General features: G+C 46.6%; 54 protein-coding genes and 3 tRNA genes (1 of these 57 running past the window's edge). 25 read left to right on the top strand and 32 right to left on the bottom strand.

The annotated features are described in order from the left end of the window. The 6 genes from rpmA to Q4Q50_RS07665 all read left to right on the top strand — a co-directional run. Positions 1-90 carry the end of a 50S ribosomal protein L27 gene (rpmA, locus tag Q4Q50_RS07690; protein WP_006080527.1) on the top strand. It extends 165 nt beyond the left edge of the window, so 90 of the gene's 255 nt are visible here — the last part of the coding sequence; its start codon lies off the left edge, out of view; it ends in the stop codon at positions 88-90. A 214-nt stretch (positions 91-304) separates the two neighbouring features. Beyond that, a complete protein-coding gene (gene cgtA / locus Q4Q50_RS07685) occupies positions 305-1474 on the top strand; it encodes an Obg family GTPase CgtA (RefSeq protein WP_106649677.1) in 1170 nt (389 codons plus the stop codon). A gap of 27 nt (positions 1475-1501) precedes the next feature. Further along, entirely contained in the window at positions 1502-2263 is a 762-nt protein-coding gene (locus tag Q4Q50_RS07680; RefSeq protein ID WP_220777047.1) for a threonine/serine exporter family protein, read from the top strand. Continuing rightward, positions 2260-2733, top strand: a complete 474-nt coding sequence (locus Q4Q50_RS07675) for a threonine/serine exporter family protein (RefSeq protein ID WP_311898960.1) — start codon at positions 2260-2262, stop codon at positions 2731-2733. The genes Q4Q50_RS07680 and Q4Q50_RS07675 overlap by 4 nt, the downstream gene beginning before the upstream one ends. 27 nt (positions 2734-2760) lie before the next feature. Beyond that, positions 2761-3243 (top strand): type 3 dihydrofolate reductase, encoded by a 483-nt coding sequence (folA, locus tag Q4Q50_RS07670; RefSeq protein ID WP_006085830.1) that lies wholly within the window; start codon positions 2761-2763, stop codon positions 3241-3243. 222 nt (positions 3244-3465) lie between these two features. Then, the gene (locus tag Q4Q50_RS07665; protein ID WP_006080534.1) at positions 3466-3879 is read left to right on the top strand and encodes a DUF3718 domain-containing protein; all 414 of its coding nucleotides are present in this window, start codon (positions 3466-3468) and stop codon (positions 3877-3879) included. Between the two features lie 309 nt (positions 3880-4188). Here Q4Q50_RS07665 and Q4Q50_RS07660 read toward each other — a convergent pair whose 3' ends face one another. From Q4Q50_RS07660 to lptD, 7 genes are all read right to left on the bottom strand, one after another. Continuing rightward, complete coding sequence (locus Q4Q50_RS07660; protein WP_259522828.1) at positions 4189-6210, bottom strand: methyl-accepting chemotaxis protein; 2022 nt, start codon at positions 6208-6210, stop codon at positions 4189-4191. A 96-nt stretch (positions 6211-6306) separates the two neighbouring features. After that, on the bottom strand, positions 6307-7131 hold the full coding sequence (locus Q4Q50_RS07655) for a symmetrical bis(5'-nucleosyl)-tetraphosphatase (protein WP_259522827.1): 825 nt from the start codon (positions 7129-7131) through the stop codon (positions 6307-6309). A 21-nt stretch (positions 7132-7152) separates the two neighbouring features. Next, entirely contained in the window at positions 7153-7533 is a 381-nt protein-coding gene (gene apaG, locus Q4Q50_RS07650; RefSeq protein ID WP_311898959.1) for a Co2+/Mg2+ efflux facilitator ApaG/CorD, read from the bottom strand. A gap of 48 nt (positions 7534-7581) precedes the next feature. Next, positions 7582-8388 (bottom strand): 16S rRNA (adenine(1518)-N(6)/adenine(1519)-N(6))-dimethyltransferase RsmA, encoded by an 807-nt coding sequence (gene rsmA / locus Q4Q50_RS07645; RefSeq protein WP_028761527.1) that lies wholly within the window; start codon positions 8386-8388, stop codon positions 7582-7584. Between the two features lie 15 nt (positions 8389-8403). Next, positions 8404-9390, bottom strand: coding sequence for a 4-hydroxythreonine-4-phosphate dehydrogenase PdxA (gene pdxA / locus Q4Q50_RS07640; protein ID WP_311898958.1), 987 nt, complete (start codon positions 9388-9390; stop codon positions 8404-8406). 6 nt (positions 9391-9396) lie between these two features. Next, a complete protein-coding gene (surA, locus tag Q4Q50_RS07635) occupies positions 9397-10701 on the bottom strand; it encodes a peptidylprolyl isomerase SurA (protein ID WP_311898957.1) in 1305 nt (434 codons plus the stop codon). 242 nt (positions 10702-10943) lie between these two features. After that, complete coding sequence (gene lptD / locus Q4Q50_RS07630) at positions 10944-13241, bottom strand: LPS assembly protein LptD (RefSeq protein WP_311898956.1); 2298 nt, start codon at positions 13239-13241, stop codon at positions 10944-10946. Positions 13242-13400: 159 nt separating this feature from the next. On the opposite strand from lptD, the gene Q4Q50_RS07625 reads away from it, so the two are divergent. From Q4Q50_RS07625 to Q4Q50_RS07605, 5 genes are all read left to right on the top strand, one after another. Beyond that, on the top strand, positions 13401-14444 hold the full coding sequence (locus Q4Q50_RS07625) for an aminoglycoside phosphotransferase family protein (protein WP_311898955.1): 1044 nt from the start codon (positions 13401-13403) through the stop codon (positions 14442-14444). Beyond that, positions 14441-15118, top strand: a complete 678-nt coding sequence (gene murU / locus Q4Q50_RS07620; RefSeq protein WP_311898954.1) for an N-acetylmuramate alpha-1-phosphate uridylyltransferase MurU — start codon at positions 14441-14443, stop codon at positions 15116-15118. The genes Q4Q50_RS07625 and murU overlap by 4 nt, the downstream gene beginning before the upstream one ends. Positions 15119-15187: 69 nt before the next feature. After that, positions 15188-15976: a co-chaperone DjlA gene (djlA, locus tag Q4Q50_RS07615; RefSeq protein ID WP_311898953.1), complete on the top strand. Its 789-nt coding sequence runs from the start codon at positions 15188-15190 to the stop codon at positions 15974-15976. A gap of 41 nt (positions 15977-16017) precedes the next feature. Then, positions 16018-16650, top strand: a complete 633-nt coding sequence (locus Q4Q50_RS07610; RefSeq protein ID WP_311898952.1) for a porin family protein — start codon at positions 16018-16020, stop codon at positions 16648-16650. A gap of 35 nt (positions 16651-16685) precedes the next feature. Beyond that, entirely contained in the window at positions 16686-17639 is a 954-nt protein-coding gene (locus Q4Q50_RS07605) for a D-2-hydroxyacid dehydrogenase (protein WP_311898951.1), read from the top strand. A 61-nt stretch (positions 17640-17700) separates the two neighbouring features. Here Q4Q50_RS07605 and Q4Q50_RS07600 read toward each other — a convergent pair whose 3' ends face one another. The 4 genes from Q4Q50_RS07600 to purT form a co-directional block, all read right to left on the bottom strand. Then, positions 17701-19983, bottom strand: a complete 2283-nt coding sequence (locus tag Q4Q50_RS07600) for a hypothetical protein (RefSeq protein WP_311898950.1) — start codon at positions 19981-19983, stop codon at positions 17701-17703. Beyond that, complete coding sequence (locus Q4Q50_RS07595) at positions 19973-21433, bottom strand: DUF3142 domain-containing protein (RefSeq protein ID WP_311898949.1); 1461 nt, start codon at positions 21431-21433, stop codon at positions 19973-19975. Before Q4Q50_RS07595 ends, Q4Q50_RS07600 begins: the two co-directional genes overlap by 11 nt. Before the next feature lie 168 nt (positions 21434-21601). Next, on the bottom strand, positions 21602-23326 hold the full coding sequence (locus tag Q4Q50_RS07590; RefSeq protein ID WP_311898948.1) for an RluA family pseudouridine synthase: 1725 nt from the start codon (positions 23324-23326) through the stop codon (positions 21602-21604). 299 nt (positions 23327-23625) lie between these two features. After that, positions 23626-24801 (bottom strand): formate-dependent phosphoribosylglycinamide formyltransferase, encoded by a 1176-nt coding sequence (gene purT, locus Q4Q50_RS07585; protein WP_311898947.1) that lies wholly within the window; start codon positions 24799-24801, stop codon positions 23626-23628. Positions 24802-25067: 266 nt separating this feature from the next. Here purT and Q4Q50_RS07580 point away from each other — a divergent pair, with 266 nt between their 5' ends. The 4 genes from Q4Q50_RS07580 to Q4Q50_RS07565 all read left to right on the top strand — a co-directional run bounded on the left by Q4Q50_RS07580 (position 25068) and on the right by Q4Q50_RS07565 (position 29004). Further along, the gene (locus Q4Q50_RS07580) at positions 25068-25448 is read left to right on the top strand and encodes a DUF3302 domain-containing protein (protein WP_106651780.1); all 381 of its coding nucleotides are present in this window, start codon (positions 25068-25070) and stop codon (positions 25446-25448) included. Between the two features lies 1 nt (position 25449). Beyond that, on the top strand, positions 25450-26595 hold the full coding sequence (locus Q4Q50_RS07575; protein ID WP_311898946.1) for an HlyD family secretion protein: 1146 nt from the start codon (positions 25450-25452) through the stop codon (positions 26593-26595). A 126-nt stretch (positions 26596-26721) separates the two neighbouring features. Then, on the top strand, positions 26722-28233 hold the full coding sequence (locus Q4Q50_RS07570; protein WP_311898945.1) for an AAA family ATPase: 1512 nt from the start codon (positions 26722-26724) through the stop codon (positions 28231-28233). A 135-nt stretch (positions 28234-28368) separates the two neighbouring features. Beyond that, positions 28369-29004: a DUF2625 family protein gene (locus tag Q4Q50_RS07565; protein ID WP_259574462.1), complete on the top strand. Its 636-nt coding sequence runs from the start codon at positions 28369-28371 to the stop codon at positions 29002-29004. 352 nt (positions 29005-29356) lie between these two features. On the opposite strand, the gene Q4Q50_RS07560 is transcribed toward Q4Q50_RS07565, so the two are convergent. The 4 genes from Q4Q50_RS07560 to cysP form a co-directional block, all read right to left on the bottom strand. Then, complete coding sequence (locus Q4Q50_RS07560) at positions 29357-30487, bottom strand: sulfate/molybdate ABC transporter ATP-binding protein (protein ID WP_311898944.1); 1131 nt, start codon at positions 30485-30487, stop codon at positions 29357-29359. Continuing rightward, positions 30484-31350, bottom strand: coding sequence for a sulfate ABC transporter permease subunit CysW (gene cysW, locus Q4Q50_RS07555; protein ID WP_311898943.1), 867 nt, complete (start codon positions 31348-31350; stop codon positions 30484-30486). The genes Q4Q50_RS07560 and cysW overlap by 4 nt, the downstream gene beginning before the upstream one ends. Positions 31351-31359: 9 nt before the next feature. Then, positions 31360-32205, bottom strand: a complete 846-nt coding sequence (gene cysT / locus Q4Q50_RS07550) for a sulfate/thiosulfate ABC transporter permease CysT (RefSeq protein WP_012088487.1) — start codon at positions 32203-32205, stop codon at positions 31360-31362. Positions 32206-32400: 195 nt separating this feature from the next. Continuing rightward, positions 32401-33408: a thiosulfate ABC transporter substrate-binding protein CysP gene (gene cysP / locus Q4Q50_RS07545; protein ID WP_311898942.1), complete on the bottom strand. Its 1008-nt coding sequence runs from the start codon at positions 33406-33408 to the stop codon at positions 32401-32403. A gap of 212 nt (positions 33409-33620) precedes the next feature. Here cysP and cysM point away from each other — a divergent pair, with 212 nt between their 5' ends. Next, positions 33621-34499: a cysteine synthase CysM gene (gene cysM / locus Q4Q50_RS07540; protein ID WP_259559344.1), complete on the top strand. Its 879-nt coding sequence runs from the start codon at positions 33621-33623 to the stop codon at positions 34497-34499. Positions 34500-34591: 92 nt separating this feature from the next. On the opposite strand, the gene Q4Q50_RS07535 is transcribed toward cysM, so the two are convergent. Next, complete coding sequence (locus Q4Q50_RS07535) at positions 34592-35128, bottom strand: DUF4136 domain-containing protein (RefSeq protein WP_259483448.1); 537 nt, start codon at positions 35126-35128, stop codon at positions 34592-34594. A gap of 205 nt (positions 35129-35333) precedes the next feature. On the opposite strand from Q4Q50_RS07535, the gene Q4Q50_RS07530 reads away from it, so the two are divergent. After that, positions 35334-35639, top strand: coding sequence for a DUF1289 domain-containing protein (locus Q4Q50_RS07530; protein WP_011846045.1), 306 nt, complete (start codon positions 35334-35336; stop codon positions 35637-35639). 117 nt (positions 35640-35756) lie between these two features. Here the strand turns inward: Q4Q50_RS07530 and Q4Q50_RS07525 are convergent, their stop codons facing one another. From Q4Q50_RS07525 to Q4Q50_RS07505, 5 genes are all read right to left on the bottom strand, one after another. After that, the gene (locus Q4Q50_RS07525; RefSeq protein ID WP_311898941.1) at positions 35757-37025 is read right to left on the bottom strand and encodes an ATP-binding protein; all 1269 of its coding nucleotides are present in this window, start codon (positions 37023-37025) and stop codon (positions 35757-35759) included. Between the two features lie 11 nt (positions 37026-37036). Further along, positions 37037-37750 (bottom strand): response regulator, encoded by a 714-nt coding sequence (locus tag Q4Q50_RS07520; protein WP_006080570.1) that lies wholly within the window; start codon positions 37748-37750, stop codon positions 37037-37039. After that, positions 37750-38160 (bottom strand): DUF3019 domain-containing protein, encoded by a 411-nt coding sequence (locus Q4Q50_RS07515; protein ID WP_006085791.1) that lies wholly within the window; start codon positions 38158-38160, stop codon positions 37750-37752. The genes Q4Q50_RS07520 and Q4Q50_RS07515 overlap by 1 nt, the downstream gene beginning before the upstream one ends. Positions 38161-38165: 5 nt before the next feature. Next, complete coding sequence (locus Q4Q50_RS07510) at positions 38166-39029, bottom strand: MipA/OmpV family protein (RefSeq protein ID WP_012588355.1); 864 nt, start codon at positions 39027-39029, stop codon at positions 38166-38168. 364 nt (positions 39030-39393) lie between these two features. After that, on the bottom strand, positions 39394-39630 hold the full coding sequence (locus Q4Q50_RS07505; protein WP_006080575.1) for a hypothetical protein: 237 nt from the start codon (positions 39628-39630) through the stop codon (positions 39394-39396). A 779-nt stretch (positions 39631-40409) separates the two neighbouring features. On the opposite strand from Q4Q50_RS07505, the gene Q4Q50_RS07500 reads away from it, so the two are divergent. After that, the gene (locus Q4Q50_RS07500) at positions 40410-40973 is read left to right on the top strand and encodes an acetate uptake transporter (RefSeq protein ID WP_311898940.1); all 564 of its coding nucleotides are present in this window, start codon (positions 40410-40412) and stop codon (positions 40971-40973) included. Positions 40974-41044: 71 nt separating this feature from the next. On the opposite strand, the gene Q4Q50_RS07495 is transcribed toward Q4Q50_RS07500, so the two are convergent. Further along, the gene (locus Q4Q50_RS07495; RefSeq protein ID WP_311898939.1) at positions 41045-41515 is read right to left on the bottom strand and encodes a YcxB family protein; all 471 of its coding nucleotides are present in this window, start codon (positions 41513-41515) and stop codon (positions 41045-41047) included. 312 nt (positions 41516-41827) lie between these two features. Between Q4Q50_RS07495 and Q4Q50_RS07490 the strand changes: the two genes are divergently transcribed. Then, on the top strand, positions 41828-42166 hold the full coding sequence (locus Q4Q50_RS07490; RefSeq protein ID WP_311898938.1) for a TehB family protein: 339 nt from the start codon (positions 41828-41830) through the stop codon (positions 42164-42166). Positions 42167-42298: 132 nt separating this feature from the next. Here Q4Q50_RS07490 and Q4Q50_RS07485 read toward each other — a convergent pair whose 3' ends face one another. Then, positions 42299-42715 carry a VOC family protein gene (locus tag Q4Q50_RS07485; RefSeq protein ID WP_259527184.1) on the bottom strand — a complete coding sequence of 139 codons (417 nt, stop codon included), beginning with the start codon at positions 42713-42715 and terminating at the stop codon, positions 42299-42301. A 56-nt stretch (positions 42716-42771) separates the two neighbouring features. Continuing rightward, positions 42772-43386, bottom strand: coding sequence for an NADPH-dependent FMN reductase (locus tag Q4Q50_RS07480; protein ID WP_259567455.1), 615 nt, complete (start codon positions 43384-43386; stop codon positions 42772-42774). Between the two features lie 147 nt (positions 43387-43533). Here Q4Q50_RS07480 and Q4Q50_RS07475 point away from each other — a divergent pair, with 147 nt between their 5' ends. Beyond that, the gene (locus Q4Q50_RS07475; RefSeq protein ID WP_311898937.1) at positions 43534-44157 is read left to right on the top strand and encodes a helix-turn-helix transcriptional regulator; all 624 of its coding nucleotides are present in this window, start codon (positions 43534-43536) and stop codon (positions 44155-44157) included. Between the two features lie 106 nt (positions 44158-44263). On the opposite strand, the gene Q4Q50_RS07470 is transcribed toward Q4Q50_RS07475, so the two are convergent. Continuing rightward, positions 44264-45190 (bottom strand): tetratricopeptide repeat protein, encoded by a 927-nt coding sequence (locus Q4Q50_RS07470; protein WP_006085782.1) that lies wholly within the window; start codon positions 45188-45190, stop codon positions 44264-44266. A 161-nt stretch (positions 45191-45351) separates the two neighbouring features. Between Q4Q50_RS07470 and Q4Q50_RS07465 the strand changes: the two genes are divergently transcribed. Then, the gene (locus Q4Q50_RS07465) at positions 45352-46059 is read left to right on the top strand and encodes a pseudouridine synthase (protein WP_283629833.1); all 708 of its coding nucleotides are present in this window, start codon (positions 45352-45354) and stop codon (positions 46057-46059) included. Between the two features lie 139 nt (positions 46060-46198). Here the strand turns inward: Q4Q50_RS07465 and hmpA are convergent, their stop codons facing one another. From hmpA to Q4Q50_RS07435, 6 genes are all read right to left on the bottom strand, one after another. Further along, entirely contained in the window at positions 46199-47392 is a 1194-nt protein-coding gene (hmpA, locus tag Q4Q50_RS07460; protein ID WP_311898936.1) for an NO-inducible flavohemoprotein, read from the bottom strand. A gap of 261 nt (positions 47393-47653) precedes the next feature. After that, a complete protein-coding gene (locus tag Q4Q50_RS07455) occupies positions 47654-49279 on the bottom strand; it encodes a methyl-accepting chemotaxis protein (protein WP_012588348.1) in 1626 nt (541 codons plus the stop codon). 166 nt (positions 49280-49445) lie between these two features. Then, positions 49446-49532: transfer RNA gene (locus Q4Q50_RS07450), tRNA-Leu, on the bottom strand. 86 nt (positions 49533-49618) lie between these two features. Further along, positions 49619-49705: transfer RNA gene (locus tag Q4Q50_RS07445), tRNA-Leu, on the bottom strand. Positions 49706-49759: 54 nt separating this feature from the next. Then, positions 49760-49835, bottom strand: a tRNA-Phe gene (locus Q4Q50_RS07440). A 229-nt stretch (positions 49836-50064) separates the two neighbouring features. Next, a complete protein-coding gene (locus tag Q4Q50_RS07435; protein WP_006085778.1) occupies positions 50065-50826 on the bottom strand; it encodes an outer membrane protein assembly factor BamD in 762 nt (253 codons plus the stop codon). A gap of 122 nt (positions 50827-50948) precedes the next feature. On the opposite strand from Q4Q50_RS07435, the gene rluD reads away from it, so the two are divergent. The 3 genes from rluD (at position 50949) to clpB (ending at position 55430) form a co-directional block, all read left to right on the top strand. Then, positions 50949-51923, top strand: coding sequence for a 23S rRNA pseudouridine(1911/1915/1917) synthase RluD (rluD, locus tag Q4Q50_RS07430; protein ID WP_006080591.1), 975 nt, complete (start codon positions 50949-50951; stop codon positions 51921-51923). Then, on the top strand, positions 51924-52658 hold the full coding sequence (gene pgeF, locus Q4Q50_RS07425; protein ID WP_071940219.1) for a peptidoglycan editing factor PgeF: 735 nt from the start codon (positions 51924-51926) through the stop codon (positions 52656-52658). It abuts the gene before it with no gap. A 198-nt stretch (positions 52659-52856) separates the two neighbouring features. Next, positions 52857-55430, top strand: coding sequence for an ATP-dependent chaperone ClpB (gene clpB, locus Q4Q50_RS07420; RefSeq protein WP_006080593.1), 2574 nt, complete (start codon positions 52857-52859; stop codon positions 55428-55430). Positions 55431-55680: 250 nt separating this feature from the next. Here clpB and Q4Q50_RS07415 read toward each other — a convergent pair whose 3' ends face one another. Continuing rightward, positions 55681-56148, bottom strand: a complete 468-nt coding sequence (locus Q4Q50_RS07415) for a DUF4124 domain-containing protein (RefSeq protein WP_006085776.1) — start codon at positions 56146-56148, stop codon at positions 55681-55683. A gap of 94 nt (positions 56149-56242) precedes the next feature. On the opposite strand from Q4Q50_RS07415, the gene pssA reads away from it, so the two are divergent. Beyond that, positions 56243-57094 carry a CDP-diacylglycerol--serine O-phosphatidyltransferase gene (pssA, locus tag Q4Q50_RS07410; RefSeq protein WP_006085775.1) on the top strand — a complete coding sequence of 284 codons (852 nt, stop codon included), beginning with the start codon at positions 56243-56245 and terminating at the stop codon, positions 57092-57094. Positions 57095-57671: the final 577 nt, after the last annotated feature.

Below are 57671 nucleotides of genomic sequence, written 5' to 3'. Positions count from 1 at the left end.
GACCATACTCTGTTTGCTCTGACTGACGGTAAAGTGAAATTCGAAGTTAAAGGCGCTAATAACCGTAAGTTTATTAGCATCGAAGCTTAATTTTCGAACCTAGCTTATACTGTTAAAGCCCCGCCATTGGTGGGGCTTTCTGTTTTTTGTGCTTCTATTTACGCCGTGTAGATGCTTGAGTTGGTAAATGATTACCAAGAATGAGCATTGACAGGTAAGATTGGGAGCAAAGTATCTCGAGTTTTTTGGCGACCAATGAAGTTAGACGGTATAATTGCTTCATTCAGTGGTGCCAGGAGTAAGTATGAAGTTTGTCGATGAGGCAGTAATTAGGGTCGAAGCAGGCGACGGCGGTAGCGGTTGTGTTAGCTTTAGGCGCGAAAAGTATGTACCTGATGGTGGTCCTGATGGTGGTGATGGTGGCGACGGCGGCAGTGTTTTCCTGCAAGCTGACGAAAACTTCAACACTTTGATCGAGTTCCGTTTTGAACGTTTTCACATGGCTGAACGTGGCGAAAATGGTCGTGGCCGTGATTGTACCGGTCACAGCGGTAAAGATCTGATCTTAAAAGTTCCTGTTGGTACTCGCGCGGTCGATCATGATACTGAAGAAGTCCTTGGGGATTTAACGACCCACGGTCAAAAGCTATTGGTTGCCAAAGGTGGTTTCCATGGTTTAGGTAACACCCGTTTTAAGAGCAGTACTAACCGTGCCCCACGTCAAAAGACGTTAGGAACACCTGGTGAAGTTCGTAGCCTTAAATTAGAGTTGTTACTGTTGGCTGACGTTGGTTTGCTTGGCATGCCTAACGCAGGTAAGTCGACATTCATTCGTGCTGTTTCCCGTGCAACGCCGAAAGTGGCTGATTATCCGTTTACAACACTAGTGCCTAACTTAGGTGTGGTTAATCCACGTCCTGGTCAAAGCTTTGTGATTGCGGATATTCCAGGTCTTATCGAAGGTGCTGCCGATGGTGCGGGTTTAGGTATTCGCTTCTTAAAGCATCTTGAGCGTTGTCGTATTCTACTGCACATCATCGATATTGAGCCGATTGACGGAACCGATCCGGTTGAGTCTGCGCGCGCTATTGTTGGTGAGCTTGAGAAATATTCTCCAAAGTTGGCGAGCAAGCCGCGTTGGTTAGTCTTTAACAAAACCGATTTGCTGCTCGAAGAAGAGCTGCAAGAAAAGGTTGACCGTATCGTTAAAGAAATGGGTTGGGAAGGTGACGTTTACACGATTTCTGCCTACAACCGCGACGGCACTAATGAGTTGGCATTAAAACTCCTCGATTATATTGCGAGCCTGCCACCAGAAGACAATGAGGTTGACCCAGATAGTGAAGTCGAGTTCAAGTGGGATAATTATCATCAAGCCAACCTTGATTCATTAAATGAAGACTATGTTGATGAAGATGATGACGACGACTTTGATGATGACGACTACGACGTAGAAGTTATTTACCAGAGATAATCTTAACGTCCTAATTTTGAGAGTTCAGTGTACGCAGATACTCAAAATGATATTACTCGGCAAGTTGTGCGTGCTGCACAATTGCTACTGGCCTACGGCGCAGAATCTGATTTAGTTGAAGAAATCAGCCAGCGTCTAGGTCAGGCTTTAGGCCTTGCCAGCGTAGAACTCTCCATTTCCTCCAATTCCCTCGTATTAACCAGTTTGGTTCATGGTCGATGCATCACTACGACTCGTCGCATTCGTGAGCATGGCATTAATATGACCATAGTTTGTGAATTGCAACGCATCTGTTTATTAGCTGAAAAAGGGCTGTATGGCCCCAATGAAGTGCGTAAACGTTTGGCGCGGATTGAGCCTAAAAGCTATCCTCCAAGCTTAGTTGTCTTCATGATTGGCCTGTCTTGTGCTAGTTTTTGTCACCTGTTTAATGGTGATCTTATCTCGTGTGTGATTACCTTTTTTGCCGCAGCAGTGGGTATGTCAGTACGTTTAGCGATTGCTAAACGGCATTTTAATTTATTGATTAACTTTGCCGTCACCGCTTTTGTCACCAGCATGTTGGCTCAAACGGGCTATGTGTTTGAATTGAGTGAAACCCCTAAGGCAGCAATGGCAGCGAGTGTGCTAATGCTAGTGCCTGGTTTTCCGATGATCAATGCGATATCGGATATGGTGAAAGGGCATATGAATGTCGGCATTTCCCGTTGGGGCCATGCGACCTTATTGACCGTTTCTTCGGTCATAGGGATTACGATCGCGATGCAGATCGGCGGGATTTTCCTATGATGGAATTACTGATAACGCTGCTGCACGATGCTTTTTTCTCAGCAATCCCCGCCGTAGGATTTGCTATGGTGTTTAATGTTCCTAAACGATTTCTTGCCTATTGCGCTATAGCGGGAGCCATTGGTCATAGCTCGCGCACCTTAATGCTACAGTTTGGTTTACCAATTGAGTGGGCCACCTTTGCCGCGGCTGCTATCGTCGGGATTATTACCATAGGGTTTGGAAAACGCCACTTAGCCCCCCCTTTAATGTATGCTGTCGCCGCCATTATTCCTATGATCCCAGGTACTTATGCTTTTAATACTGTCATTGCCTTAGTGCAATTGACTGCCCAGTCGCAGGTGAGTCCTGAGCTGACGGCACAAGTGATTAGTAATGGCCTCAAAACCGTCTTTATTCTCGGGGCGTTAGCTGTGGGGCTAGCCATGCCGAGCTTGCTGTATTTCAGAACCCGCCCCGTCATTCAATAATTCTATTTCAATAAAACAGGAGTGAGCATGCGCATTGCTATGATAGCCGCGATGGCAAACAATCGAGTCATAGGGAAAGAGAATAAAATGCCATGGCATCTTCCTGAAGATTTACGTCACTTTAAAGCCATGACTTTAGGTAAGCCTGTGGTGATGGGGCGTAAGACCTTTGAGTCCATTGGTAGACCCCTTCCTGGTCGACATAATATAGTGATTTCACGTCAAACGGATCTCGTCATTGAGGGCGTGACTTGTGTGACCTCTTTTGATGCAGCCAAACAAGCCGCCGGCGAGTGTGAAGAGTTAGTGGTGATTGGTGGCGGACAGCTTTATGCCGAGTTATTACCTTACGCAGATACCTTATATTTGACGCAAATCAAGCTAGAGGTTGAGGGCGATACATTTTTCCCCCATTGGGATGACGGAACTTGGAAAGAAACGGAATCTTTGTCTAGTATAAATGCGGATGGTTTGGAATATCGCTTTATCAATTTGGTAAAAAAATGTTAAATTGCAGCCTCTGTTGTGTACCCTGTGTGTATGGGGCGTCAGTTTATCTAACGTATTGCATCATATCGGACATTTAGTTTTCACGGAAAGAAGAGATAGCCGATTTCGTTATCCTAGATTTCGAACGAGAGCTAAAGCCAAGAGGTCAATACCCTTGAGAGACGAGATGCAGCCCATACAAAATTGATAATAAAACTATAAGAAAGTATTAAGGAGTATCGGATGCGTCTTATGCCTGTAGCCTTGGCTGCGTTAATTGGATTTAGCTATATCACTGTACCAACCCCTGCTGTTGCGGGCGTTGATCCACTTGTCGCGAGTATTTGCGATTACGTCAAAGCTAACGATAAAAACCGCTTACGTAAAAAATTAAAAGAAAGCCGCGTTAAGCTACGTCAGATTTACAGTGGCATCAGTTGCGATGGCGCAAGTCTATTGCGTACCGCTTACGGCGCGAGTGCTAATGATGCCGGTGAGTTTGTGGCTAAACGTTTGTCAGTGACGGAACTGAGTGTCGCTGAAGCGGATGGTATGACTATCCAAGCTTGGGCTGAAGCAAACGGTCATGGTGATAGCCCTATCACTGCTGCAGTGAAAGAGCGTCTTGGCGCTGCTGCGGGCGGCGAAGAAGAGTAATCGCTGAGCTGGACTCGTTGCACCGAACTAGCGGCACTTTAGCTCTATTTGCAGCTTAGTAATATTAAGTGACGAGTATTAAGCAATGGGTTTAAGCCATTAGCGTTAAGAGTCTAGTATTAAGCGCTTTGCATTAAACATCTTGCCTTGAATCAGAAAAAATGCCGAACTTAAGTTCGGCATTTTTTATGGCCCTAATTTGCACTAAGTCGGTCAGACCGAGTGATTGGTATGATAGGGAAAGTAAATTTGGCGCAAAAAAAGGGCCGCTAAGCGACCCTTGGTTTAGAAGATTTTAGCAATTAACATTTAGACTCTAAATTCGCCGACTGAGGCTTGAAGCTCTTCGGCTAGTTTGGCGACTTGATGGCTAGACTGAGCCGTTTGATCTGCGCCGATAGCCGTTTCTTCCGAAATGGCAGCAATATGCTCCAGTTTCTCAGACACTTGCTGACTCACTAAATTCTGCTCTTGAGCAGCATGGGCGATATGAGTGCCTGAGTCATAGGCCTTATGCACAGACTGGCTAATGGTTTCGAGGGCAATGTTGGCTTGCTCAGTTTTTTCAACACAGGCATTTGCCTGAGCACGTCCCATATCCATGGCGGCAACGGCTTGCTCTGCACCTTGTTGCAACACTTCGATCATCTGTTGGATCTCTCGGGTCGATACTTGAGTACGTGAGGCTAAGCTACGGACTTCATCGGCAACTACCGCAAAACCACGACCTTGTTCACCGGCTCTAGCAGCTTCAATGGCGGCGTTAAGGGCGAGTAGGTTAGTCTGCTCTGCAATGCCACGGATCACATCCAAAATTGAGCCAATTGAGGCGCTATCAGACTGCACTTTATTGATCACAACGCCTGCCTTGGCGACTTCATCGGCTAAAGCCAAAATAGTCAGTTTGTTCTCTTCGGCAATGGCGCGCATATGCTGAGTTTCTTGGTCGGCTTGCTTGATTTGCTCAAGGGCTTGATCGGCACTTAACGACACTTGTTGCGCGCTAGAGCTCAGTTCTGTGGTTGCAGTGGCCACTTGGTCCACTTGGCTTTTTTGTTCTTGAATACCTGAGGTGGTTTGCGCTGTGATTGCTGACGTTTGTTCAGCTGCCGCGGCCAGTTGGTTCGACCTATCCAAGATACCGATAATCAAACTGCGTAAGCTATCGACGAGACGGTTGCAGTTTTTCGCTAGCTCCGCAAATTCATCGTGTCCAGAGTCATCCAGCTTATGGGTAAGGTTGCCTGAGGCTAAGACGTTAAGGGCATTGTTCACTTGGCTGAGTGAGCGTTTGAGCGGGTTCACTACAGCAAAACTCACAATGACAGCGACAACAATGGCAACTAACACCACAATCATTGTTTGTATGCTAGCAGAGTCAATCTTAGCTATGGTGTCGTTGCTCATGTTTGCGGCAACAAGTTCGATGTTATTACTCACATCATCCATGTTGGAATTAATAACTTTCACGTCTTTTTCGATAATAGCGAGTTTGAGCACAGCTTCTTTAGCATGGGAAAGCTGGCTCGATTTCAGCTGCAACATAGATTGCGGGCCGGTAACGAGCGCTAAAACTTTTTCAATATCTTTAGTGACTGAACTTAAGGTATCCGCATCGACGATACCTTGACCGTGACGATTCACATATTCAAGTTTGTTCTTGGTTTCGCTGATAATGTAGTCAAGTTCTTTAGAGATCAGTTCGTGCTTACTGTCTTCTTCATTGGTCACTAAGTCTGCGATAGTGGTGATGATATTCCCGAGGCTAGTATCAATCGCGCTGGCTGACGCGGCCAGACTTTGCTCATCGGGATTTTGACTGCTTTCTAAATCAACAATATCGAGCAGTTCCGATGAGGCATCATCGGCGGCATTTTCGAGTTTTTTCTTTAGATTAACTAACTGTTCTTGCTTGCTTAATGAAGCTTCACGTTCGGCGATCATGGCAAGGCTGTCTTGCTCAAAGGTTGAGAAGCTACCGCTTAATTGACTGATTAAGGAGGAGAGCGCTGGCTGACTTTTCACTAATTGAGTGACATTGGCTATTTCGTTTTTGAACTGAGTGCCATGATCATCGAACACTTTACGAATACTGGGAATATTGGCCGATTTAGGCGTGTGATAAGCAATCAGGATTTGTCTTTGTTGCTCGCTCAAGGTTTCACTGAGGTGAGTGGTCGACTTAAGCGCTGGCAAGCTTAATTCTTGCATCATCGCCGAGCTGGCTTTTAGGCTGTTGTTGGTGAGGTAGGATGTAAATCCCAGCACCACGAGCAAAAGCGTGACAATACCAAAACCGCCAATCACTCTGGTGGCTACGTTAAATTTCATAGGATACTCCGATTTTTATTATATTTTTCCAAATGAAAACAGGGCGATTTCAGGGTTAGGCGGCTCAGTCTGTTATCGACTTTAAGCTGTTTTAGTTTAACTCTTTTTTAACTTTTTTTGGGTAATTTTTTGGTCTTTTTCAAGATGCCATAGGGTTAAGTGTTCACCCCAGCAACAACCTGTATCTAAAGCCTTTAATTTAGTATCGCCGATATTGCCCATCAGTGCTGCCCAATGGCCGAAAACCAAGGTGTGACTCTGGCGCAGGGGCGAAGCAAACTCAAACCAAGGTTTGAGTTGTGGATTAGTACAGTTTTCAGGAGGTTGTTTACAGTCAAAATCGAGTCGGCCATCGACATAGAGGTAGCGCATGCGTGTTAATGCGTTGATGCAGTAACGTAGGCGCTCTATGCCAATTGCACTTGGGTCCCATTGTTCGGCACTATCCGAATACATTTGGGCTATCAGTGCCTCAAGATAATCATCTTGTTTGAGTGCGCAACTGACGAGTGCGGCTTCTTCTCTTAATACTTCAAGCGACCACTGCGGTGGTACACCCGCATGACTCATGATGAGTTGGTGCTCGGGTAATTCACGCATTAGGGGTTGCTGTCTCAGCCAGTCAATTGAGGCTGAAATATCGGGCGATTCAAGAATTTCAGTTAAATTATCGCTGGGCTTAGCGCGTTTGAGCTTGCCGTGTAACGCCATTAAGTGGAGATCGTGATTGCCTAAAACCGTTTTAGCGGAATCACCTAAAGAACGAAAAAAGCGCAGTGTAGCTAAGGAATCTGGTCCGCGAGCAACAAGATCACCTACAGCCCAGAGTTCATCACGGGAGGGATTAAAATCGACCTTAGCGAGTAATTTTTGTAATTCAGCGAAACAGCCTTGAATATCACCAACAAAATAATGCGCCACAGTACCCCTTTCCTAACGATATTAATGTAGTAAGCCTGGGGTCGCTAAACGGAAGGGACGGATCGTCGCTTGGAAATGCTCACCCGATTCGCTGACCATACCATAAGTGCCATGCATTATGCCAAGGGGTGTATCGAGCACTGTGCCACTGGTGTATTGATAGGCGGCATTTGGCGCTATGGTTGGTGTTTCACCGACAACTCCGGCGCCTTGGACTTCACTGGTATTGCCATTGGCATCTGTGATTATCCAGTGACGGGTTTCGAGTTTAGCCGCCTGCTCACCTAAATTGATGATAGTGATGGTATAGCTGAAGAGGTATTTTTCATCCTCGGGCGAGGACTGCTGCTCTATATATTCAGTTTTAACTTCAACCCGAATGGAGGTGTCCAATGCGCTCATTCTTGTTCCTAGGCTCTGGTTAAAGGGCACCTAAGTGCCCAGACATATTTATGCTTTCTTATCGCAAACCATGTTAGCCATAGCAACATACTGTTGCACGCTAATCTGCTCTGGGCGTTGACTTGAGTCAATCCCTAATTGCTCGAACTCATCGTCAGATAACATGTGCTTTAAGTTATTACGCAGAGTCTTACGACGCATGTTGAACGCCGTAGTACAAAGGTGACGTAGTACGGTCACATCTTTGCAAGGGAACGGCTTTACAGCGTATGGCAATAACCGTACGACTGCTGAGTCCACTTTAGGCGCAGGGGTAAAGCTGTGGGGCGGCACTTCGAGAACCGGAACCACTTGGCAGAAGTATTGTGCCATGACAGTTAAACGGCCATAGGCTTTACAGCCTGGGCTTGCCGATAAACGCAGTACCACTTCTTTTTGTAGCATAAAGTGCATGGTTTCAATCTGTTCGGCAAATTCGAACAGGTGGAACATCAGCGGCGTTGAAATGTTGTAAGGTAAGTTACCGAACACTTTCATTTTTTTGCCAGGCACACTCAGTTGGCCAAAATCAAACTGCAGTGCATCACCTTGGTGAATAGTCAGTTTATTTTTAAGGACTGGGTGTTGATGTAAGCGTTCAACCAGATCGCGGTCGAGTTCGACGACAGTCAGATTATCCACAGCATCGGCTACAGGTTCAGTTAAGGCACCAAGGCCAGGGCCGATTTCGACCATCACATGGTGATTATCGGGTGCAATTGCACCCACAATGCGGTCAATCACATTGCCGTCGGTAAGGAAGTTTTGTCCGAATCGCTTTCTGGCCGTGTGGCCTAAATGTACTTTGTTGCTCATTAATAATGTAATCGTTTAGTTCTTTGAGGATAACTCAATGGCTTTATTCAGAGCACAGACAAAACTGCCAATATCGGCCTTGCCTGTACCCGCGAGATCGAGCGCCGTACCGTGGTCAACCGAGGTACGAATATAAGGTAAACCTAAGGTGATGTTTACCGATTTGCCAAATCCTTGTGACTTGAGAACGGGAAGTCCTTGGTCATGGTACATGGCCAAGACGACATCGGCGTCCTGTAAATATTTAGGTTGGAACAGGGTGTCGGCCGGTAATGGGCCGACAATATTCATCTGGAACTCTTCTCGCAACTCGTTGAGTGCAGGAATAATCACGTCGATTTCTTCATGCCCTAAATGGCCGTCTTCACCTGCGTGTGGATTGAGACCACAGACATAAATTTTCGGTGAAACTATGCCAAATTTACTGATGAGATCAGCATGTAGAATCTTGATAATATGCTGTAAGCGTTGGCGTGTTATGGCTTTTGCAACATAGGCCAGAGGAATATGGGTGGTCACGAGTGCCACTTGCAAACCCGGCGTTGCCAGCATCATCACTACATCGGGGCAATTTGCTTGATGGGCAAAAAACTCAGTATGGCCACTAAAGGAAATACCTGCTTGATTGATAATGCCTTTATGCACTGGGCCTGTCACGACAGCATCAAACTCGCCGCTCATGTTTTTCTCGCCCGCATAACGCAAGGTTTCAACTACATAAGTGCTGTTTTGCTCATCGAGCTGACCGCAAATCGATTCGCTCACCAACTTAAAGGGCGCTATGGTTAATGTGCCCGCTTCTTGTGGCTTAGGAGCTTGATTTGGCTGGTAAGGGCGGAAAGTCACTTGCAAACCGAGTCGTTTCGCACGGCTCGCAAGTAATTCTGGATCCGCACAAACGACTAACTCAGCAGACCAAGCCTGCTGAGCGAGTTGTACGACTAAATCGGGGCCAATACCTGCGGGTTCGCCTGGGGTAACGGCAATACGTTTAGTGCTCAATTAGAATTAACCTCGATTGGTCTCTGGCTGGAAGATTTCAATGTATGCGTCTGAACGCATTTCGTCTAGCCAGTTTTGCAGTTCTTCGTTAAATTTGCGACGGAAGATCAACTGGTGCGCACGGTTGCTATTGAACTGATCCGTGGCGTCGGTTTTTCTGCGTTCTTCTAACTGAGTGATATGCCAACCGTGAGTCGTACGGAATGGCTCACTAATTTGGTCGTTTTTCAAACTGTTGAGCGTTTGAGCAAACTCAGGTACGTAAATGCTTGGTTCTGCCCAACCTAATTCACCACCTTTTGTGGCCGAACCAGGGTCTTCTGAGTACTGACGCGCTAGGTCTTCAAACTTAGCTTCACCTGAGCGGATTTGCTTCAGGAATTGCTCAAGCATGGCTTTAGCGCGGTCTTCTGACAGGATCGGCGATGGCTTGAGCAAAATGTGGCGCGCTCTAACTTCTTCGATTTCTTTGGTTTGTAGGCCGCGAGCATCCATGATCTTAATAATATGGAAACCTGCGCCACTCTTAATCGGGCCGATAATGTCACCCGTTTTCGCACCGTTGATCACTTCGGCGAACAGGGTTGGCATTTCGTTGATGTTCATGTAGTCCCAAATACCGCCTTCGAGTGCTTTAGGGCCCGAAGAAGATGCGATAGCGGTACGACGGAAATCTTCACCACTCTTTAAACGCTCCAAAACGATATTGGCACGTTTGCTCGAGGATTCCAGTTGTTCACTGGTAGGATTATTTGGCACGTCAATCAGGATGTGGCCAATTTGGTATTCCACATCTTTCATCCCTTGTTCTTGGATGAGTTTGACTAGGCTAGTAATTTCCTGTGGTGACACTTGGATACGACGTTGTACTTGAATACGTTGAATTTCACCTAAGGTGATTTCTTCGCGCAACTGCTCGCGGTATTGGCTGAAGCTTAACCCTTCGCTTTCAATTTTCTGTTGCATCTGCGCCACAGATATTTTTTGTTCGCGTGCGATGTTTTCAATCGCTTGGTCTAATTGTAAGTCACCAATATGCAGGCCAATACGATCTGCCATTTGCAGTTGTAAACGGGTCAAGATCAAACGTTCAATCACCTGAGTACGCAGGGCACTGTCAGAAGGTAACGATTGGTTTGCCGTTTTGGCATTGGCTTTAACAGTGTCAATCATGTTAGTGATTTCACTTTCGAGCACTATGCCGTCGTTAATTTGGACAGCAACGCGGTCGAGCGGCTGAGGTGCGGCCAATGTAGGTTGGCTGATAGCGAGTGCAAATAAAGCAAAAATCAGATGTTTACTGGGTTTCATCCACAAAATCCTTGGCACGTTCTAAGGTCAGGTTCGACGGCTTAATTGAAATAACTTTACCATTTATATCGAAATTACAGCGAGTTGCCCTAATGTAATTTTTTGGCGATGCATTTGAGTGCATGGTTAAACCTTAAGATCCGCTTTTATTAGCGTTAGCAAAAGGCAAACGATAAAGCACTCATTAACCTGTTTGGACTCTCAGTCCTTGTTGAGGTTCAGCAATCTATCACAATTCTTTGCTAATTCCTCAGATAAAGCGGTTTTCTGTAGTTAAACAGGCCGTCATTGAGCATGTCGGTTACGCCTAATGGGCCAGAACCACCGAGTCCTTTAATGACTAAATTCAGGTAGAAGCCGCTTTCAAACTGCTCACGCGAGTCGATAGCAGAAGAGCCTATGTTGTCGTCATAGTTAGTTTTAATGCGGTAGTGATAACTAAATCGCACCGCATAACAACATGATTCGTATTGAATACCTGTGTAGGTTTCAATGCTGCGGCTTTCGTTTAAGTCATAATACCAATTACCCACGAAGTAGAGATCGTCACTGATGGGCCAAGCGCCACGAACACCCGCTTGGGAGATGTTCACAGTATCATTGGTATTGGAGTTCAATAAATCGGGGACGTAGCGATAGCTAAATTGCAGCAATTTGTTCGCTTCGGGTCTGAAATCTAAGGTGACTTCTGTTTTTTTATTTTCACTGGTGTTGGTGTCGTATTGAATCGCCGCACCCATATACCAATCATTCGTCAAACGGGTATCTAACTCGGCAGCGAGTACAGATGTCGATTGATTTGATTCAAAAATATTGTCTTCGTAGCCGACTTTACTGTCTTGCAGGTAAAAAATTTGCCCTAGGCTGAATTTAGTCGCCTCTTGGTTATGACTATCAAAGATACGCGTGGTAACACCTAGTGTGACTTGGTTCGCATCGGAAATACGATCTAGCCCCGAGAAACGGCGATCACGGAATAGACCAAAATAGTCATCCTGTAATTGGGCCGTATCATAAATTCCTATGCTGCGTTGGTCTTCGTAGCCAACATAAAGATATTGGAATTGCGGTTCCAGCGTTTGGCGATAGTTTTCATCGAAAAGCTCAGTAAAACGCTCGAAGTTAATCTGACCATTAATCCGTACCTGCGGAATGGTACGGCTTACTGTGTCGTCTAGTTCTTCATTAGGATTGTTATTCTGTTGCCAATAATTAGTCTGCATTAACTTCACTTGGCTGGTGAGCGAACCCGAAGGCCCGTGAATTGGCAGGGTCACGCTCGGCGCCATATGTAAACGCGTCGCTGTGTTCACATCATTATCTTGATGGGAAAAATTCGTCAGTTCTGAATTAAAGCCAAAATCTAAATTGTTCCAGAAATCGGCGGCGCGATAGTTAAAGTTGACCTGAGGCATCACCTGATACGGTTTTTCATCTTCACCGAGTACTTTAATATCTTGGACTCTGGTGCTGATATCCCAGTTACTTTCGAAGTAGCTGATTTCACCTATGCGCGACAATTGGTTGTCGGTAGCACGGTTAACATCCGACTTTAAGTCATTGAAATAGTTGTTGTCTGACACGTCGGTAAAATTAGCTAATACCCGCCAATTCTTGTCGATTGACCCTTGATGTTGCCAGTTATACAGGTAGCGATTAGGGCTGCCACTGATCAATTGATCGTTGCCTAGATATTCAAAATTGACTCGACCTTTTTGAGCCTCGCCTGCTAAATAACCAAACTCAGTCTTAGTGAATAAACCACGGTTAGACATATAGTTAGGTGTAAAGGTTAAATCATATTCAGGGGCAATGTTCCAGTAATAGGGCGCAGAAAATTCGACGCCATTGGTGGTACTGGTGCTAAAGCTGGGGTAGAGGAAACCCGACTTACGTTTATCAGAAACCGGCACTGTCATGTAGGGAATGTAGAATACAGGCACGCCGCCGACTCTTAACTTGGCATTCCAAATTTCGCCCCATTCTTCTTCACTGTTAATCTTGATTTTCTCGGCTTCGAGCAGCCAAGAGACATTGTCGGGTGGACAAGTGGTAAAGTTAGTATTGGTTAAAATTAAATTGTTATTGATGGTAATTTGCAGCTTTTCTGCATCGCCATGGACCTGTTGTCCATGCAGCCAATATTGCGCCCCTTTAAGGGTGGCACGATTGGAGCGCATTTGGGCTTGTAGTGACTCGGCGGTAACAGTGAAGTTACTGTCTTGGAAGACTAAATTACCATTGGCATCAAACTGTTCGGTCGCTTGATCTAAAATCGCCTCATCGGCCGCTATGTGTCTATCGCCTTGGCTAAAAAGCACATCACCACGGAAAATCGCCTGTTTGCCCATTTCGGCATTGGTATTATCAGACGTGATACGAATTTTGTTGAGTTCAGCCGCACTCATCCCTTGGGTTTGAGATACGATACGGGGTACTGGCGGTTCGATTAAGCATTGAGATGCCGAAGCGGTTGGAGAGTCGTCTGCCAGGACTATTTGCGGTAACAGGCTCAGGGCCAGAAGGTATCGGATCTGCATCTTTAGGTCAGTAATTATGATTTCTTATTCTGGACAAGTATGGATGGGGAAAGTTGCAATTTACAAACGCAACACCGCTTAATAAATCTCTCAATTTCTTAGCTGTTTCCAAATTATATGCCAGCTATAATAAAGCAATTTTTCTTTAAGAGCCATGAAATGACTTTATCCGATCCGAGATTTCTTTCCCTAAATCAGTGGCTGAATGCATATTTTTCCGATGAGGTGACACCGATATTGATTTCCGGTGACGCAAGTTTTAGACGTTACTTTCGGATCACGACGCCCGATGCCACCTTTATCGCCGCCGATTCACCGCCACAACTGGTGCCTATCGCACCCTTTATCGCTTTATCTAATGCCTATGCCGCCGTGGGATTGACAGTTCCAAAAGTGATCCATGCCGACGCTGCTCAAGGTTTTATGCTGATGAGCGACTTAGGCGATACCCAGTTGTTATCAGTGCTTAACGTGCAAAACGTGGCTGACTATTATCGTCAGGCGCTCGATTTACTGCCGCAAGTGGCTTCTGTGGTTGCAAGTCAGCATCTTGATAGCGGCCTAGTTCAGTCCTTACCGCTGTACGATGAAGCCTTTGTTCGCCGTGAATTGCACATCTTTACTGAGTGGCTACTCGGCACTCATCTTAATTTGTCATTGGACGAGTCAGAGCTGCAAATGCTAAGCGATAGCTTCGATCTGCTTGTCGACAATGCGCTATCTCAGCCTAGTGTGGGGATGCACAGGGATTTCCATAGCCGCAATCTTATGCTGCAAGCAGGCAAATTGTGTGTGATTGATTTTCAGGATGCTGTCGTCGGCCCTGTGACTTACGACGCGGTATCACTATTGCGTGATTGTTATATTCGTTGGCCGCAGCCGTTAGTCGCAGACTTGATGCAGTACCATTATCAGCAAGCACTCGCGCTAGGCTTCATTCCCGCACTGGCTACTATGGAACAATATCAAACTTGGTTTGATCTCATGGGCTTGCAGCGTCATATCAAGGCGGTGGGGATTTTTGCACGGTTAAATTATCGTGACAGTAAACCTGCGTATATGGCGGATATTCCACTGACATTAACGTATATTGTCGACATTGCCATCCAGTATCCCGAACTCGTGTCATTTGCACACTGGTTGACTCGTCGCGTGTTGCCTGCGTTTGCAGCTAGCCAGTCTTTATCTGAGGTTAAGCAATGAAAGCCATGATCTTGGCCGCCGGACGAGGTGAGAGGTTACGGCCGTTAACGGATAATATGCCTAAACCTATGGTGCCAGTATTAGGTAAACCGTTGATTGTTTACCATATTGAAAAACTCGCCGCGTTAGGCATAGTCGATATCGTCATCAACCATGCTTGGCTAGGGCATAAATTAGTCGAGGCGCTGGGCGATGGCAGCGCTTTTGGGGTGCGAATTCGCTATAGCGCCGAAGAGAGTGCGCTTGAAACCGGCGGCGGCATTAAACGGGCTTTGCCTTTATTGTGTGAGGGGGAAAGCGATGAACCCTTTTTGGTCATTAATGGTGATGTGTTTATCGATGCCTTACCGCCAATCACGCAGCTTGCTGCCGATACGCTCGCTCATTTGTGGCTAGTGCCTAATCCTGAGCAGCATCCGCAGGGGGATTTCGCCTTGAGTGGCAATCGAGTGCAGGAGCTTGGTGAGACTAAGCACACTTTCTCTGGCATGGGCATTTATCGGCCGTCGCTGTTTAATCACACGCCGCAGGGCGCGTTTGCACTCGGTCCGTTGCTTAGAGCACAAATGGCTCAAGGCCGAGTCAGTGGCGCGCTGTTTCACGGGCTTTGGTGCGATGTTGGCACGATAGCACGCTTGCAAGGGCTCGAACTTAGATTACAAAGCAATACCTAAATATCTGTGTTGGCTTATCCATAGGATTTCGCTGACACATCAAATACATAATAGAAATCAGGAAATAAGATGCGGCTTTGGGGTAAGTTTTTTGGATTTGTCATTGGCTTTATGTTCGGCCGTATTTTTGGTGCACTGCTAGGTTTGTGGCTCGGTCATCTTTATGATAAGCGCGTGGCTTCGGGCGTGGGGTTTCGACAAGTGCTAGGGCAGGCTAAGAATCGCCAAGCGATCTTCTTCAATACCACCTTTGCGGTGATGGGGCATGTGGCGAAAGCGTCGGGACAGGTGACTGAAACCGATATTCGCATCGCGACCCTGTTGATGGATCAAATGCGCTTAACCGGTGAAGCCCGTAAAGAAGCGCAGCAGGCGTTTCGCGAGGGGAAATCGGCGGATTTTGATCTACGCAGCAGCCTACAAGCTTTCCGCGTTATTACCATGGGACGCAAAGAGTTAGTGCAGATGTTCATCGAAATTCAGATCCAAACGGCATTGTCCGATGGTGAACTGGATCCCGCTGAACACGCTATCTTGATGACGATTGCCCAAGAGTTAGGTTATGGTCGAGCGCAGTTAGATGAGTTACTGAAGCGCTGGCAAGCGGAGTTTCGCTTTCATCAGACCTCAAGTGGCAACAAAACATCGATTACCGATGCCTACAGTTTGCTGGGGATTACTAACGAGGCCAGCGACCAAGAAGTTAAGCGAGCTTACCGTAAGTTGATGAACGAACATCATCCCGATAAGTTAGTCGCTAAAGGCCTGCCACCGGAAATGATGGAGTTGGCAAATCGTAAGGCTCAGGATATTCAAGCAGCCTATGATAGAGTCAAGTCTGAGCGCGGTATGCGTTAGTCTTGATTGCTTTGGATTGTATAAAAGATAAGGAATTCATTATGAAACACACGCATTGCCTGTTGCTGTTGGCGAGTTTGTTACCTGTGACTATGTCCGCGCAGGCTGAGGTGTTTGTCGCACCTTTTGGCGGTTATAGTCTGGGTGGCGGTCAATTTGATGTTAATCAAGTTGACGTCAACGCAGATCAAACGGGCGACAAGAAAAATGTGAAGGTCGAGGAATCAAGCCATTACGGCCTGATGCTGGGCATTGCCACGAATGATCCCGGTAATATTTATCTTTTATACAGTCACCAAGCCTCTGAACTCAAAAGTGGCGGCTTGTTTACGCCCGATCGTCTTACCTCGTTAGACTTAGATTACATCCACTTAGGCGGCACTTTATATTTCCCCCGTGGCGATATTCGACCCTACGTCACCGCAAGTGCGGGGATAACCCGCATGTTGCCCGACGCTTGGTCGAGTGAAACGCGTTTCTCTATGGGGATTGGCGGTGGGGTAGAGTATCAAGTCACTCAACACTTTGGTTTGTTTGCAGATATCCGCGGTTACGCGACGTTTATCAACAGCGACAGTTCGTTGTTTTGCAATGAAGATGAATGCCTATGGCACATTACGTCGGATGTGATGTGGCAGGCGCAGGCTAACCTTGGGCTCAAAGTCAGCTTTTAGCACTAACACATCGTTTTAAAAGGAGATTTAGCGACATGAAGATAGTAGTACTCGATGGCGAAACTTTAAATCCTGGCGATCTCAGTTGGCAATCCTTGACTGAACTAGGCGAGTTTACGTGTTTCTCCCGCACTGCGGGCGCCGATATTGTCGCGCGTGCCCAAGGCGCTGAGATCATTCTCACCAATAAAACGCCGCTTAATGCTAAGACTCTGGCGCAACTTCCCGCACTTAAATATATAGGTGTATTGGCAACGGGCACTAACGTTGTTGATATCGCGGCAGCTAAAGCGCAAGGCATAGTGGTTACGAATGTACCCGCCTATGCGCCCGATGCCGTAGCGCAGATGGTGTTTGCCCATATACTGCATCACACCCAAGCCGTGGCTGCCCATCATCAAGCGGTGGTTGATGGTCAGTGGGTGAACTGCCAAGATTTTTGTTTCACCTTAATGCCGCTGCAATCCTTAAAAGGCAAGACTTTAGGCTTAATAGGTTACGGTGATATTGGCCAGCAGGTTGGGACGCTCGCCCTTGCATTCGGGATGAAAGTGCTCGTCAATACGCGTTCAGTTATCAAAGACTTGCCCCAAGGTGCCACTTGGGTACCGCGTGATACTGTGCTGAGCGAATCAGATATTATCTCGCTGCATTGCCCGCTTACCCCTGAGACTGAGCAATTTATCAATCTGCAAGCACTAGCCTTGATGAAGCCTAATGCGCTGCTTATTAATACGGCGCGCGGTGGATTAATTGATGAGGCCGCGCTTGCAGCAGCGCTTTCGCAAAACCGCTTATTTGCCGGTGTCGATGTGTTATCGACCGAGCCGCCCAGTGCGGATAATCCCTTGTTGCATGCGCCGAATATCAGCATTAGTCCCCATAATGCGTGGGCGACTAAGGAAGCGAGACAAAGTCTACTCAATATTGCCGTGGCGAATGTGCACGGTTATTTGCAGGGTGACGTGATTAACTGCGTGAACAAGTAAAGCGGTATGCGTCTTTCTCTCTTTTCATCATATCGACGTTAAGAGAGAAAGACCTGAATGGTTAGTTATTTTTAGTCTTTCTTCTACGCATCCACCACACACCCAATAAGCCCGTGATGGCTAATACGCCAAATACAACGGGCTTTTTCAGCTTATGGTACAGGGCGTTCCATTCTGCAATTTCATTGGCTTGCGCTCGTTTTACTGCACCGTAAAAATCGGGGGCTTCACACTGCAAACCAAAGTTTTCGGCCCAAGGCACAAAGGGGCCGTTGGCGACGTATTTTTTGTAGTAGCGTAGGGTAAGTTCTTGATCTCGATACAATACCCAACCTGTGGCTTGGCAGAGTAGCGCGGCGTAGGCTTGGCTGTTGTGGGGCACATGATCCGATGCCTTGTTGGCCAGTTCCGCCGCCGTGTAACGATAATGAAAGCGTTTATCGGGAACGGCTTGGCTTGCACTTAACCGCAACTGTTCTTTCTCGTTCAATTTGCTCGGTTCATTCCAATCGCTTAGATCGAATACCCCTTGGTAGATAGCGTAATCTGGGGCTAATTCAAACCCTAAGATTTCCATACCTTGGTGGCGGGCAAGTTCTGCCGCAGCCCAATAGGCCTTAGCGCTATCTATGCCTGTTGCATTTTTCGCCGCGTTCAGCTCAGTACCGTAGGCGAGGGCGCTGGCATTAAGATTCGGATTAGGGAAATAAGCAGGCGCTTCAGCGATAGCCCCTTCACGTAATAATCTGCGACCTAACAAGTAGCGTAAGCGATTGTTAATCGGTTCTATATTATCGTACCAGTCGCTATCTTTAGGGTATTCGAAGGCGATAAGCGGCACATGCTCGTCGATAAATAACTTAAGTTCAGCCGTGGTGAGCACGCGCTCCGCCACATAGGCGATGTCTTGCCAGTACTCGTCGCCGCTGGCGAGTAAGTGATTGAGCGCATCCACATATTCACCGCGCTCTAGGGATAACACCCCTTGCTCGGCGCGAATACGGCAGTAAGTGGCTGTATCTTCATCGGCATTAATGGCTTGCTGCTGAGTCTCTTTGGCATCAACTGTAGCCAATGCTTCATTGGACTGTTTGGGGAAGTGACGCGCCGCCTGAGCATAGGCCTTGGCCGCCTCTGCTTGATCGCCCTTTTGTAGCAGTAATTTTGCGTTGAGCCACCAAGTGAGGCCACTGGGTTTCGCGAGCGTCAATAGGCGCTCAGCACTGGCATAATCCCCAAGCTGGTAATAAATCGCGGCTAACTTATCGCCATGGTTGAGCTGTAAACCATCGGTTGGAAACACTTTGAGGATTTCAGCTACCTTTGAGCCCATTTCCGAAAGCTGGCCATCGTAGGCAAATTCATTGGTGCTGCTTTGCCAATAGGCAATCAATAACTGCTGCACGCTCGTCTGTTGCAGTAGCGGTTTTAGTTCAGCAATGTCTTTACCCATCAAGGTGCGGCTTAACATTAATAAGGAATCATAACCGCCGCTATCGCCTTGCACCGATTGGGTGGCATAGAGTTCAATCGCCTTATTCAGTGCATCAGGGTTAAGCGTCATTTGCAGCTCAGTATCATCTGCACTTTGATTGGCTATTTGCGGTCGCGGCTGGCCTTGGTGAAGCAGAATATAGGCTTGCTCGCCCAGGCTTGCTAAGCTCAAACGCAGAGGATCGGCGGCGCCTTGGGTGACTTCGGTTTGCAATTGAGTCAGGTAAGCGTTGGCACGATTAAAGTGCTCTGGATCCGCCGAGGTTTTACTTAAGATAAGCTCAATACGCGACAGCGAATAGAGTGCCCACAGGCTGCGAGATGCGCGTTCGCTTTCTGGTAATTTAATGATTTTGCTAAAATAGTTACTCGCTCTATCATAATCTTTTGCCTCAAACGCCACTGCGCCTAAGGTGTACCAGGTCAGCGCTTGGGGCAGATCCTTATCCAACTTGGCGGCCATTTGTTCGGCCTCGATTGGGCCTGTCGCATCCCTTAGTGTGTTCACTAAGATCAAATGGGCTTCACTTAATTCGCTGTTTTCAAAAGCACGAGTTTGTGACAGATAACGGCTATGCACTTCATCCCACAGATATTCCTGCGCAGCTGGCGCATCTTGATACTGCCAAGGCAAAGGTTTTGCGAGGGCGGTAAGCTGCTGGCTGAAAGAGGTTTGCGGTAAATAACTGAGATTACTCTGTCTGTCCTGAGTCAATTGCAAAGGGAAGTCGGGGCCGCAGGCCAATAGCATTGGCGAAAATAGGCTTAAACAGATAAGCGTGGTCTTTTTAAGCATAAAAGCCCGATTGGATTTTGCCATTGTGGACGATGATGTTGGCTTATGGCGCATAAATTCCCTGTAAATATAATGACTCACAACGTGCCCAGCCTATCACTTTCTGGCCGCCAGGGTTGAGCATGTGTTTTTGAGTGTCTTTGTTTGCTTGCGGCATTGGCATGTTCGTCGCGCTTGGAGCCGTGTCAGTCGGCGCCAATGCGGCGATATTTTCAGCTCGCCAGTGCCAGATTAACAGCCCATTTTTTTGTATTACGCGATAGCCATTTTGCGCATCATACCCGCTGCAAGCTTGTCCCGCTAGGGACAAAGTCGCGGGAATCTCACCAGCAATATTACCGCGATTAATTAAGCTCAGTTGGAAGAGCTGTGGCTTGAGGATTTCTTGGTTTTTAGTCTTATTTTCAGTGGCTAATGTCGTTTGGGTATCGTTATCGCTTGAGATCACTAATTCAATCTTGGCGGCAAGTTTACCTTGCTGCGCAACGGCGATTAAGGTGTCGAGTGGCCAGACTCTTTTATCCCCTTCCAGCGGCAGCCTGAACCAGATAATGCCTTTGATCTTGGCATCAGTGCGGCTTTGCAGTTTGTGCACAAAAGCTTGCAATAATTGCGGGTCGGCCATCAGTTCCTCAACGGCATGGGGGTCATTGAGTTGACCCCGCAGCGGTGTTTCACTCTCCACTTTATAACCTGAAGCTGTGCTGATGACCGCCGAGCCGTAAGCGGGAAGCGCAATAAGATAAGGCACAGTACTGATTTTTGAGAGTTGCTGCACCCATTGCCAACCTTGAGCGGCATCGAATAGTCCGAGGCGTGGGTCGTTCACGCTGTGAATTTGCAGCACGAGTTCATCAATATTGGTGAGTAATGCGGGGAAATCGGCGCTATTGAGCCAAGCGGGCAGGGCGGTAATGCTGAGTTTGAGGTCAGCTGGTAACTGCGCTTTAAGCTTTTTAAGAAAATCCCGATAGGCGGGCAGTTTGCTGCTAGCGCTGTCGTGATCGATTTCAACTCCGGCTATGTGCGTGCCTTTTGCCTGCCAATATGTCAGTACTTGGCTGATTTTACGGATCACTTGTTCATCATTTAAATGCACGAACTGACCATCTAAGCGGATCACGGCGATTTTGGGCCTAGGATCTGCCTGCAACCAAGCATGATTGACCGCGACTTCAAACCAAATATCTGCACCATTGGGTTTTGGATGTGCTTGCAGTGCTAAAATGCGTAATCCTTGGAATGCTCCTTGGCTTTGCACTAATGCCGTTTGATTGGCGGGGCGCCATTGGCGCTGCCAGATATAGACTTCCTGAGTGAGTGGAGCACGAGGCATTTCGGTTGCAGAGGTGACTTCTGCTGTATGACTGGCATCTGGGTTTGTCTTGAGTTCACTCGGTTCCGATGCGGGCTGACAGGCGCTCATGAATAGGGCGGCGCTCAGCAAAGCGAATAAGAACCATTGATTTCGGCTAATGTTTTTAACCAGATTGCCTATGCCCATACTACTGCTATCGATTCCGTTTTGAGTGAGGCATTACTATGCCCGAAAAAGCCCGCTTTTACATCGAGGTCAAAAAGCCTGCATCAAATCTTAATCTTCAAGCACAGATATTACCCTAAGCTTGGTTCTTCCTTGGGTGCCTTGTTAATCAATATCAGAACTCAGGTCTCAAAAATCAGGATCGACCTGAAAGCGCATCCGTTCACGGGTAACGGGATGCTGAAGCATCAATAAATCCGCATGCAGATGCAGGCGATTGGCGCGAGTGCCGTAGAGGTCGTCACCGACAATCGGGGTATCTAGCCCCTCTGAGTGGGCGCAGTGAACCCTGAGTTGATGGGTTCTGCCTGTTTTAGGATACAGATACACGCGGGCTGTACGTGCCATTTCATCAAGTTGGCTCAATTCCCAATGGGTTTCGGCAGTTTTACCAAACTCGTGGCAAACGAGTTGTCTCGGTCTATCGTCTAAATCGCCACGCAAGGGTAAAGAGATGTGACCCGTCGCCTGCTTATTTGCCATTACCGCAGGAATTCCCGCTAAAAGTGCTACATAACGTTTAGTCACAGTGCGCTGGATAAATTGTTTTTGCAGCTGTTTATGGGCCTCTTTTGTCAGCGCGATCACCATTAATCCCGAGGTCGACATATCGAGCCTGTGGACGATTAGCGGCCCTGTGGCATGGGGAAAGGTTTGGCACATACGCGAATACACTGAGTCTTCAATTTCTTTGCCGGGCACGGATAAAAACTCGGCGGGTTTATTTACAATCGCCATCGCATCGTCCTGGTAGAGGATAGATAGCGTTTTGCCTTCGGCGGGGTTGGTAAGCAGAGGGTTGTCATCAACCACGAGTCCTTCGAGCATATGTCCTAGAATAGGTTGGCATTTTCGCAGGCAGGCAGGATAAAACTGCTTATGCTGGCGGATTTCTGATTTCGGCGGCGCGCCCCACCAAAACTCGGCAATAGCTAATGGCTTAAGACCATGTTTAAAGGCGTAATGTAACAACTTAGGCGCGGCACATTCGCCCGAGCCTGCGGGTGGCGTTAACTCAACCGTACCGTTAAATATGTCGTTAAGGCTCTTTTCTGTGCCTTTAATATTCAAAAACCGATACTGCTCAAACAGTTTTTGCTGCAGCGCCGCCGAGAGCCGTTTGCGCTGTTGTCGTAACGCGTCACGCTCATCTGTCAGTTGGCTTAGCGCTTGGCTGATGACATGAATACGTTCATCCCAATAGCGTTTAATATATCTTAACTGATTCTTTTCATTGATGCTTTCTTGACTGAGCTTTGCTTCAGTTATTGCGTTTTCACGCAAGGTCTCATCAGTCGGATTGGCAGCCAATTGGGCTGCGAGTTGATTACGCTGCGCCTTGCGAGATTGGCGGCCATCGATCATCACTTGTCTGTGGGCGGCAAGTTCGGCTTGCGCTTGCGCTTGTTCAGTTTCTAGCTCGGTTGATAGCCTCGGAATGTCGGGATGGTTTTCTACTGTAAGTAGCTGTTCGTTAATTTGATTGATTTGCAGGTTTTCGGCGTGGAAAAAATTGTCCTTAGCCAGCATATCAAATACAGGTGGAACGAAGCGCGGCCAATGGTTTTGCTCAGCTAACTTGCCCGAAAATGCCGACAAATAGCCCACTTCACCCTGTGCATTTTGCACCAGTAATACCCCGAACATCTTGCCAATGGCGCCGGTTAACTCACCCGTTAGGCCAAAGTTATGTTGCCAGTCGTGCTGAGTCTCAAGGTGTTGTTGTAATTCGTTGGCTGCAATCACGCACAGCGGATGTGGTTCGTAATAGAAAGGAAAGGTAAAACGCTGCGGCAGGGCATAGGCATCAATGGCTTGTGTGAAAGAGGTAAAGCAAGAAGGCTGAAGCTGCATATGGATTTCTACTACTATTGGTTTCTATTACTGATGAGTTTTAGGCGACGTTCGAATTAAGTTACAGACTTAAAAATCAATAGCCTGAATAAAGCGTTAGGTCAAAAGACTTGCTTTGCTTGCAAAGTAAGGCCACAAGACAAGGGCGCTAGTTTACTCTGTCGGTTTGGGTGGGTCACTTTTTATTGGTAAAGGTTCTTGATGCTGTACTGTGTTGAAAAAAGGGAAATGGCGTTGAAGCGCATTTCCCTTTGATTTGTCGCTTGTGCTTGAAGCCAATCTAAAGCGGCTAAACCCGCTTAAAAGATGACCTTCACTTTACTGGCGCTATCGAGTGCTTTGCTGACTGCGTTGTCGATATCGATATCACGGGCAAGCGCGACACCTAAGCGGCGGCGGCCATCAATATCGGGTTTGGCGAATAATCTCAGCTGAGTGTTGACCGCCTCTAATGCAGCGGCAATACCTTGGTAGCGAATATTGCTTGAGGTGCCTTCGGCTAAAATCACCGCCGAAGCGCTTGGCCCATGCTGATGGATATTGGGGATTGGCAGACCCAGAATGGCTCTAACATGCAGGGCAAATTCCGATAAGTCTTGGCTGATGAGTGTGACTAAGCCTGTGTCATGTGGCCTTGGTGAGACCTCAGAGAAATACACTTCATGGCCTTTAACAAACAGCTCTACGCCAAATAATCCATAACCGCCAAGGGCTTCGACGACTTTGCTCGCAATTGCTTGGGATTTTGCTAGCACTTCATCGGACATGGCTTGTGGCTGCCATGACTCACGGTAATCGCCATCTTCTTGTCTGTGGCCAATCGGCGCACAAAAATGAATGCCATTGACTGCGCTAATGGTTAACAGGGTGATTTCATAATCAAAGGGAATAAAACCTTCCACTATCACACGCCCGCCGCCGGCGCGGCCACCTTCTTGGGCGTATTGCCACGCTTTATGGCTGAGGGCGCTATCGCGAATAACGCTCTGGCCTTTGCCCGATGAGCTCATGACTGGCTTAACCACACAGGGCACGCCTATTTCACTAATCGCTTGATTAAACTCGGTTTCAGTATCGCAGAAAAAATACGGAGAAGTGGGTAAACCTAAGGTCTCAGCGGCGAGGCGACGAATCCCTTCTCTGTCCATAGTGAGCTTAGTTGCCCGTGCAGTGGGGATGATATTCACCCCTTCGGCTTCCATGTCCACTAAGGTTTGGGTGGCGATGGCTTCAATCTCTGGGATAACTAAGTGCGGTTTTTCTAACTCGATAACTGCACGCAGGGCGTTGGCATCGAGCATATTGATCACATGGGAGCGATGCGCGACTTGCATGGCGGGGGCGTTGGCGTAACGGTCAACGCCAATCACTTCAACGCCTAAGCGTTGCAGTTCAATGGCCACTTCTTTGCCAAGTTCACCGCAGCCGAGCAACATGGCGCGTCGTGCGCCCTCAGTGTCGGGAGTGCCTATCATGTGTGATTCCTTTATTCGCAGTTGTAGGGATTGCGTCATGGCGCGCAATTTAGCCATGAGTTTAACGCGAACGGCACATTAGAGCATGATGTAAATAAACAAGTGTGCTTTAGATCACTGGGTTTGGTGTTAACACGATTCAATTTGACTTGGCTGGAAGTGATTGTTTTTTGTTGTTCTATAATGTTGTTTAGTTGTTAATTTTAGCCTTGAGATATTCAACTGTGTTTGTTTGATTAGTGATCATGATGATTGAGGGGATTCAAATGTTTTTAGATTACTTTGCGTTAGGGATTTTATTTTTTGTGGTTGTCGTTATTTTTTATGGTGTGATTGCTATCCATGATATTCCATACGAAATTGCCAAAAAGCGTAATCACCCACAGCAAGATGCGCTGCATATTGCTGGGTGGGTGAGTTTATTTACGTTACATGCTATTTGGCCATTTTTATGGATCTGGGCCACCTTATATCGAGAAGATCGTGGCTGGGGATTTGGTACTGTGATGAAACGAGAACAGGCGTTAGAGGAGGATGTGGGCACTTTACGTCAGACGGTAATAGCGTTACAAGCGAGACTTGAGCAATTAGAACAAGCAAGCGCCGCTGTTGAAGAGCCGAATACTACCAATAAAGTCGAGGTCTAAAATGGATCTATTGCTGATACTGACCTATGCCGCCATCTGTATTGTTATTTTTAAAGTGTTTAAAATCCCGCTGACTAAATGGACTGTGCCTACTGCCGTTTTGGGGGGCGTGGTGCTCATTGGTGCCTTAATACTGCTAATGAACTATAACCATCCTTATTCACGTTTTGCTCGGGAATATTTTGTCACCATTCCTATTACCCCTGCGGTAAAAGGGTTAGTGACTCGTGTTGAAGTGCAGCCAAATACTCCTGTTAAACAAGGAGATGTACTTTTCCGAATTGATCCCACCCCCTTTGAGGCCGTAGTAAAGCGTAAGCGTGCCGCGTTAGTCGCTGCCGAGTTAGAAGTGCCACAGCTCGCCGCCGCATTGGAATCGGCTAAAGCTAATGTTGAGCGAGTCAATGCTGATAAAGATCGCAATAAATCCGCCTATGAACGCTATGAAAGCGGTCATCGAAAAGGAGGCGCTAATTCTCCCTTTACCGCATTGGAATTGGATAATAAACGCCAACTGTATCTTGCTTCTGAAGCGCAGTTAACTGCTGCTAGATCAGAAGAGTTACGGATGAGGCTTGCCTATGAGTCTAATATTGATGGCGTTAATACTAAAGTGGCTGGCTTGCAGGGAGATTTAGCGAGCGCACTCTATGATTTAGAACAGACCATAGTACGGGCACCCGCTGATGGTATCGTCACCCAAATGGCGCTCCGTCCAGGGGCTATGGCTGTGCCTTTACCGTTAAGGCCCGTGATGAGTTTTATCCCTGATGAGCAACGTTATTTTGCCGGAGCCTTTTGGCAGAATTCTCTACTGCGCCTGAAAGAGGGCGACGAGGCCGAAATTATTCTCGATGCCGCGCCAGGGAAAGTGTTTAAAGGCAAAGTGGCGAAAGTGCTACCTGCAATGGCTGAAGGTGAAATCCAAATGGGTGGTGTATTAGCGTCCTCCAGTCGTCTGTTTCAAAATGGTCGAGTGGTTGTTTTGATTGATATCGATGACGACGCTATTCGTAAAGAGTTCCCTGCTGGAGTGTCAGGCCAAGTGGCTATTTACACTGAACACTTTCACCATGTGGCTGTAATGCGTAAGGTATTACTCAGGATGCAAGGCTGGTTGAATTACTTATTTTTTGATGGACATTAGTGCCTAAACCGTTAAATCTTGTTTGTTGAGCACTTTGTTCAGTTCAGTGTAAAGGTTGGTGTAAAGTCCAGTTCGCTGGACTTTTTTGTGGCAATTTTTAGGTTAGTTAAAAGGGATGTGAACGACATGCAAGATATTCGCGATTTAACCTCAGTGCTGCGCTCCAATACGCCAATCGTAGTGATTGAAACCTATGAAGAATATCGCGTGGTCGAGTTACTTAAACGGGTCGCCAGTGTGCTTTATCAACCTGTGTTTACTTGGAGCATTACCCAAGGTTTAGCACGGGTCGATAAACCTATGGCGGCGCAAAAGTTTAATAGCGAACCCACAGATTTGCTTGGGCAAATTAAATCAACCTCGCAGCAGGGGATTTATGTACTGTGCGACTTTCATCCCTTTGTGATTGATGCGCCAAAAAATGTCCGTTTACTCAAAGAAATCGCCCTTGAATACGAAACGCTGCAACACACATTAGTGCTGGTGAGCCATGCCTTTGATATCCCGCCCGAAATCAAACGTTATTGCGCCTATTTTCAATTAACCTTACCAAGCACAGTGCAATTGCAAAACCTGATCTACCTTGAGGTCGATAAAATTCGTCACCAAGGCACGCCGTTATTGGTCGATGATACCGCTGTGGTCAAATTGGCGGAGAATCTACGGGGCGTGACTTTAGACGATGCCCGCCGTCTGGTGCGCAAAGCCATAGTCGATGATGGCGCTATTACCTTGTCAGATATCGATGCCATCAATAAAGCCAAGTTTCAGTTACTCGACTTAAACGGTGTGCTGCAATTTGAATACGACACCAGTGATTTTTCGCAGATCGCCGGGCTGCATAATCTAAAAAAATGGCTCAAGCAACGTGTACCTATCGCGGCTGTCAGCACCCTTCGCCAAGCCGATAAGCCTACTTCTGTGCAACACACTAAGGCGCTCGATGCGCCCAAGGGCATTTTGCTGCTGGGTGTGCAGGGCAGTGGTAAGAGCCTCGCGGCTAAGGCGGTTGCGGGCGTTTGGCAACGACCTTTGCTCAGACTCGATATGGCAGCCCTATATAACAAATACATCGGTGAAACTGAGAAGAATCTACGGCATGCACTGGAGCTTGCTGACATGATGTCGCCCTGCGTGCTTTGGATAGATGAAATTGAAAAAGGCTTAAGCGGCAGTAGCAGCGATGAGGGCACATCGACGCGGATACTCGGCACCTTACTCACTTGGATGGCGGAGCGTAAATCTGAAGTGTTTGTGGTGGCGACCGCCAATGACATTCAAGCTCTGCCGCCAGAATTGATGCGAAAGGGCAGGATGGATGAAATCTTCTTTGTCGATTTACCCGACGAAGCTATACGCAAAGCCATCTTCTTAATCCACTGTCAGCGCCGCGGAATCGATGTGGCGAGCTTAGATCTCGCTCAATTATCGGCCCGCAGCCAAGGATTTTCCGGCGCCGAAATCGAACAAGCGGTTATTGCTGCCATGTATACCGCAAGAAGCGTTGAGCGCAGTGTTGATCAAGTGCTATTACTTGAAGAACTCAGCAAAACACGGCCTTTATCTGTGGTCATGAGCGATAAAATCAATGCGCTTAGGCAATGGGCCGCAGGCCGAACCGTGAATGCCCATGAGTAAGATTTTTGCTTAGTACCATAAGTGCTAACTAGCATTTTTAAACGCTATATTGGCTTAGTTATTTTCGACATTCCCAAGGTACTGTTATGAATGATGAGTCGTTTTAATGGATATTAGTGATACAAGGATAAGAGATTGAAAAGTGTATATGAACTGATTGATATCGAAGACTCTGGCATAAAAGTAGTCAATGAAATGGTTGCTGGTGCTGAGCATTGTGTAGAAATACTGCCGCCTTCAAAGGATCGGGCTGAAGTACTTGAATCCCTTCAAGTATCGACTCGTTCGGTATTAGGGGCTATTGCCTACGAAACTGGTGGGATTTTGATCGACAATGGATGGATTCGATTTTTCGGCTCTGGACATGAAAGATTGTCTAGAAACCTTACTGATTGGGATAGAAGTGCACATTATCTGTTAGTGGCGAATGACGTAGTTGGTGGATTTTTTGCTATCAACGGCGGCGGTTTAGGCGCAGATGTTGGGAATATATACTATTGGTCGCCAGACTCAATTCATTGGGAAGGGTTAGAAATCGGGTTCACAGATTTTTTTCAATGGTCAGTTACAAAGAGAATCAATGAGTTTTATGCGAGTTTAGGTAAAGATCGCTTTCAAAAAAACTATTCACAGATAGCTACAGATAAATGCCTGAGCTTTTATCCATTTTTATGGGCGAAAGAAGGTTCTATTGAAATAAGCAGCGTGAAAGTGGTGTCAGTTGATGAAATGTATAGGCTGAAACTGGAATTATTAACCTCGGTTAGTTAATTCGTTTACCCGCTGATTTTATGAGTACTTCTGCAACAATTATTTGTTATAAACATCTAATGTATTGATTACTAGATATAAATCTGCTTATCAGCTCTATTGGTTCAACATGGATGGGCTGTATATGCCATCCATAATTAACTTCGGAGGGGACAGCGCCAAGATCTAGCTGACGGTTTTGGCAGTATCTTGGGTTTTCTCGTTACCGCTTGCATCAAAAATCAAAGCAGTCGCTATCACACCAAATGAATGCTTTGCTTTTTGTGTCGACAATATCTCTCTGAATGGTTTGAATTTTGGCGGTATCACTGCCCAGTGATACCGCTAATATTGCTGATTTCAACCTTGATGATTAGATATCAAAGGCGAGACTGCCCGGAGTCAGGAATGGCCAGCTTAGACGCGTTGGTGAGCTTTCACCCTGCGCCCCAAAGAAGTAACCGGTTCTTGGGGTGGCGTAAACCATACTGCCTTTTTGTAACCCGAGTTCATGCAGATTATGGTGGGTGAACTTGGCTTCCCACAGCTCTTCGCTATGCCAGCCGTGTGGGGCTAATTCCACTCTGACTTCGGCGCCAATGGGGGTCATGGCGACAATATCGAACGGCAAATTTGCCTGACTATTAGGCTTGTTTGACAGCGCTAATTCGTGACTGCGTACATAGAGCACGCCATCTTGCTGTAATGTTTGTTGTTCTGGAGGCGTCAAAAATGCTTGGCCATTTTCCCAACGCTTTTGTTGCCAACTGGCTTCAAAGACATTGACGTTACCGAGAAAATCAAACACAAAGCGACTATTGGGATGCGAGTATAACTCAGCAGGCGTATTGATCTGCTCGATATGACCATTGCTCATCACCACCACTCTATCGGAGAGTTCAAGCGCTTCATCTTGATCATGGGTCACAAACACGCTGGTGAATTTCAATTCTTCATGTAGGCTGCGTAGCCAGCGGCGTAGTTCTTTACGCACTTTGGCATCCAAGGCACCAAAGGGTTCGTCGAGTAGCAAGACTTCGGGTTGCGTCGCGAGTGCACGGGCCAACGCAATTCGCTGTTTTTGTCCACCCGAGAGCTGTTCAGGATAGCGCTGTGCGAGATGGCCTAGTTGTACTATTTCAAGTAGTTGGGTCACGCGTTTACGTATTTCTGCCGCTGAAGGTTTTTGCTTTTTAGGCATAACTTCGAGTCCAAAGGCGACGTTATCGGCGACCGTCATATGACGAAACAGCGCATAGTTTTGAAACACAAAGCCCACTCGTCTTTCACGCACATGCACTTGGGTGACATCTCGGTCACCGAAATAAATGTTGCCGCTATCCGCTCCCTCGAGCCCAGCAATAATCCGCAATAACGTGGTTTTACCCGAACCAGAAGGCCCCAGCAGACCAATCATTTCCCCTTCTTGAATATCAAGATCCAGCGGGGAAAGCGCCTGAAACTTGCCAAATTTCTTGGAAATATTAGTAAGACGAATACTCATAATTGGCTCTGCTCTTTATTGTCATTGACGGATAAACTGCGTTGTTGTCGCCATTCAACGACGGCTTTTAGCATTAGGGTCACTAGCGCAATCAGGGCGAGTAATGACGCGCTCGCGAAGGCAGCTTCGGCCTGATAATCTTCATACAATAATTGTACATGTAAAGGTAAGGTATTGGTTTCGCCGCGAATGTTGCCAGACACTACAGCAACGGCACCAAATTCGCCCACGGCTCTGGCATTGGTGAGGATCACACCGTAAATCAGTGCCCATTTGATATTAGGCAGCGTTACTCTGCGGAAGAGTTGCCACCATGAGGCGCCAAGGATCACTGCGGCTTCTTCTTCCGATGCGCCCTGTTGTTGCATTAATGGAATGAGTTCTCTGGCAACAAAGGGACAAGTGACAAAAATGGTGACTAACAGTATTCCCGGCCAAGCAAACATGATCTGCAGATCGTGCTCATAGAGCCATTCGCCCAGCCAACCACTGTTGCCATAGAGCAGTAAATAGAGCAAACCTGCGACGACAGGGGAGACCGCAAACGGAATATCAATTAGCGTGATTAATAACTTGCGACCCGGGTATTCAAACCGAGTGACACTCCACGCCAGCATAATTCCGAACACTAAATTGATCGGGACTGTGAGCGCCGCAACCATCAGCGTCAAACCAATTGCATGCAGCGAATCCGGCTGACTTAAGTGGCCGATATAACGTTCCCAACCTCCAACAAACGCTTGCTGAAAAATACTCACCAGCGGCAATAGTAACAATAGCAAACCTAAGAACACGGCGAGTGTAATCAGGCTCCATTTGATAAGAGGGGCTTCACCGACTCTTAAGGGCTTAAATGAGTTCATGTTTGCTCCTTATCGTCCATGAATGCGGCGCAGATAACGCGCCTGCCACAGGTTTATTAGCAGTAATAGCAGTAGTGAGGTCATCAGCACCACAGAGGCAATGGCACTGGCGCCGGCAAAATCAAACTCCTGCAGGCGGACAAAGATCATTAACGATGTGATTTCACTGATATAGGGCATGTTGCCCGCGATAAATATAACGGCACCAAACTCACCTAGGCTACGGGTAAAAGACAGTGCCGTCCCGACCATCAAGGCTGGCCACAATGACGGCAAAATGATCCGCCAGAATACCGCGCGATCCGAGGCGCCAAGGGTCATGCCCGCTTCTTCTTCATCGTGGGATAATTCTTCGAGAACCGGTTGTACGGTACGCACCACAAAGGGAATACTGGTGAAAATCATCGCGACCACTATGCCCAGCGGGGTGTAGGCGACTTTTATACCCAGTTCTGCCAATACACTACCGATTTGGCCGTTTTCCGCATACAGGGTCGCTAAGGTGATGCCTGCAACGGCTGTCGGCAACGCAAAGGGCAAATCTACCAATGCATCTAAGATGCGTTTGCCGGGGAATTCATAACGTACTAGCACCCATGCGAGTAACAATCCGAAAAGGCAGTTAAATAGCGATGCCGCGAGCGCCGATAGTATGGTGACTCGGTAACTCGCCAGCACCCGAGGATCTGTGATGACGCCCCAGTATTCGGACAAGCTCATTGAACTGGTCTGCATAATCAGCCCAGTGGTTGGCAATAATAAAATCAGGCTGACAAACAGTAGGGACACACCTAAGCTGATGGTAAAACCTGGAAGAACCCGCTTATGGCGTAAACGCCCGTTATTAAAAATCACAGAATAATCACCCGGTCAGGTTAATTGAGTTAATCCAATACGCTGTATTTGCCGTCAGCGATCGGCTGTCTGAGTTAAAGACTATTGAATTCGTCTTCGCTGCTTGAAAATCATCACTCGTCAATGCGCTAAAATTGCTTAACCCGGGACTGAGCCCGGGTTGCAATGTTAACCTTTTATAGCATCAAGCTGAAATTAGCGCTTGAGTAACTCATCGAGTTTTGCACCGTTAGCAAACTGCGTTTTCATGGCATTATCCCAACCACCGATGATTTGCTCAACAGTCAGTAGGTCAACCGTAGGAAACTGCTTAGCGAACTCTGCCTGAACCTTTTCGTTGTGTACACGATAGTTGAAGCTGGCCAATAGTCGTTGTGATTCTTCGCTGTAGAGATAATTCAAATACTCAGTCGCTAGCTCCTGTGTGCCGTTGCGCTTAGCATTTTTCTCTACCACTGCGACGGGAAACTCAGCCAGAATCGATGTTTTTGGTACAATAACTTGGTAATCGTCCGCACCATACTGCTGGCGGATGTTGTTCACTTCCGATTCAAACGTAATCAGCACATCACCGATACCGCGTTCTACAAATGAGGTAGTTGCACCACGACCGCCAGTATCAAACACGGCTACGTTGGCGAGGAATTTTTTCAGGAATTGATCCAGTGAAGCCTGATTATCTTTACCAAAGCTTTTTTGGGCATAACCTAATGCGGCTAAATAGGTGTAGCGCGCATTACCAGAGGTTTTAGGGTTAGGGAAGACCAGTTTAACGTCATCTCTTGCTAAATCGCCCCAGTCGCTGATCTGTTTTGGGTTACCTTTGCGTACCAAAAATGCGATGGTGGAATAGTAAGGTGAACTGGCGTTAGGCAGTAATTGTTGCCAATTTTCTGGGATCAATTTACCGCGGTCATGGAGTACCTGTACGTCTGTCACTTGGTTAAACGTCACCACATCTGCTGGCAATCCTTGCAGAATTGAGCGTGCCTGTGCCGATGATCCAGCATGGGATTGTTTAATCTCGACGGTTTTACCTGTTTTCTCTTGCCAATGTTTGGCGAAAACGGGGTTGTAGGCACTGAATAATTCCCGCGCGATATCGTAAGAAGAATTCAGCAGGGTTTGATCTGCGGCAGCCACATTGAGTGACGTTCCCAGAAAGAGCGTTCCCAGTAGGGCCTTTATCACTTTTATTTGCATTTGCTACTCCTTGAACTGGCAACTTTGTCAGCGTTATGACATATAGAGTAGTTGAAGTAATTATTTATAAGAAGTCAGTTAAATAGAACTTTTTTGAATAAGTATGAGCGATTTATTGTATGCCCTAGATCATTTTCACTGTGTTTGTGCATGCTAACCCACTTAGAATAGGCTAACGCTTAGTTGTTTTTATCAAGTAAAGGATAATCATAGTGTCTGACTTTCCGACAATTGAAGCCTGTATCGGGCAAACTCCGCTGGTTCGCTTGCAGCGGCTTAACTGTGGCACCTCAACTGTACTGTTAAAGTTGGAAGGGAATAACCCCGCGGGTTCAGTGAAGGATCGTGCAGCACTCAATATGATCATTCAGGCTGAACTGCGCCAAGAGATCCGCTCGGGTGATACGCTCATCGAGGCGACAAGTGGCAATACTGGGATTGCGTTAGCGATGGCGGCGGCGATCAAAGGATACAAGATGATCCTGATTATGCCCGAAAACTCGACCCAAGAGCGTAAGGATGCGATGCAAGCTTATGGCGCAGAACTCATGCTGGTGGATAACATGGAAACGGCGCGGGATTTGGCACTGCAGTTACAAACCGAAGGCAAAGGTAAGGTGCTAGATCAGTTTAATAATCAAGATAATGCGAATGCGCATTTCCTCACCACAGGTCCGGAAATCTGGCAACAGAGTCAAGGAAAAATCACTCACTTTGTCTCTAGTATGGGGACAACTGGCACCATAATGGGCGTGTCTAAATACCTTAAAAGCTGTAATCCTGACATCACGATTGTCGGCCTTCAGCCCGCCGATGGCAGTAGCATTCCGGGGATCCGCCGCTGGCCGCAGGCCTACTTGCCGGGGATTTTCGATGCATCCCGTGTAGATTTAGTCATGGATGTTGAAGAGCAAGATGCAAAAACCATGGCGAGAGCCTTAGCGCGCGAAGAAGGGATTTGTGCTGGCGTTAGCTCTGGTGGTGCTGTGTTTGCTGCGCTGGAGATAGCCAGACAATATCCAGATTCAGTGGTCGTGGCGATTGTTTGTGATAGGGGCGATCGTTACCTTTCATCAGGGCTTTTTTCCTGAGTCCAAGATATTTCGCCTAAGTTATTTGACGACAAGCATTCTTCATTAATAAAAATGGGCGGAATTCGCCCATTTTTATTGACTCTTCATGATCATTTTTTCGGTGGGAACTGCGCCAAAATCCGGCTGACGGCTTTGGCGGTATCTTGGGCTTTCTCATTGCCGCCTGCATCGAAATCATAACTGTCGCTACCACGCCAAATGAGCGCTTTGGTCTTTGGGTCGACAATATCTATCTGAATAGTTTGAATTTTAGCGGTATCACTGCCAAGTGGTACCCCAACGCTTGTACCTATTCCTATCCCTCCTGAACGGCCGAATGTGCCTGTACCTAATCCAATCGATAGCCCTGAATCCTTAGGTTTATCTTGGGTCAGTAGGGCGTAGGCGACGTTAAAGTCGGGGGCTTGGGTATTTTCGACAAAGCCTTTTTGAGTCAACTGGTTGTTGATTTCTACTTGAATGCGTTGGGCGCTGAGCGGGTCGTCCGTTGGCTGTGGCGTTAGCTGGGTAAAGCTGTGCAGTGTGCTGAAGTCGTAATTGAGATCGTAATCGTTTTTCGGTTTACTGCTACAAGCGCTTAAAAAGGCAACGGCGACGAGCAGACTGGCAAAGTGACGGTATCCCATGATAGTGCTCCAAGTTGTACAAACTCTGTTCAATGTGCCTTGATTAAGGTTGTTTCTGCAAGTACTTTAGATAAGTGTGTTGTATTTGAATCGCTTTAAACGCCATTCGGCAGCTTCTTTTTTAGCATGGGGCGTTTAACCATGGTTCATCTGAGCATGCTTCATTTGAAAACAGCTCATTTTGACAGAGGAATAGCGGCGGGTTATGGAACAGTTAGCCTTTTTTGATATCCCCAGTCCCTGTATCGGTGTGTGTGCCACCGATGCGCGCGGTTACTGTAATGGTTGCCTGCGAAGCCGTGACGAAAGATTCAATTGGTTAACGTTTTCAGATGCGCAAAAGTACGATGTCATTCGGCTGTGCACTCAACGTAAACGCCGTCGCCAGTTGGCGATGATGAAAGCACGGCAAGCGCAAATTGAGCAAGAAAGGGCGGCGTTAAATCCGCAGTTGAATTTTGAGCCTGAGCCCGAAGCCGATCTGGATTTTGGTGGCTTCGAGCTAGACTAATATTTTGAATACTTTGTTAAATAGTCTTGTTTAACTGACTTGTTTTACTGGCTTGTAGAATTAGCGCGTTAGATGAATAACAGATCCGCAGTCGTTTAATCCCTATCCCAATCCCTATTACAGCTTGCGCTTCTTCGGCCAGATTAAATTAAATCGGGTATGTTGCTCATCGCTGGTGACGCTCACATTTCCCTGGTGTCGCTGCATAATCCGTTTGATGATCGCAAGTCCCAAACCGTGTCCCTTATTGCCATTTTGCACCGATTGGCTGCGATAAAAAGGCTCGAACACTTTCGGTAAATCCACCGCGGGGATAGGTTCACCGTCGTTACTCACACTTAAATTCACCCTGTGCTGCGTCTGCTTAACCTCAATAATGATTTCAGTGCGGGCAAAGCGTTGGGCGTTGGTCAGTAAATTTTGCAGCGCACGTTCAATTAATGCCGGTTCCCCAAACAAGGGCAGTTTTTCGACTTCTGTCTTTAAGGTAATAGGCGTTGGACTTAAGGTTTCTAGGCGCTTAATGCTTTGATTGATGAGATTAATTAAATCGTACTCATCCAACTGGATACCTTCTCGCTGGGACTCTAAGCTGGCGTATGTCAGCAGTTCTTGGAGTAAGTCTTCCATTTCTTTGATATCGAGCTGCATCTCGTCGAGAAAGTCTTGGCGCTTTTGTTCGTCCGAATCCGGCTGACAATACATGGGCATGAGTGCAAGGGCGAATTTGAGTCTTGCCAGCGGCGTGCGGATCTCATGGGAGACCGCATTAGACAGGTGTTTCTGGTTCTCAATCAAGGCGCTGATATGTCGCGCCATCTCGTTAAACGTATTGGCTAAGGGTTTGACCTGAGAGCGATTTGACAGGGTAATCCGCGTGTTCCATTTCGCTTCGCCAAACTCTTTGGTAGCTTTACGCAGTATGCTCAAATCCCGAGAAAGCGGGCCTACCCAAATCAACGCTACTAACGCAAGTGACAAATAGAAGAACAGGGTGAACAGGCTGCGAAGGTTGGCTCTAGGATCTATGTCCAGCGGCCCCGCCATTAAGACTTGATCGCCGACTCGGATAAATTGCAGCAGGTTATCGTCATTGGTCGTGGTGGTGAACACAGTACTGGTACTGAGGGCTTGATTGTCAGCCAGCGCGACTTGATCGGCACTGAGCAATTGCAACGGCATCACAGGATTAGCTGGGATCGCCTCCAGATACCTTTGGCGGGTATCGGTAGGCAGTTCCGCTAACAATTGCGCCAAGGCTACTAATGGCGCATCGAGGGCGTTATTGTCATCCACATTTTTCTGCCACAGGCTGTCGAGTGTCCAGCCAATCCCAAGCACGCTGAGACTGAGTAGCAGATATAAACTGATAAAGAGACGTTTCACTGTATCTGTGCTTAGTTATTCCAGGCTTCAGGAGCAAAGAGATAACCTTGTCCCCAAACGGTTTTAATTCTGAACGGTGTCTCGATATTATCGTTGAGTTTTTTACGTAATCTAGAGATACGCACGTCAATTTTTCGATCTTTACCATCGAAATCAATATTGAGTAACAGCTGATAAATATACTGACGGCTGAGTACTTGGCCAGCTTGTGAGGCCAGTAACCACAGCAACTCGAATTCATGGCTGGTGAGATCGATTTCAGTTTCATTGAGGCGAATCGCGTGGGTATGCGGGTCGATACTCAGTTTACCAAAGGTCAAGCAGTGGGATTCTGCCTGAGGTGGCTGATTTTGACGGCGAAGTAAGTTGTTGATCCGCGCGACTAACAGGGCTGGATCGACAGGCTTAACCACATAGTCATCGGCACCGAGTTCTAAGCCTTTGATTTGATCTTCGCTTGAGCCAAGTGCGCTCATTAGCAGGATTGGGCCTGCAAAATAGTCGGGCAGTTTCTCACACAGGGTGAGGCCATCCATGCCCGGCAGCATAATGTCTAACAGTATGATATCTGGCTTGTAATTGATTAATCGCGTTAATACTGTGTCGCCACGGCGTTCAACTTCAACATGCATACCATGGGATTTTAGGTAATCTACAATCAAGTTTGCTAGGCGAACGTCGTCTTCAACCAATAATACTCTGTGGTTCGATTGTGGGCTTGTCATTAAAATAAACTCCAAGGGTTGCGGTAACGTCTGCGAACCTGAGGTTGTGATGCAGAAGTGATTTTAAGTTTGGCACCAGCCAAAGTTTGGTTACTGTCTTTACTCACCATGACAAATTGAATATCCGTCATAGTGTGGATTTTCATGCTTAACGTATGGGTTGAAACTGAATCACTGCACCATTTTGGATAGGCGGCATTGTCGGACAAAATACAGATAAGCTCATCTTTGGCGAGCTCCCACTGTAGTTCAATATAGACGTCGCAGGCCTGAGTTTCTGAACTGGTAATACAAATTTCGGGTGTGAGTTTAAGAGCCGCGTCGCGAGTTTTAGCTTGTGCAGAACTTGGGCCCATCAAGCCGAGGCTTAGACCAAGAAAGCAAAGCAAGCTTAACTGAGGCAGCGTCACTAACGTTAGAACCTATAGGCTGCGCCGATAAAGTAGGTGCTGCTATAGTCTTGGTCTAACAAGGGACTGGCGGCAATCTCATCGGCAATTAGAGTGTAACGAACTGCCAAGAGTAGATCCCAATTGTCAGTTAATATATAACGGGCCGTCATTTCCGCACCTTTATCCCAACCTGATTTTGCTTGATATTGTTCACTCCAATAGGCGTTTTCACTCGGTCTAACGCCATAATAATAATCGACCACTGCTTGGCTCTTCCAATCAAACACCAGTGCGAATTCAAAAATGAAACGATCGTAATCCCAGCCATAGGTCCATTTTATTTGTGCTTCTGAACCTTGATGAACATTGAACATATCATGGGTGTACGCCAATCGAATAATGCCGAGTCGGGTATAGATGAATGCTTCGGCACCGCCAAGTAGGGTGAAGTTCCGTGTCTCTAAAGAATTAAATTCACGTTCGGGCTCTGTCGACAAAGACATACTCGTTATGGCTTTGGCTTCGACTTGTGTGCCGCGGTTCAAAAAGATATTCGATGGGTCCCATCGATAGAAATAGGCTCTATCTAAGCTATAACTGGTGACGAGATTGAACGTGAAGCTTTCTTGCTCGGCTAAGGTGTAGCCTAAATTACCATTATCGAAGAACCAGTGTTCGCCGTAATAGGCCACTGTAGGGATAAAGAACAGTGGAATATCGTCAAAATCCTTGAGTGGATTGCTTTTTTGTCCCCAGCCAATGGCGACGCCGAGATCCCAGTTGTTCATCTCAATACACTGATTTTCAGATGCGCAGGTTTCTTTCGCCATTCCGACAGAGGGCAAAATACTTAAACTTGTAATGAGGACAAAAAGGATGCGATACATGATTTAACGATTAAGGGCTGAGGTTAATAATACAGGAAAATAGATTAGCATTTTATGCCCGATTCAACAGTGGTTTCATTCGCAGGGATGCAAAATGATACAGCTATCAATTAAATAGTAAATTTGTAGATCGCACAATACCTTGATAGTCATGCTAAAAGCCTATTTTGGTGGCTTTCATACGGTTAATTGTGGATGTTAAATTTTGTATTCGATACGTTTCGTCTGTAACTGAAATGATATTAATTGTGAGCTGAATAGCTGTGTTACTTGAAAATAATAATGCCATTCGCAGATGTGAATGGCATTGAATGAAGCTGAAGAACGCGCTTTTGCGGTATTAACGTTGGGATTAGAATGAAGATTAATTAACCTCAGTAACCGACTTGTAGCCCATTTCTGTCAGTTGATCGTTTACACAATCAAGCACATATTGTTTTAGCTCTGCATTCTCGACTTGATCTTCAGAGGCCATCTGCTGGCACACTTCTTTCAGCTGAGCGATATCGGCTGCGGGTGCAGGCGGTAAAGATGAGTCGTCAGCAAGGGTCGTGAAGCTCACTAATGCCAACAGAGTGAAAACAGCTGATAACTTATTCATTTTATTTCCTTTAGTTATGTATTGTTAACTACAGATTAAGAAGCATTCTCTTAATACCACTGCGCCAACATCTGCAATTTATCACTGCTATTCTGTTTTAGATATAAATAATTTTTACCTTTTGGCGTTGAGGATTTTTAGCTTATTTTCCCTTGATTCGCTTCAAGTAAATCTGATGCTTAAGTGCTGTTCAATAGACTTAGCTTTAGTCATTATCCCAACAGATGAACCTGTTGAGTTTGGCTTCAGCGCAAAGGGCTTTGTGCAAAGGTTATGTGCAGAGTGAGTTGTGCTTAACTCCTGCATTAGCTCCGTAGGCTAAAATAGGCTAAATCTGGCATCCCAGAGTTGGTTTTTCCAAAAGTGCCACTTACATCACCTTAACCACTTATTTGCGATTAAGTGCAGTATTCTTGCTGTTTTAGCCCTCGTTTTGATTAAGGTTTTAAGGGCGCTTAATACCAAACTATGCGGCAGTTATAAAAAGTCGCATAAAATGCGATATGACGCAGGTTGTAGTCGACTTTCTTCCTAGAATATTGAATTGAAAAGAATTAATTTTTAATCAAAATTAGGACTCGGTTTATTTTCAGTATGTTTGATTTTAAGTGTATGTTTTTATTTTGTATTTATTGCTACTTATTCATTTTTAATGATTTCGTTGCCAAGGTTGTGGCTATCCTCTAGAATGCGCGGCTCTCGCAGGTGCGTGAACATAAAGTTTGCGGTTAATGCCGTTGATTTTTATTGAATTATTGATTTTTCTCTAGGGGAACTCTGTGTCTACAAAACTGGCTAATCCAGCGCCATTAGGTTTAATGGGCTTTGGTATGACAACGATTTTGTTAAACATCCATAACGCGGGATATTTCCCTATTGATTCTATGATCTTAGCCATGGGGATTTTTTACGGCGGCATTGGTCAAGTGATTGTGGGTATTATGTGTTTTATGCGCGGCGATACTTTCGGTACGACGGCATTTACCTCTTACGGGTTGTTTTGGTTAACATTAGTGGGATTAATCTTAATGCCTAATGCGGGCATTGCGGCGAGTCCAACGTATTTTATGGGCTGGTATTTAACACTTTGGGGCATATTCACCGCATTTATGTTTGTGGGTTCTTTGCGTTATCCACGAGCTAAGCAGTTTGTATTTGCTTCTTTGACGCTCTTATTTTTCCTGCTGGCTGCACGTGATTTTACGGGCTGCGCCTTGATTGGCACGATTGCGGGCTTTGAAGGGATCATCTGCGGTGCGAGTGCGATTTATTTTGCGATGGCGCAGGTGCTCAATAATGAGTATGGCCGCACGATTTTACCGGTTGGTGAATTGAAAAAGTAATGCTGCAGTGATGAAGACTGGTGAAAAGGCTGATAAAAATCAGCCTTTTTTATGGGTGTTTTTTAGCGGGACTAGATTTTAGTTTTAATATAGGCCGCAGCCGCCTCATCTAAGCTACGCAAGGATACATAACTCGTGCCTGCCTTGTGGGTGATCAAGAAACCTTTTTCAGTTTCTTTAATCCGGTAAATGTCTGTCCATAAAATTTGGCTGGTCACTGACATAGATTGAGTGTGAATCCCTTGCTCATCAATGGTGAGCGTGACCTCATTGCTAGCCGCTTTACTCATCATTTGACGCATCAACCACCATGCCTTGTGATACTTCACATTGAGCGCCTCGATAACGCCGAGTCCAACGAAGAAGTAAGCTAAATAGAGGCTAATGTCGGCAAAGACCAGCGCGATACCTATCATGCTCAACCCTATGGCTTTGTAGTAAGGTTTGAGCGTGGGATCTGGCACAACAGATTGGGTATAGCACTCATCGAAATGGGCTTTATCTAAAATATAGGTCGTTGAGTAAGAATAGGGTGTCGGCATAATGTCATCTACTTTAGGTGCAGCTTAATGCGGGCTAGTGTAGCGATTACAGTGATAAAAGTAACTAAAGTCACTAATTCATAAAGCCACTAATGCATAAAGTTGCTCGTGTATTAAGTCGCTACGTATAAAGCGCTAAGATCGCTCGCGTGAGTATGGGTAAGTGTGCTGTGGCGTCCTATGCCAATGTTGGAAGGATATCCTCGATGAAGCTAACACTGGGAGTTGGACAGAAATGCTGCAACGGCTATATTAGTCTTGTCGTCAGCGTTATTCGATCCCCATGAGTTCCTCAAGGAGTGCGAAAGCATAATGGCCTTAGTCCCTAAAGATTTTGTTAATTACAAATCAACGCCGGTTTTCAGTCGTGACAACGTCCCTAACATGTTGCTGCACATGCACAATACTAAGGCTGGCGTGTATGGGCAGATCCAAGTACTAACGGGCAGCTTAAAGTTCTATGGCTTTACGGGCAGTAGAGGCGAGTTAGATAAAGAAATCATCATTCGCGCCGGTGAGACGGCCATTTCTCATCCCGAGTATTGGCATAAAGTGGAGCTGCTGACCGAAGATACCCAGTTCAGACTTCACTTTTATGCCCATAAGGATTCGGTCATAGTGGTACAGCAGCAATCCGAGCGAAGTGAATAGTGTCTAGCTCCTAGCTCCTAGCACCTAACATCTAGCAACTAACACTCAGTCCAATTCGCGCGGTTCACGGCTGCAGTTGACCACTTTTTTTAATAACGACTTACGCTAATACCGCTAATACCGCTAATACCGCTAATAGCGATTTCGCTCCGCTGGAATATCAGTTAAATACTCGACAAATTCCACTTCAAAACCATGGGCGTCAAAGAAGTAAATATTACGTCGATAGGGATCTTCCATGCCATCTTTGGCAATCGGGAATCCTGCTTGGGTCAATCTTGCTATCACAGCATCTAAGTTGTCGGTGACAAAGGCAAAATGCGCCAGTCCAATTTGATGGCCAGTTAAATCTCGGTTTTCTCCCTCACCATTATCACTAAAAGCAATGTATTGATAATCATCGCCAAAATGAATCCAATTACGAGGTTTGCCGTACCAAGTGCCCTTATCGCCACCGCGTACACGCCAGTGGGGAAAAGCCGCCTGATAAAAGCGCAGTGCTGCGGGGATGTTGTCTACCACTAAGTTGATATGCTCTAAATGAATCATAATGCGTTCCTTGTAATGATTTTAGTCTGTTGCTGGTGGTTAAAATCTCAAGCCGCTTACATACCGTAACAGTATTCCTGCTGCTTTGGGTACGCTTGTCCGGCATGTTGTTGACGAATGGGCGCTAATGCTTGGGCGTATTGATGCAGCATATACAAGCTGTACTGCACTCTTTCCCTGAGTGCGATATCTCGGGCACCCTCGGGAATGGCATTGAGTACATGGCTGACATTACGGATGATCAAGTGATCGGGGATAGGCACTAATTTATTGTTTTTGAGTGCATTCATCTTCACTTCAACGATGGGATAGGTACCGCCAATCCCGTTCGATACTGAGATTAGCAGTGCTGGTTTATGGGCTGTTTCTTCGCGAGTACACATCAATAAAAAGTTCTTCAGTAGTGGCGATGCCATGCCGCCCCATTCTGGGGTGATAAGTACCAGCGCATCGGCTTCATTGACGCTTTGTTCTATTTCGGGCCAGTGCTCCCCCTTGTTGTCTTCCTCTCCATCCCAAAATGGCAGGTTAAATTGGCATAACTCTAAGTGATGTATGCTGGCGTAACCCATAGCATGGGGAGATGAGAAACTGCTTTCTGCAATGTAGCGACCGACTTTAGCACTTTGGGAGTCGGGTCTTTGGCTGGTGCTGATGATGAGTAACTTCATTAAGTAAACCTATTTGTTTATAAATTATTTATAAGGTAATTACTTTATTTAATCTTGTAAAGGATAAAGTAAATAAAAAAGTTTATTTAATCTGTTAAAGCGGGAATGGATCGGAGATAATGCGCTGGCTACCATCGGAGAGTTCAGATGAAGACCACTGATAAGATTATACAATTGCTCAAGTTGCATGGCCCGCTTACCGCTAAAACCTTAGCGGAGGAATTGGCGTTAACGACTATGGGCGTACGTCAACATCTTCAAGCTTTGGAAGACGCAGGCGATGTGGACATCGAAGATAGAGTTGAAGGTCGTGGTCGCCCAACGCGTTACTGGGGATTGACGGAACAAAGCCGTAGTCACTTTGCCGATCGCCATGAGGAATTGACGGTGCAGCTTATTGATTCGGTGAAAATGATCTTTGGTGACCAAGGCTTAGATAAGCTTATCGACCACAGGGAGCAAAGTGCGTTAGTTCAGTATCGTGCCGCTATGAAAGGGGCGACAGATATTCCGACACGTTTGGCCATCCTTGCGAAATTACGCTCGAATGAAGGTTATATGGCAACGATGGAACAGGTAGATGGCGTGTATTTTTTACTCGAAAATCATTGTCCAATCTGCGCCGCAGCGACTAAGTGTTTAAACTTTTGCCGCTCAGAGTTACAACTTTTCCAGCAATTATTCGCCGATATCGCCGTGGTGAGCCGCGAAGAACATATCATCGAAGGTGCACGCCGCTGTGCATATAAGATTGAGGCTATTCCTCACTAGTGGGACTTAAGCCGCTTCATTTATGGCGCTTTACCTATGAGATAAAACGCCACTGAGCGCCAACGCCATATATCAAGCGTTAGTGCGGAGCTTAAAACTTAGTCGCTTAGGGCTTTTCAGGTTCGTGATAGGCCAATAAAGTTTCGAAACGAGCATGTCCTTTAAGTTGTGAGAAATCCGCCTCATCTAATGCCAGTTCCTTGAAGGATGCGCTGTTATGAATGGCGCGCTCTAAATCAGAAATCGCTCTATCTTCAACCCCTAAGCAAGCAAAGGCGCAGGCTCTTTGATAAAAAGCGTGGGCGTTAGTCGGGTCAACTTCCAGAACGCGATTACACAGGCTTTGTGCCCAGTTAAATTCGCGCATCTCCATTGCGGCGTCGGCTTTGTAGGTCAGCGCTTCTAAATCCCCAGGTCGAATCGTGAGAATCTCATCATAGACTTCAATCTTCTGCTCTGGCGTTTGCGCACTTTGCGCCCGTAGCCAGAGGTTATGGATTTCATTGATGATCTCAATCTCGCGATTATTGTCCGTGATAGTACGGCTCTTACGCTTGAGTTCTTGCTCAAGTACTTTGAACTTTTCTTCGTATTGTTCGGCAATACTTTGCAGCTGGTTAGCAGCCAGTTTGGCTGTGTGCGTTTTGATTTCCCGCAGGGATTGCCAACCGATAAAGGCGACTAACGAGGCGACACCCGCGATGATATAGAAGAAGTAAGTCACAGTGACATTGGCGTAGTTCATCGATTTGTCAGCTACGGCGAGTTCGCGGTCGGTGATGTCGATGGTGAGACGACGCTCGAGATCCTGTTGATCGTGTCTGAGGGATTTAAGTTCATCGAGGACGTAACGCTCGACCAGCGGTTTATCATGGATAGCGGAGGGGCGAGCCGCTTCAGGAGGATTAACTGCATCGTTTGCTTGGGCGAAAAAAGAGCTCGCAAGCGTCACTAAAAACAAGGCTAAAAATAGCAGGTTCGAACGTATTAAAACGGGACTTGCGGATAAGTTTTTGATGCGGTAACCACTCACAGTAAGATGAATTGAGCGCCTAGCTTAACAAATTTTACCTCGTTCGATCCAATTTAGCCCAGAATAGCCTTTGTGATGCTCCTTTAGTTCGGCTTGCTATGAGCCGAACTTGCATCCTGCTAGAATGGCTATCTCATTCATATTTCGTCATTTGTGGTGTTATGCAATCTAAGCGCGGCCGACTCGATCGTTATCTTTGTACCCAGTTACACACTCACCGTAAAGCGGTGCGTGAACTGCTATTATCGGGCCGAGTGTGCGTCGATGGATTGATAGTGAAAGATATGGATAGGCAAGTGGATGAGTTTTCCCGCATCCAACTCGATGAGCAAATACTGCAGGCCAATGCGCCCGTCTATGTGATGCTCCACAAGCCGATAGGTGTAGTAAGTGCCACCAAAGATACTCAACATAAAACTGTGATTGATTTGCTTGATTGCGAAGCCCGTGATGAGTTGCATATCGCCGGCAGACTAGATTTAAACTCTTCGGGTTTGTTGTTATTGACCAATGACAGCCGCTGGTCTGATGCGCTGATGTCACCTACACACAAGGTCGACAAAGTGTATCGGGTTACCTTAGCTAATCCCATAACCGAAGAATACATCGCTGCATTTGCCGAAGGGATGTATTTTGGCTTTGAAGATATTACAACCCAACCCGCTAAGCTGGTTATCCTCGCTGATAACGTGGCTGAAGTGACTTTACATGAAGGTAAGTATCATCAAATCAAGCGGATGTTTGGTCGGTTCCGCAATCCGGTTGTTGGCCTGCATCGATTATCGATAGGCGATATTGTGCTTGATGAAAAGTTGGCACCGGGTGAAAGTCGCGCGCTCACTGCCGCTGAAGTTGCCTCTATCCGTTAAAAATGATGAATAGAAAAGTACATCAAGCATTCATCGTTCTTGTCGTTATTGTTTGCCATGCTAACAATGAAAGCTAAGCACAAAAGCTAAGCATTCAAACGGACCTGAGCGTGCATTTTCTCAAGTCCGTGTCATGCCATTAAAGATCGGCGTGAGGGCCGAACACTTCATAGTGCATGCTTTCAGCCGCGACACCCAGAGCGAGTAGTTGTTGCTTGATGGCTGACATGAATCCAATGGGGCCGCAGAAATAATAACGTGCGTGGGGAAGCAACTGTTCGGCGACTTTACTTAACTCCATTTGCCCTTCGAAATCATAATCATCACCCAACTTATCGGTTGGGGCTGGCTCACGATACCAAACATGACTCGTCAGATTATGATGTTGCTGGCGCTTGGCGTAGATAGCCTGTTTGAACCCGTGTACGGCGCCTTGCTCACAGGCATGCAGCCAAGTGATAGTGCTGGGATGCTGCAGCTTGAGTAATTGATTGAGCATACTTTTCATCGGTGTTTGGCCTACACCAGCCGAAATGAGCACTACGGGGGTGTCCGCCGCGACTTCTAGGGTAAAGTCTCCCGCGGGTGGCATCACCGCGATTTTGTCGCCGACTTGTATCGCATCATGCAGCAGGTTCGACACTTGTCCGCCGAGTTCGCGTTTCACACTGATGCGGTAGCTGGTGCCATTTGGCGCATCGGATAAGGAATATTGACGGATTTCTTCATATGCCAAATTCGGGTGTGTTAGCTTCAAACTTAAATACTGACCGGGGATAAAATCTTTAACGGGCTTGCCATCTTCGGGCGTCAATATGAAGGAGGTGATGACTGCTGACTCGGTATTTTTCGCGCTAATGACAAACTGACGCTCACCTAACCAGCCACCATCTTGCTCTGCATGCGCTTGATAAATTTGTGCTTCTCGCTGAATAAAAATGTTGGCTAAAAATCCATAGGCCTGTGCCCAAGCTTCTAACACTTCTTCTGTTACCGCATCGCCCCCTAATTCTTTAAGCGTTGCCAATAAATGGCTGCCGACGATCGCATATTGCTCAGGTTTGATCAGAAACCCCGTATGTTTTTGGGCAATGCGCTCGACGGTTGAACTCAGTACCGCTAAGTTTTCGATATTTTTCGCATAGGCTGCGACGGCATTGAACAGGGCTACAGGCTGACCACCAGAATGTTGGTGCGCCAAATTAAATACATCTTTTAGTTCAGGATTATGTTTGAACATACGTTGATAAAAATGGGTCGTCAGCGCAGGACCTGCTGATTCGAGTAAGGGAATGGTGCTCTTGATAACTTGGATAGTACGGCTGTCCAACATAGAAAATCCTTAACGTGTAAATATTATGAATGTTTAATGAGTTTAAAGGTCTATTTGATTTAGATCAATAGAGATTATCGCTATCTGTGCTATCGATAACGAGGCAGAGTTCATTTGAAGTGTTCAATAAAAGGAGAAATTAAATCGAGAAATGATGAAACGGATATTCTATTTCAATGGGTTACAGGTGATGTAAATAGATGGGAGTTTGACTGCAACAGCAAAAATGGTTGCAGTCGTTTTGTGGGTGATTGAGTAAAATTAGAGCTTAAATGCGCTCACTTGATTGCGCATGCTGCTGGCGAGCTTAGTTAAATTAATCACAGATTCACTTAATTCAGCCGCCGAAGCTGTGGAATGCTCGGCGATATCGCTGATGGCAATAATGCTGCGATTAATACTCTCGGCAACGCTACTTTGCTCTTCAGCTGCGGTCGCAATGTGGGTATTCAGCTCGGTGATGCTGTCTACTGAGGTGACAATTTCTTTCAGCGCTTGACCCGCCTGATTGGCTTTATCGTTGGCATCATCTACTTGATTGATACCTATTTCCATGGCGCTGACGGCTTCTTTAACCCCTTGTTGTAGGGTGGCAATCATGGCCTCAATTTCTTGAGTCGATTTTTGGGTGCGTTGCGCTAGGGTGCGCACTTCATCGGCCACGACCGCAAAGCCGCGACCTTGCTCTCCCGCCCGTGCGGCTTCAATGGCGGCATTGAGTGCCAGTAAATTGGTTTGTTCGGCAATGCTCTTAATCACATCGAGTACGCGGCCGATATTTTGACTTTCATTAGATAAGAATCCAATGACCTGCGCCGTTTTTTGAATTTGATCAGAAAGCTGCGACATACTGCTAATCGATTGCATCACAATATTATTGCCGTTGGCGGCATAGGTATCGGCATCTTTGGCTGAATCCGCTGCAGCAGATGCGCTTTGGGCGACTTCGGCAACGGTGGCCGTCATCTCATTCATGGCCGTTGCAGTCTGCTCCGTTTCGGCTTGTTGCTGTTGCATTCGTTTATTGGTGGCTTGGGTGAAGCTACTTAACTCATTTGCCGAACTGTTGACCGTAGTTGCTGCCTCGGCAATGGAATGAAGAATCCCCCGTAAGTGTTCAATTACTTGGGTGAGGCTCGTGGATATTTGCCCTAGCTCATCGTGATTAAAAGTGGTGAATCTGACGGTGAGATCTGAGTCTTGATGGATCCTTTTCAGTTTACCAAGGATGTCATTAATGGGATTCATCACGCTGCGATTGACCCAGAGTCCAATCACAATACTGATGATCATGGCGGCACAGGCTAATGCCACAAAAATAGTGATTGAAGATTGATAAATGGCATTTACACGATCTTTTTCTTCGCCCGCTACGCGGATTTGCAGTGCAATCAGTTCAGATATTTGGTTGCTGATAGGATCGATCGCTTGGTACAGCGGCAGGATATTGGCTGAGAGTTGGCTTGAAACATCGCCGTTTAATCCTCTTAAGCGCGAGATCAGGGTATCAATCTGTTGATTCGCGGGGGAGAACAGCACTTCGGCTTGTTTTACGAGTCGGGATTCTTCTGAGGTAAGCTCGGTAGATAGGTATTTTTGCCAATGTTGAGTAATAGTCGATTTGGCACTGTCTAGCGCTTCAGCCGCTTGCGAGGCGGTGAAACCACCCGCGTTCGCCTTATTGACCGCATCGATAACATCGACCGCATACTTATCGGCAATCACTTTTAAGTCATCCAGCGGCACCACTCTGTCGTTATAGATGCGTTCAACACCCGACTCAATGTTGCCCATCATATTAATGGCGAGAAAACCAATCGTCAGTAACATTGCAAGGGGGACCAAAATACCGATAAACATTTTTTGTTTTATTTGTAGACCGTTCATATGGGATAGCCTCAGTGAACTAAAGAGTCCTTTAGGCAGAGCTCGAGCTATCCCTACGATGAGTCTGTAACATTAGGTATAGCAAATCAGCGGAAAGAGGGGAGAGTAACAGAGGATTTATTTTGTTTTAGATACAAAAAAACCTCGCTAAGCGAGGTTTAAATGTTGGTACAGATGAGAGGACTTGAACCTCCACGCCCTTGCGAGCACCAGCACCTGAAGCTGGCGTGTCTACCAATTCCACCACATCTGCATGGCTATCCGAAATTTCATCGAATGAGTAATCTCAAAACCGAAGAAACAATCTTAATGCTTTGTTTCATTCGTTGAACTGCAATTTGGTACAGGTGAGAGGACTTGAACCTCCACGCCCTTGCGAGCACCAGCACCTGAAGCTGGCGTGTCTACCAATTCCACCACACCTGCACTGTACCTATTGCAGTTCTCTAACATTAGTCGCTGAAGCAACCAATTTAAAGATGGTGCCCGAACCCGGAATCGAACCAGGGACACGAGGATTTTCAATCCTCTGCTCTACCGACTGAGCTATTCGGGCGACGGGCGCAATTTAAAGGCTTTTCGGGTTTTGAGTCAATAGATTTTTACTAAATAACGTAAAAAGTGACTCGGTTGGATAAGATTTACACGAAAGTGTCATTTACGCTGCAAGTGGCGAGCTAAAAATAGTCAAACCACTATCCACGCTGGGGACTTAGCAATATCCAGTGATGGGTTATCTTGGCTAGCAAAGCAAAAAAATGCCCCTATTAAAGGGGCATTCTCGGCTAGTTTGATAAGATTTCATTGTTTGGATAGTTAGCTTGCATTACCATGAGCACGTTTTGCTTCAGCTTGCTCTGACCTAATTCGCCATAAGCTTCTATCATTATCTCTAATGCCCGTTCATTTGAAGGGGTGCCAGGATATGTTTCCATTACAGATTGTGCTCGGATTGCTGCGGCGCTCCATGCATTCATCTTAAGATAATATTCGGCAACTTGGATTGAATATCTTGCTAAGCGATTCTTCAACGCTAACATGCGTTTTTGCGCATCGGCGGCATATTTGCTGTTAGGGTAAGTTTTGATAAGACGATCAAAATCTTTGAAAGCATCTTGAGCATTTTTAGGGTCACGATCGGTTCGGTCGATATTAAGCATATCGTGGAACAAGTAGTTGTCGGCTTGCATGTTCACTAAACCGCGCATATAGAACACATAGTCAATATCAGGGTGGGTAGGATTAAGACGGATAAATCTGTCTATGTTCGCAATCCCCGAAGCGACATCGTCCATTTTGTAGTAAGCATAAATCAGGTCTAACTGGACTTGAGTTTTGTGAGGTCCGAAGGGGAAGCGTGAGTCTAACGCCTCCAAAGAACGGACAGCTTTAGAGTAATTGCCAAGTTCCATAGAGGTTCTTGCCTGAGTGTAAAGCACATCAGGTGACGTTTTGGCGGCAATATCGTTATCATCAGGGCTGCTGCTACAGGCTGATAACGCTAGTGAAAATAGGACTAAGGTAACGCCTTTGGAAAATTTATACATACTTGAATTCAATTCTTTTTAAGTTGTAGTTAAGAATTTTTCCATTTCACTATAAAATAGAAAACATCCGATTGTAACAGATAGCACACATTTTTTGACCCCTAAATGGGGATACGGTTCCTATGACACAAGAGATTAATCTAAAAAGCGAGATTTCGGCAACACAAACTGGACTGAGATTAGATCAGGCCCTAGCAGAGTTGTTCCCAGATTACTCGCGCACGCGCATCAAGGAATGGATCCTATCTGATGCAGTTCATGTTGACGGCGTTGTCGTTAATAAGCCCCGCGAGAAAGTTTATGAGCTGCAACAGATACTCATAGACGCCACTCTCGAAGAAGAAGTCCATGCCGCGGCGCAGGCCATTGATCTGGATATCGTCTATGAAGATGACGACATTATCGTGATCAACAAGCAAGCTGGATTGGTGGTTCACCCAGGTGCTGGCAATGCCGATGGCACTTTGATGAATGCACTATTGCACCATTGTCCTGATATTGAGCATGTGCCACGTGCAGGTATTGTGCATCGTCTGGACAAAGATACAACAGGTTTGATGGTCGTTGCCAAAACCGTTGAAGCGCAAACGCATTTAGTTGCCGCTTTGCAGGCCCGTGAAATCACTCGTGAATACGAAGCGATTGTTATGGGGACTATGACAGGTGGCGGTACTGTGGATGAGCCGATTGGTCGTCATCTTACTAAACGTACTCACATGGCCGTGCTGCACTCAGGTAAACCTGCGGTGACGCATTATCGTGTCGCGGAAAAATTCCGTAACCACACACGTCTGAGATTACGTCTAGAATCTGGCCGTACTCACCAGATCCGTGTGCACATGGAATACATAGGCCACGTGTTAGTGGGCGATCCTGTGTATGGTGGTCGTCCAAAACCGCCTAAAGCTGCGAGTCCAGAGTTTTTCGATATCCTGAAAAACTTCAAGCGCCAAGCGCTGCACGCAGTTCGTCTAGAATTAGCTCACCCAGTGAGTTGTGAAATCATGAGCTGGCAAGCGCCAATTCCTGAAGACATGGTGATTTTGACTAAAGCACTGCGTCAAGACACGGTAGAGCATCCGATCGAGTATCTCTAAGTGTTTGATCACGATTGGCCTGTTCCTGCTAATGTTGGCATCGCTATGACAAATCGTCATGGCGGTGTGAGCGTGCATCCCTATGACAGTTTGAATCTTGGACTGCATGTCGGTGATGCTGAACAGCAGGTGATGGCTAATCGTGAATTACTCTGCAAACAATTAGCGTTAACCGCCAAACCTGTCTGGCTTGAGCAAGTCCATGGTACCCATGTGCTCAATTTAGACACGCTAAGCTTAGCTCAGGCTGAGGATACGCCGATTGCCGATGCCAGTTATAGCCGAACTGCGAGCCAAGTTTGCGCTGTAATGACAGCCGATTGTTTACCTGTATTGCTGTGTAATCAAGCGGGAACCGAAGTGGCAGCGGCCCATGCCGGTTGGCGCGGTTTATGTGATGGCGTGATTGAGGCCACCGCGGCGCAGTTTAGTTCTCCTATGGATGAGTTGATTGCCTACCTCGGCCCGGCGATTGGTCCGCAAAAATTTGAAGTGGGCGTCGAAGTGAAGCACGCATTCTGTGGCCTACATCCACAGGCGGCAGCGTGTTTTATTCCCAGTGGTGACAAGTATCTGGCCGATATTATTGGCTTGGCTAAATTACGCTTGAGTTTACTCGGCATCAAGCATATTTATAGCGCCGATATCTGCACTGTCAGTGACACCGATTACTTCTCTTATCGTCGCGATAAGGTGACGGGGCGCATGGCATCATTGATCTGGCTTAAGTCTTAAGTTAATTCCCCTACAATTTATATTTATTTCCGCGTTATCCGCTTGAATTTGGCTAAATAGCCCCCATCTTTTAACTAACGAAATGTAATACCAATCCTATTTAGATCTCTCCATTAGCGGTACTGATTTAACGCCACTAAATTGGCAAGATATCTTGTGGATTGGCATATCTCTACTTTGTGAGTTTTAGGAGGCTGTATGCGACTCGATCGTATGACCAATAAATTTCAGCTTGCCATCTCAGATGCCCAGTCTCTCGCACTCGGGCGTGATCATCAGTTTATTGAACCGCTGCATTTGATGATGGCATTGTTGAACCAAGATTCAGGTTCAATCCATCCCTTATTGACCCAAGCTGGCATTCGCGTGAGTGCGCTGCGCTCGCTTTTGAGTCAAGAGCTGGAACGCTTACCTCAAGTCGAAGGTACGGGCGGCGATGTGCAATTATCCCAAGGTTTAATACGTTTATTAAACCTGTGCGATAAATTGGCGCAAAAGCGTAAAGACAAATATATCTCTAGCGAGTTATTTGTATTAGCCGCGTTAGAAGGAGGCGATGCCCTCGCGCAAGCGTTGAAAAAAGCCGGCGCGACCAAAGAGTTGATGGAGCAAACCATTGAACAAATGCGCGGCGGCCAAAAAGTGGATGATCCGAACGCTGAAGATCAACGTCAAGCGTTGAAGAAGTTTACTATCGATCTGACCGAGCGAGCCGAGCAAGGCAAGTTAGATCCTGTGATCGGCCGTGACGATGAAATTCGCCGCACGATCCAAGTGTTACAACGTCGCAGTAAAAACAACCCCGTCCTTATCGGTGAACCGGGTGTGGGTAAAACGGCGATTGTTGAAGGGCTCGCCCAGCGTATCGTTAATGGTGAAGTCCCCGAGGGCATTAAAAATAAGCGCGTCTTATCCCTCGATATGGGCTCATTGATTGCGGGCGCTAAATATCGCGGTGAGTTCGAAGAACGCTTAAAAGCGGTATTGAATGAGTTGGCGCAGGAAGAAGGTCAAGTGATCCTCTTCATCGACGAGCTGCATACTATGGTCGGCGCCGGTAAAGGTGAAGGCGCAATGGATGCAGGTAACATGCTCAAACCTGCGTTAGCACGTGGTGACTTACACTGCGTGGGTGCGACCACACTTGATGAGTATCGTCAGTACATTGAAAAAGATGCGGCGCTTGAACGTCGTTTCCAAAAAGTGCTGGTGGATGAGCCAAGTGTTGAAGACACCATCGCCATTTTGCGTGGCCTGAAAGAACGTTACGAGCTGCATCACCATGTGGAAATTACCGATCCGGCGATTGTGGCGGCGGCGACTATGTCGCACCGTTATGTGTCGGACCGTAAGTTGCCCGATAAAGCGATCGATTTGATCGACGAAGCGGCATCGAGCATTCGCATGCAGATGGACTCAAAACCTGAGTCACTCGACCGGCTCGAACGTCGTGCTATCCAGCTCAAACTGGAGGAGCAAGCCTTAGCCAAAGAAAATGATGAGGCGAGCCGTCGCAGGCTTGACCATCTGCAAGAGGAATTACGAGACGTTGAAGCTAAAGCTTCAGAGTTGAACGAAATCTGGCGTACTGAAAAAGCCGCACTAGCGGGAACTCAGCACATTAAAGCCGATCTCGAACAGGCTCGAATGGACTTAGAAGTGGCGCGTCGTGCGGGTGATTTAACTCGGATGTCTGAGCTGCAATACGGTCGTATTCCTGAGCTTGAAAAACAGCTCGATTTGGCATCGCAAGCCGAAATGCAGGACATGACGTTATTGCGTAACAAGGTCACTGAGTTCGAAATCGCCGAAGTCTTGTCGAAAGCGACGGGAATTCCCGTATCGAAAATGCTTGAAGGCGAGCGCGAAAAATTACTGCAAATGGAAGTGGCGCTGCACGAGCGGGTGATAGGCCAAAACGAAGCCGTTGATGCGGTCGCGAATGCGATTCGTCGTAGCCGCGCGGGTCTAGCGGATCCAAATCGCCCGATTGGCTCGTTCTTGTTCTTAGGCCCAACCGGTGTGGGTAAAACTGAGCTGTGTAAATCACTGGCGAGGTTCTTATTCGATACCGAATCGGCCTTAGTGCGCATTGATATGTCTGAGTTTATGGAGAAACACTCAGTATCGCGTTTAGTGGGTGCGCCTCCTGGATACGTAGGTTATGAAGAGGGCGGTTACTTAACGGAAGCCGTTCGTCGTAAACCGTATTCGGTGATATTGCTCGACGAAGTCGAGAAAGCGCATCCCGATGTGTTTAACATCTTACTGCAAGTGCTGGATGATGGACGCTTAACCGATGGTCAAGGTCGTACTGTAGATTTTAGAAATACAGTGATCATCATGACCTCGAACTTAGGCTCCGACATTATCCAAGAAGGATTTGGTCAAGTGACCTATGCAGAGATGAAAGCGGCGGTAATGAATGTGGTCACTCACAGTTTCAGACCCGAGTTTTTAAACCGTATCGATGAATCTGTGGTGTTCCATCCATTGGATGCTGCCAATATCAAGCGTATTGCTTCGATACAGATTGCTTCCTTACGCCAACGTTTGGCGGAGAAGGACTATACATTGGAGATCACCGACGACGCATTATCATTGATTGCGGAAATTGGTTTCGATCCTGTGTATGGCGCAAGACCGTTGAAACGGGCATTGCAGCAAGAAGTCGAAAACCCGCTGGCGCAGAAATTACTGCGTGGCGACTTGTTACCGGGTAAACCGATCAAGGTCAGCTGTGCGGGTGGCGAGTTAGTGTTCGAGCAATAACCAGTAGCTGTAACTTAGTGTGTTGTTTGAATGCGATACGTTAACAGCAAGCTTGAAGTTGGATAGGTTGAAATAGGCGAACTGAAATAAGCGTTCTTGAATGAACGAGCTTGAAATAAACTATCTTGCAATAAGAGATAGCGCTTTCTTAGTCAGTATCGCTCCCGCTTCAAGTACTAAAACGAAAGGAGCCGAGTTTTTAACTCGGCTCCTTTTTTATTGCATCAGCTTAATCGCTCTTCATTAATGGCTACTTCTTATCACAGAAGAGTTTTATTCTTTCCTGTTGCTGGGCAATCGAGGCTTGGCGATCTTCCTCTGTCATAGCGACAGATTCACCCGAATCGGAAGTTTGGCGGATAAGCTTAGTGTGCGTCGTGAGAATATCTAAATTGTGTTTAGCACTCTCACAAATGGATTGAGCCTGTTTAGCATCTTTCTCTTTAATCAGCGCCGCTGACTTTTCTAATTCATTGGCTTCAGAAGTGGCTTTCGCTTTCTTTACCGGTGCGATAAAACCCACTTTCGCCTGTTCTAAATCTTCACTGTAGAGTTTTTCTGCTTTGATGTTTTCTTGTTGCGGGGCTTGTTGGCTGTAATGCGTCACCCCATTTTCGTCAACCCAAGTATAGATAACGCCCGCAGAAACGGGGCCAATGAAAAGGCCGAGCCAAAACCATCGGCATAGCATAGTGCTGAACGTGTTCACTTTTAACATCGAAATCATCCCTAACTGGTCTCTCATCGACATGATAATAAAATATGTTATCTTGAAAGCTAACTTCTCTTCACTGAACTAGCGTAATAAGTGTATGCAAAATTCTTCAAATCAAACAGTAAAGAATAAAGGTATCTATTTATTACCGAACCTTTTTACCACAGCGGGTTTGTTTTCTGGCTTTTATGCCGTAATTGCTTCCATGAATGCTAACTTTGAAGCCGCAGCGATAGCCATTTTTATTGCCATGATTTGTGATGGGCTCGATGGACGAGTGGCAAGACTGACTAATACCCAAAGTGATTTTGGTGCTGAGTACGACAGTATGGCCGATATGGTGTCCTTCGGAATGGCGCCAGCACTACTCGCCTACAATTGGGCATTAGCGGACTTAGGTAAAATTGGTTGGCTGGCCGCATTTATCTATTGCGCAGGTGCAGCACTCAGGCTTGCTCGATTTAATACGCAAGTTGGCGTCGCTGATAAGCGTTATTTTCAAGGTCTCGCCAGCCCGGCTGCCGCCGCTGTTATTGCTGGCAGTATTTGGCTTGGTAATCAATATAGTCTCGATGGAAGAAACATCAGTTGGATTGCGGCCCTTGTTACGGCAGCAACCGGTTTACTGATGGTCAGCAATTTCCGCTATCACTCCTTTAAAGAAATTGATTGGCGCGGCAAGGTTAACTTTATCGTGATCTTACTGGTCGTCGGTGTGTTTGTGGTGGTGTCGGTTCAACCTGCATTGATTTTATGTGTCGGCTTCTACTTATATGCGATTTCAGGCCCGATCATTACTATCAGAACGGTGAGAAAACTCAAAGTCGCTCATATTGTCGGTGATGATACGGTAGCGAATGTCGAGACGAACTCCTCAGTCCAAGCCGCTGCACAAACTCAAGTCGTTACAGATCTCGAGAAAGAGAAACAAGAAGAGCATAAACCTTAGGGCTCGTGCATTTGATCATTGCTTATCATTAGCTAGGTGCAAACAAGAGTAAGGCATCACACTAGGCATAACGTTTTTAGAGGTTTGCTGATAGATATAGCGAAAAATAGCTATCAACTTCTGTTTATGCCCATTCAATCTATTAAAACCTCTGCAATAGGTGATTTCTTCTGCCAGACTTATCAACCCAAACAGCGATATTGCTCAATATTGCAGTATATTTCTGCAGTTTGGTGGTTATTCATTCGCTTGGCGCAGATTGTTAAAAAAGCCCTTGCACAAAATCTCCTGCTCCCTATAATGCGCATCCACTGACACGGCAGACAGCGTTAAGCAGCCTGATGTGGCAGTTCATCAATGAGTTTACTGATTGATGAGAGTTGAGAAAGTTTGCAAAAACTCCTTGACGCGAAACGGGAAATGCGTAGAATACGCAGCCCTAGCCAACTGGAAGCGTTCGACGCTCAGTGTGGTACTCAAGTTCTCTTACGAATATTGAGTTGCTCTTTAACAAGATAAAACAAGAAATCTGTGTGGACACTCACAGGTGTTGAGTTAATCGAAACTGCTTAACCTT

The sequence above is a fragment of the Shewanella scandinavica genome (assembly GCF_031932065.1).
Lineage (GTDB): Bacteria > Pseudomonadota > Gammaproteobacteria > Enterobacterales > Shewanellaceae > Shewanella > Shewanella baltica.
Note: the sequence above shows the minus strand (reverse complement) of the source record. Positions and strands in the feature narration are given on the sequence as shown.

Excerpts from the sequence above, each read along its gene's own strand:
- Q4Q50_RS07665 (WP_006080534.1), top strand. The coding sequence starts at position 3,466 with ATGCGTCTTATGCCTGTAGCCTTGGCTGCGTTAATTGGATTTAGCTAT.
- Q4Q50_RS07570 (WP_311898945.1), top strand. The coding sequence starts at position 26,722 with ATGCAAGATATTCGCGATTTAACCTCAGTGCTGCGCTCCAATACGCCA.
- Q4Q50_RS07560 (WP_311898944.1), bottom strand. The coding sequence starts at position 30,487 with ATGAGTATTCGTCTTACTAATATTTCCAAGAAATTTGGCAAGTTTCAG.
- rsmA (WP_028761527.1), bottom strand. The coding sequence starts at position 8,388 with ATGAGCAACAAAGTACATTTAGGCCACACGGCCAGAAAGCGATTCGGA.
- cgtA (WP_106649677.1), top strand. The coding sequence starts at position 305 with ATGAAGTTTGTCGATGAGGCAGTAATTAGGGTCGAAGCAGGCGACGGC.
- cysP (WP_311898942.1), bottom strand. The coding sequence starts at position 33,408 with ATGCAAATAAAAGTGATAAAGGCCCTACTGGGAACGCTCTTTCTGGGA.
- Q4Q50_RS07625 (WP_311898955.1), top strand. The coding sequence starts at position 13,401 with ATGACTTTATCCGATCCGAGATTTCTTTCCCTAAATCAGTGGCTGAAT.
- folA (WP_006085830.1), top strand. The coding sequence starts at position 2,761 with ATGCGCATTGCTATGATAGCCGCGATGGCAAACAATCGAGTCATAGGG.
- Q4Q50_RS07600 (WP_311898950.1), bottom strand. The coding sequence starts at position 19,983 with ATGCGCCATAAGCCAACATCATCGTCCACAATGGCAAAATCCAATCGG.
- Q4Q50_RS07575 (WP_311898946.1), top strand. The coding sequence starts at position 25,450 with ATGGATCTATTGCTGATACTGACCTATGCCGCCATCTGTATTGTTATT.
- Q4Q50_RS07535 (WP_259483448.1), bottom strand. The coding sequence starts at position 35,128 with ATGGGATACCGTCACTTTGCCAGTCTGCTCGTCGCCGTTGCCTTTTTA.
- clpB (WP_006080593.1), top strand. The coding sequence starts at position 52,857 with ATGCGACTCGATCGTATGACCAATAAATTTCAGCTTGCCATCTCAGAT.
- surA (WP_311898957.1), bottom strand. The coding sequence starts at position 10,701 with ATGAAACCCAGTAAACATCTGATTTTTGCTTTATTTGCACTCGCTATC.
- rluD (WP_006080591.1), top strand. The coding sequence starts at position 50,949 with ATGACACAAGAGATTAATCTAAAAAGCGAGATTTCGGCAACACAAACT.
- Q4Q50_RS07490 (WP_311898938.1), top strand. The coding sequence starts at position 41,828 with ATGGCCTTAGTCCCTAAAGATTTTGTTAATTACAAATCAACGCCGGTT.
- Q4Q50_RS07595 (WP_311898949.1), bottom strand. The coding sequence starts at position 21,433 with ATGGGCATAGGCAATCTGGTTAAAAACATTAGCCGAAATCAATGGTTC.
- pssA (WP_006085775.1), top strand. The coding sequence starts at position 56,243 with ATGCAAAATTCTTCAAATCAAACAGTAAAGAATAAAGGTATCTATTTA.
- murU (WP_311898954.1), top strand. The coding sequence starts at position 14,441 with ATGAAAGCCATGATCTTGGCCGCCGGACGAGGTGAGAGGTTACGGCCG.
- Q4Q50_RS07505 (WP_006080575.1), bottom strand. The coding sequence starts at position 39,630 with ATGAATAAGTTATCAGCTGTTTTCACTCTGTTGGCATTAGTGAGCTTC.
- Q4Q50_RS07660 (WP_259522828.1), bottom strand. The coding sequence starts at position 6,210 with ATGAAATTTAACGTAGCCACCAGAGTGATTGGCGGTTTTGGTATTGTC.
- Q4Q50_RS07475 (WP_311898937.1), top strand. The coding sequence starts at position 43,534 with ATGAAGACCACTGATAAGATTATACAATTGCTCAAGTTGCATGGCCCG.
- lptD (WP_311898956.1), bottom strand. The coding sequence starts at position 13,241 with ATGCAGATCCGATACCTTCTGGCCCTGAGCCTGTTACCGCAAATAGTC.
- Q4Q50_RS07510 (WP_012588355.1), bottom strand. The coding sequence starts at position 39,029 with ATGTATCGCATCCTTTTTGTCCTCATTACAAGTTTAAGTATTTTGCCC.
- hmpA (WP_311898936.1), bottom strand. The coding sequence starts at position 47,392 with ATGTTGGACAGCCGTACTATCCAAGTTATCAAGAGCACCATTCCCTTA.
- Q4Q50_RS07435 (WP_006085778.1), bottom strand. The coding sequence starts at position 50,826 with ATGTATAAATTTTCCAAAGGCGTTACCTTAGTCCTATTTTCACTAGCG.
- Q4Q50_RS07520 (WP_006080570.1), bottom strand. The coding sequence starts at position 37,750 with ATGACAAGCCCACAATCGAACCACAGAGTATTATTGGTTGAAGACGAC.
- Q4Q50_RS07480 (WP_259567455.1), bottom strand. The coding sequence starts at position 43,386 with ATGAAGTTACTCATCATCAGCACCAGCCAAAGACCCGACTCCCAAAGT.
- Q4Q50_RS07415 (WP_006085776.1), bottom strand. The coding sequence starts at position 56,148 with ATGTTAAAAGTGAACACGTTCAGCACTATGCTATGCCGATGGTTTTGG.
- Q4Q50_RS07530 (WP_011846045.1), top strand. The coding sequence starts at position 35,334 with ATGGAACAGTTAGCCTTTTTTGATATCCCCAGTCCCTGTATCGGTGTG.
- purT (WP_311898947.1), bottom strand. The coding sequence starts at position 24,801 with ATGATAGGCACTCCCGACACTGAGGGCGCACGACGCGCCATGTTGCTC.
- Q4Q50_RS07455 (WP_012588348.1), bottom strand. The coding sequence starts at position 49,279 with ATGAACGGTCTACAAATAAAACAAAAAATGTTTATCGGTATTTTGGTC.
- Q4Q50_RS07610 (WP_311898952.1), top strand. The coding sequence starts at position 16,018 with ATGAAACACACGCATTGCCTGTTGCTGTTGGCGAGTTTGTTACCTGTG.
- Q4Q50_RS07580 (WP_106651780.1), top strand. The coding sequence starts at position 25,068 with ATGTTTTTAGATTACTTTGCGTTAGGGATTTTATTTTTTGTGGTTGTC.
- cysW (WP_311898943.1), bottom strand. The coding sequence starts at position 31,350 with ATGAACTCATTTAAGCCCTTAAGAGTCGGTGAAGCCCCTCTTATCAAA.
- Q4Q50_RS07605 (WP_311898951.1), top strand. The coding sequence starts at position 16,686 with ATGAAGATAGTAGTACTCGATGGCGAAACTTTAAATCCTGGCGATCTC.
- Q4Q50_RS07675 (WP_311898960.1), top strand. The coding sequence starts at position 2,260 with ATGATGGAATTACTGATAACGCTGCTGCACGATGCTTTTTTCTCAGCA.
- Q4Q50_RS07590 (WP_311898948.1), bottom strand. The coding sequence starts at position 23,326 with ATGCAGCTTCAGCCTTCTTGCTTTACCTCTTTCACACAAGCCATTGAT.
- djlA (WP_311898953.1), top strand. The coding sequence starts at position 15,188 with ATGCGGCTTTGGGGTAAGTTTTTTGGATTTGTCATTGGCTTTATGTTC.
- Q4Q50_RS07465 (WP_283629833.1), top strand. The coding sequence starts at position 45,352 with ATGCAATCTAAGCGCGGCCGACTCGATCGTTATCTTTGTACCCAGTTA.
- apaG (WP_311898959.1), bottom strand. The coding sequence starts at position 7,533 with ATGAGCGCATTGGACACCTCCATTCGGGTTGAAGTTAAAACTGAATAT.
- Q4Q50_RS07495 (WP_311898939.1), bottom strand. The coding sequence starts at position 41,515 with ATGCCGACACCCTATTCTTACTCAACGACCTATATTTTAGATAAAGCC.
- Q4Q50_RS07485 (WP_259527184.1), bottom strand. The coding sequence starts at position 42,715 with ATGATTCATTTAGAGCATATCAACTTAGTGGTAGACAACATCCCCGCA.